Below are 57,671 nucleotides of genomic sequence, written 5' to 3'. Positions count from 1 at the left end.
TTTAATACCTGCATCGCTGATTGCTTTTAAATTAACGATATTTGCTAAGTCATCAATATAAGGAGCCATTAAATCTTCGTAGCGGATAAAGCCAGAACGCGATGCTTTAGCGAATGGGAATAACTCAACTTCAACTAAATCTTCTAATAAAAGTTGATTAGCTCTGTCTTCAATCCACTTAGTTACGTCGGTATCAGCTGGTCCGCCATTAGGTGGATTGTATTTAAAGCCACCATCTTCAGGAGGGTTATGCGAAGGCGTAACAACAATCCCGTCTGCTAATTCATTTGGGTGTAGTTTATTGTGGCTCACTATAGCGTGGCTGATAACTGGCGTTGGTGTAAAATCACCGTTTTCTTGCGTTATCACTTGCACTTCGTTAGCAACTAATACTTCAATAGCCGAGTTAAATGCCGCTTCACTCAATGCGTGTGTGTCTTTGCCTAAAAATAACGGACCAAATATGTCATTTTGTTTTCTGTAATCACAAATAGCCTGAGTAATCGCTAGAATGTGTGACTCGTTAAATTTAACATCGTAAGAACAACCACGGTGCCCTGAAGTACCAAAAGCAACACAATGATCTGGATTTTGTTCAAGATCAGGTTCGTTTAAGTAGTACGCAGATACTAATTTAGGTACATTAACCAATGCCGATTGTGGAGCAGTTTTGCCTGCGCCTGAGTGAATAGCCATTATATTTCCTTACAGGTAATCGCGAATTTTTTCAGCTTGCTCTGCACTATATCCAAGGCAAAGAGCAACTTCATGAAGCATCATTTTTTTACGTGTTGTATTAGAGTTAGTCATAACCCAATATTCACTATCGGTTATGTTCTTAGGGTTCATACTACTCCCGCTGTTTACTAAAGCTTCTTTACTAGTAGCAAAGTAAACACGGTCACGCCCTTTTATGTCTAATACCGCAGAAAAATCAGTTTTATGTGTGCGGTAAAATGCACTTAAAATAAACAAAAAGCGTCCAACAACGCCCTTTTGCATTGCCAGCTCTTCTTTATTTAATACATTAAAAACATTATCGCTTTTTTGCTTCACTGGTGCGTGAGCTAAAGGCGTTTGTTTTTTTGCAGTCTCAGCAGCAGATGGCTCTGAGCTTTTTAATGTGGCGGTAGACGTGGTCGCAGTTTGATTATTTTGAGTTAGTTCTACGTTTGCGGTTTGAATTTTTTCGCCGCTCAGATTTAATAAACGACGTAAAATAGTGGATGCACTTTCACCAATACTTTGCGTATTGCTTGCAATATATTGATATAACTCGTCGTCTATGTCGATTTGTTTCATGTTCTTCCTGTCATTACGGGTCACATTTTTTTCTCCCGTGTGATTATACCCAAACCAATCAGAAATGCGAGTTACAACAAGCACTCCCGTAAACATATTAATATTTACCTAATTGTTGTTGATTTAAAGCACAAAAGCCCAATTTAGTAAATAGTCGCTGTATTTTTTGCTTTTTAGAGCAATGCTCGGCAAACTATGGCGAAATTTTCAGGAGGCGGGTATGCAGTTAAATTACAGGCAACAAGGGCAAGGTCCTAATGTTATTTTGATACATGGGCTTTTTGGATCATTAGAAAACCTAAATGTAATCGCAAAACCATTAAGTGAACACTTTAATGTTATTAACGTTGATTTACGTAACCACGGACTTTCACCGCATAGCAAGGAAATGAACTACCCGGCAATGGCTCAAGATATTGTTGAGTTATTAGCAGATTTGAACATAGATAAAGCACATTTAGTTGGGCATTCTATGGGTGGTAAAGTGGCAATGGAATTAGCGCTTACACATCCTGAACTTGTAAATAAGCTTGTTGTACTTGATATAGCACCTGTTAGTTACCCCGCTCGCCACACAAAAATATTACAAGCATTAAAAGCGGTTTCAGCGCAGTCAATAGACGATAGAAAGCAAGCTGATGTAATTATGCAACCTTATATAGAAGAACTGGGAGTGCGACAGTTTCTACTTAAAAGTCTCGCTAAAAATGAGGAAGGTCATTTTGCATGGCGGTTTAACTTAAATGTGCTTGACGAAAAATATTCTACAATCACATCCAATGTTAATGAAAATAATTCTTGTTCATGCGATACTCTTTTCATTAAAGGTAATGATTCTGACTATATTTTGCCCGAGCATCGTACTGCAATTAAAGCTCGCTTTAAAAATACTAAAGCTAAAATAATTCATGGCGCAGGCCATTGGCTTCATGCTCAAAAGCCACTTGCTGTAAATAAAGCGATAAACGACTTTTTAACTGCGGTTTAAAGTAATTTTAATCGCGTGTTTTTGATTTTGCGCACTAAATATATGAATAATTATATGCTATAGTACGCGCCGTTTAATTTAAAGGTTATACGTTGATGGTCAGTCAGTTAATTAACGAATTTGATACCCTAGGGTTGTATTTTGGCTTAGCCGGTATTTTCATATTCATCGGCATGGCAATTAAAGACGTACTAAAAAGTGGCAATGTGCCTAAGTTCGGACAATACATTGTCTGGGGCGTGCTCTTTTTAGGTTGTTCGGGCTTTATTGCTAAAGGGCTTATTCAAGTATTTTGGCAAGGCGCAGGTGTAGGTTAAGCATGGCGAAGTCAGAAACAGATAGAACTACACTCGATTTATTTGAATACGAAAAACGCCCAGGCAGACCTAAAACCAATCCCCTTTCACGGGATATGCAGTTAAAGGTAAATAAACGTAATCAAATAAAAAGAGATAAAGCACGTGGTTTAAAGCGTGTTGAATTTAAAGTTTCATCGCAGTTATATCAAGCATTGAGTGATATGGCAGATGCACAAAATATTAGCCGCAGTGCGCTGATTGAAACAATTTTACAAGAAAGATTGGCTATTGATACATAAAAGGTTTTAAATCCATGGCAAGTGTAGGCATTTTTTTCGGAAGTGACACAGGTAACACAGAACACGTAGCAAAAATGATCCAAAAAGAATTGGGTAAAAAGCTAGTGGCTGTTCATGATATTGCAAAAAGCTCTAAAGAAGAGATTGCTGAATTTGATTTGATCTTATTCGGTATCCCTACTTGGTACTACGGCGAAGCACAATGTGACTGGGATGATTTTTTTCCAGAGCTTGAAGAAGTAGACTTTGAAGGTAAACTTGTCGCTATTTTTGGTTGTGGAGACCAAGAAGATTACGCTGAGTACTTTTTAGATGCGATGGGCATGATCAACGATATCGTTACTGAGCGTGGCGCTATTGTGGTTGGTCATTGGCCGAGCGAAAGCTATGATTTTGAAGCATCTAAAGGCATGGCTGATGATAAGCACTTTGTAGGTTTAGGTATCGACGAAGACCGCCAACCAGAGCTTACAGAACAACGTGTTAAAGCATGGTCTGCCCAAGTATATGAAGAAATGTGTTTGAGTGAGCTAGCTGACTAATTTACAACATATATCGCTAACTGTTTAAATAATTATCAAACAGTTAGCGTTTTAAGCTTTAGTGGCAATATAAATCAATTGTTCTTTGCACTTAACGCTTAGGCACGTTATCCTGTTTGTTGCTAATGTGTCGTGTACATCTTTGCAAGATGTCTAGTATAACCAAATAAAATTGAGACAGATTTAATGACTGATCATAACTTGGAACTTAAAAAAGCCGGTTTAAAAGTAACTTTACCGCGTATTAAAATATTAGAGATTTTACAATCTCCAGATAACCAACACATCAGCGCTGAAGATGTTTACAAAATTCTTTTGGATTTAGGCGAAGAAATTGGTCTTGCAACTGTATATCGCGTACTTAACCAATTTGATGATGCGGGTATTGTAAGCCGTCATCACTTTGAAGGTGGCAAATCAGTATTTGAACTTTCTGGAAGCACACACCACGATCATTTAGTATGTTTGAAATGTGGCAAAGTGGTAGAGTTTGAAGATGAAATGATTGAACGTCGTCAACTTGAAATTTCTGAAGAAAATGGTATTACACTTACAAACCACTCTTTATATTTATACGGTGAGTGTAATGATAAAGCAGCGTGTAAAGAGTTTAGCGACGCTAACAGCTAATACCGCTTTTAAAAAGCAATAAAAAACCTGCTATGTGTAGGTTTTTTTGTGTCTAAAATACGCTTGTAATAAACATACCCAGTAAAAACTGGGGATATTAAACCTGAACTCTGGTTAAGAGATTTACCAACATATTGAATCATGGTGATATTTAAATTTATTTTCTCTAGCCAGAGATTTTAAGTGAAAACAAGGCGAATTCACGCGTCAATAGCTGGCCTATTGCAAGTAAATTCAACGCAGTTAGCGCTGAAAATAGCTGTTCGAGATAGATTTATTATCCAGAGTTCAGGTTTTTTAGATATTACTTATTGAGTTTTAGACCATGAATCGCGAAGACCCACTGTTTGGTTAAATACAACGTTCTCTGATTTAGAATCACGAGAGAAATAACCTGTACGCTCAAACTGAAAGCCCTGCTCTGCTTGTGAATTGGCAAGCGATGGCTCTAATTTAGCGTTTGATAAAACAACCAGTGACTCTGGGTTTAGTGTAGTTTCAAACTCATCAGCGGCTGCTGGGTTTGGCACACTAAACAAACGATCGTATAAACGAACTTCTGCCGTAATAGACTCTGGTGCTGAAACCCAATGAATAACACCTTTTACTTTACGTCCGTCACTTGGATTTTTGCCCAGTGTTTCAGCATCGTAAGTACAGAAAATAGTTGTGATTTCGCCGTTTTCGTCTTTTTCAACACGCTGTGCTTTAATAACATAAGCGCCACGTAAGCGTACTTCTTTATCAAGCACTAAACGTTTAAACTTGTTATTCGCTTCTTCTTTAAAGTCTTCTCGTTCAATATAAATTTCGCGAGTAAATGGTACATCACGGCGACCCATTTCTTCTTTATTTGGGTGATTAGCCACAGATAAAACCTCAACCTTGTCTGCTTCGTAGTTTTCAATAACAACTTTAACAGGATCGAGTACGGCCATTGCACGCGGTGCATTTTCGTTTAAGTCTTCACGGATACACGCTTCAAGCATGCCCATTTCAACCATATTCTCTTGCTTTGTTACACCAATGCGCAAACAAAACTCACGAATTGAGCCCGGTGTATAACCACGGCGACGTAAACCTGCAATTGTAGGCATACGTGGGTCATCCCAGCCCTCAACAAAATTGTTTACCACTAAGTCGCTTAGCTTACGCTTTGACATAATAGTGTATTCAAGGTTTAAGCGTGAAAACTCAATTTGTTGTGGATGACACTCTAAACTAATGTTATCAAGTACCCAATCGTATAAACGACGGTTATCTTGGAATTCTAATGTACATAACGAATGTGTAATGCCCTCTAGCGCATCAGAAATACAGTGCGTAAAGTCATACATTGGATAAATGCACCACTTGTCTGCTGTTTGATGATGATGAGCAAAACGTACACGGTAAATAATTGGATCGCGAAGCACCATAAATGAGCTTGCCATATCAATTTTTGCACGCAAGACACATTCACCTTCTTTGAATTCGCCAGCACGCATTTTTTCAAATAACGCTAGGTTTTCTTCAACTGAAGTATCTCTGTATGGGCTGTTTTTACCTGGCTCTTTTAATGTGCCACGATATTCACGTGCTTGATCTGCTGTTAAAAAACAAACGTACGCTAAACCTTTTTCAATTAACTCAACAGCGTAGCCATATAAAGTATCAAAATAATTAGAAGAATACTTTATATCACCATCCCAATTGAAACCTAACCACTGAACATCTTCTTTTATAGAATTAACGTAGTTAATATCTTCTTTTTCTGGGTTTGTATCGTCGAAACGTAGGTTACATAAACCATTGTAATCTTTTGCGATGCCAAAATTTAAACAAATTGATTTGGCATGACCAATATGCAAAAAACCATTTGGTTCAGGTGGGAAACGTGTATGCGTAGTGGCATGTTTTCCACTTGATAAGTCTTCATCAATTCGGGTTCTAATAAAGTTACTTGGGCGATTCTCAGTTTCCGCCATAGGAGTGCAGTCCTCTAAATATTACGTAATAACAAAACTAATGCATTATTACAAAAACATACACTAACATACAGCAATAGATTAAGGTTTATTTTAGATATTACTTAACTTTAATTCAGCTTAACTCTTGTTTATGAATAAAATTTGTTTTAGCGCAATATTTAAGTCATCAAAGCCAATTATAGTAGCAAAATAACCTACTTTATAAGGATTCGAAGATGGCTACACTTAATCAACATCGTGTATATATTCCAACTAACGCACGTGCAAACCACTACCTTTTAGCAGAAGTCACCCCTAATCAGGATTTTTACAAAAGCTTTAGTAATATAAATTGTTGCTATGAACGTGTTGCGCGCCAACTGTTTGCTTCTTGCGATGAATATGAGCTTTATAATGTGCACTTATTAGCGAATGATAAATTGCCCGTTGTAAGGTTTAATGATGAGTCTTATCAGTTTGAGACAGATAAACAGATGCTCTTTTTTTATAACCCTTGCTATCATGAAGCGCATAAGATTTATTACACTGAAGGTACACAGAGTAAAAAAATACGTATTCTATTTTTAGCTACAGGCGATGATTTACGAGCCAACTCTGCAGAATTTCATAATAAAGTTCAAAAAGTCTTAAACACTCTACAAGAACAACTTTTAGTAAATCAATCCCAGTTTAAACTTCGCGATCATCAACACTTAACATATGACCTATTTGCTAAAGAAAAAGGCAATAAAGAAAGCTATGGTTACAAATTAAGAAGCCTTTTCCCTCGCTATCAGTCAAGACAATGCAGCATACCCGATGATCACGCAGAGATGACTTACGCGACTTTTACTATACCGGTTTCGCGCGCTATTAAAACGCAATTTCAAACACTAATGAACACAAATGACTATGCTAAATTTTATGACTACTTTGCCTACTCATTTATACGTGCGTGTCAAAATAACAACCTGAATCATGGCTCTATGGTTGCTAATGGCGCAACACCTATTATACGAAACAGTAAAATTGATAAAAGTGAAGGCAATGCAGAACTTCAAAAATTAAGTTTTGATATTGACTCTAATGAAAATCAGATTAAGTATTTTTATGAGGCAAATAAACTAGTAGAGACCCTACATTTTGTAGTGGTTGCTACGCAACAGGATAAACACGAAATGGGGTACGGTCGATTTATGAACCAAGTGGAAAAAACAATTCATTCTCTGTGCAATGAGCTAGCCATAAATAAGCAGCGACAAGATTTATCTGTACGTTTTTTCCAACATATTAGTTACCCGTTTTAAATTTTCATCTAATAACAAAAAGGCCCGCATATGCGGGCCTTTTTAAAGGAAACAAGCGATTACCAGCCTGTTTTCTCTTTAAGTGCTTTACCGATATCAGCAAGTGAACGTACAGTTTTTACGCCCGCAGCTTCTAATGCAGCAAATTTCTCATCAGCAGTACCTTTACCACCAGCAATGATTGCGCCAGCGTGACCCATACGCTTACCTTCTGGTGCAGTAACACCAGCAATGTAAGATACTACAGGTTTAGTTACGTTTGCTTTGATGTACTCTGCAGCTTCTTCTTCTGCAGTACCACCAATTTCACCAATCATTACGATTGCTTCAGTCTGTGGATCTTTTTCGAACATTTCTAGAACGTCGATAAAGTTAGTACCTGGAATTGGATCACCACCAATACCAACACACGTAGACTGACCAAAACCAGCATCAGTAGTTTGCTTAACTGCTTCGTACGTTAAAGTACCAGAGCGAGAAACAATACCTACTTTACCAGGTTTGTGGATATGACCAGGCATGATACCAATCTTAGTCTCACCAGGAGTGATAACACCTGGACAGTTAGGACCGATCATACGAGTACCTGTTTGATCTAGTTTGATTTTAACATCAACCATATCAAGTGTAGGGATACCTTCAGTGATACAAACAATCAGCTCGATGCCAGCATCGATAGCTTCTAAGATTGCATCTTTACAGAAAGGAGCTGGTACATAAATAACTGAAGCTGTTGCGCCAGTTTCTTGAACAGCATCACGAACTGTGTTGAATACAGGAAGACCAAGGTGCGTTTGACCGCCTTTACCCGGGCTAACACCACCAACCATTTGTGTACCGTACTCAAGCGCTTGCTCTGAGTGGAAAGTACCTTGGCCACCAGTGAAACCTTGACAGATAACTTTTGTATCTTTATTGATTAATACAGACATTATTTGCCCTCCGCAGCAGCAACAACTTTCTCAGCAGCGTCTGTTAGTGATTCAGCAGCAATGATATCTAGACCAGAGTTCTTAAGAACTTCACGACCTAATTCAGCATTAGTACCTTCTAAACGTACAACAACTGGTACGGTTACGCCAACTTCTTTAACTGCACCAATGATGCCTTCAGCAATCATGTCACAACGTACAATACCGCCAAAGATGTTTACTAAAACAGCTTTAACATTGTCGTCAGAAAGAATGATTTTGAATGCTTCAGAAACACGTTCTTTAGTCGCGCCGCCGCCAACATCTAGGAAGTTAGCCGGTTTGCCGCCATGTAGGTTTACGATGTCCATAGTACCCATCGCTAGGCCTGCACCGTTAACCATACAACCAACATTGCCATCTAGAGCAACGTAGTTAAGTTCGAAGCTTGCTGCGTGTGCTTCACGTGCATCTTCTTGAGATGGATCGTGGAACTCACGGATTTTAGGTTGACGGTAAAGTGCATTACCATCGATACCGATTTTGCCGTCAAGACAGTGAAGATTACCTTCGTCTGTGATTACTAACGGGTTGATTTCAAGTAGTGCGAAATCAAAATCAGTGAACATTTTACCAAGACCCATAAAGATCTTAACAAACTGCTTCATTTGTACTGGGTTAAGACCCAATTTGAAGCCTAGCTCACGTGCTTGGAAAGCCTGTGGACCCACTAGTGGATCGATTTCAGCTTTGTGGATAAGCTCAGGTGTTTCTTCTGCAACAGTTTCAATTTCAACGCCGCCTTCAGTAGACGCCATGAAAACTACTTTGCGAGATGCACGGTCAACTACTGCACCTAGGTACAATTCGTTAGCAATGTCAGTACAGCTTTCAACTAAAATTTTAGCTACTGGCTGGCCTTTCTCGTCTGTTTGGTAAGTAACTAGGTTTTTACCCAACCAGTTAGCTGCAAACGCTTTTACTTCGTCGATAGTTTTAACTAGCTTTACACCGCCAGCTTTACCACGTCCACCTGCGTGAACCTGAGTTTTAACAACCCACATATCACCGCCGATTTTTTCAGCAGCTGCTGCAGCTTCTTCAGGTGTATCGCAAGCGAAACCTTGAGAAACTGGTAAACCATATTCGGCAAAAAGTTGTTTTGCCTGATACTCATGCAAATTCATGATGCTTTATCCAATTTTTTATACTAAAAGAGCTGAATATTTTTTCAAATAAACAACTATCCCAAATTGCGCACCTAGTATAGATCCCAAGGCTTAACATGAAAACCCCAGTAAGACCAAAGGCGCAAAAAAAAAGCTGTGAATGTTCATTCACAGCTTACATTTCATACAACTAGATTAAACATCTAGCAATAAGCGAGTTGGATCTTCAAGTAACTCTTTAATAGTCACTAAGAAACCAACAGATTCTTTACCATCAATAATGCGGTGGTCATAAGAAAGTGCTAAATACATCATAGGAAGTATTTCAACTTTACCATTTACAGCCATAGGACGGTCTTGGATTTTATGCATACCCAAAATCGAAGATTGTGGCAAGTTAATGATAGGTGTAGATAGTAATGAGCCAAATACTCCACCGTTAGTTATAGTGAAGTTACCACCAGTCATATCAGCAAGCGTAAGCTTACCATCACGACCTTTAAGTGCTAGTTCACGAATACCTTTTTCGATTTCAGCAACAGATAGTTTGTCACAATCTTTAAGTACTGGAGTAACTAGACCTCGTGGAGTAGATACTGCAATGCTAATATCAAAATAGTTATGATAAACAATATCGTCACCATCGATTGATGCGTTAACATCTGGGAAACGCTTAAGTGCCTCAGTTACCGCTTTCACGTAGAAAGACATGAAACCTAAACGAATACCATGACGCTTTTCAAACACTTCTTGGTACTGCTTACGAAGGCTCATGATTGGTTCCATGTTCACTTCGTTGAATGTTGTTAACATTGCAGTTGAGTTTTTAGCTTCAAGAAGACGTGTTGCTATCGTTTTACGTAAACGGGTCATAGGAACACGTTTTTGAGTACGATCGCCCATCGGTGCTGCTGGAGCAGAAGCTTCTGCTTTTTTAGCCACTGGCGCTGGTGCTTTTAAGAAAGTATCAACGTCTTCTTTAGTTACACGACCATTTTTACCCGTGCCATTAATCTTAGAAGCGTCTAGGCCTTTCTCAGCGATTAAACGACGAACTGATGGTGTTAACACATCTGAACTTTCGCTTGAATCTGCTGCTGGCGCAGAGTCTGCTTTTGCAGCTGGAGCCGCTGGTGCACCGCCTGCTTTAACCGAACCAATTACTTGCTCGCCTAATACAGTATCGCCTTCGCCGTGAATGATATCACCCATGATGCCATCTTCTTGAGCTACTACTTCAAGAACAACTTTATCTGTTTCAATATCTACCAAGTTTTGGTCGCGTGTTACCGCGTCACCTGGTTGTACATGCCATGTAGCAATTGTTGCGTCTGCAACTGATTCTGGAAGTACAGGTACTTTAATGTCCACTTCTTTACCTTCTGATGCTGGTGCTGATTGCGCCGCTGGCGCGTCTTCTGATTTAGCTGGTGCTGATTCTTCTTTAGTTGAACCTTCACTTGCTGGCGCTGCATCAGCATCACCAAGTAAACCCATAACTTGATCGCCAAGTACGGTTGCACCTTCTTCTTGTGATATTTCTGTAATTACACCGTCGTGCTGTGCAACCACTTCTAAAACCACTTTATCTGTTTCAATGTCTACTAAGTTTTGATCGCGAGTTACTTTGTCGCCAACACTTACATGCCATGTAGCAACGGTAGCATCTGCAACCGACTCAGGAAGAACAGGAACTTTAATTTCTGTGCTCATTGCTTATCCTTTATTTTCTATAGTAAGCGCGTCGGCTACGAGCGCTTGTTGTTCTTTAGTATGTACTGACATGTAACCACACGCTGGCGATGCAGAGGCTTTACGACCTGCATATTTTAATTTAGCACCTTGTGGGATTGCATCAATAAAGTGATGTTGTGAACAGTACCATGCACCTTGGTTTTGTGGCTCTTCTTGACACCAAATAAAATCAGTTACATGTTGGTAACGCTCTATAATTGTTTGCATTTCATCGTGTGGGAACGGGTATAACTGTTCAACACGTACAATTGCAATATTATCTTGCTCAAGCTTACGACGTTCTTGTAATAGCTCGTAGTAAACTTTACCGCTACAAAATACAACACGCTCTACTTTCTCTGGCTTAATATCATCGATTTCGTCAATCATATTATGGAAAACACCGTGTGAAAGCTCTTCAAGTGATGAAGTAGCAAGCGGGTGACGAAGTAGTGACTTAGGCGTCATAACAATCAATGGACGACGAAGTGGTCGAACTGATTGACGACGAAGCATAGCGTAAACTTGCGCTGGCGTTGAAGGAACACATACTTGCATATTGTGATCAGCACATAGTTGCAAGAAACGCTCTAGGCGTGCTGAACTATGCTCTGGACCTTGACCTTCGTAACCATGAGGTAACAATATTGTAAGACCACATAGACGGCCCCATTTTTGCTCACCAGAACTTAAAAATTGGTCAAATACTACTTGAGCGCCATTGGCAAAATCACCAAATTGAGCTTCCCAAAGTAGTAGTGAAGTTGGCTCCGCAGTTGCATAACCATATTCAAAGGCAACAACAGCTTCTTCAGAAAGAACAGAGTCAAATATTTGAAAAGTACCTTGGTCTTCACTCAAGTGTTGAAGTGGCGTATAAGTAGCACCGTCTGATTGGCTATGAACTACCGCATGACGGTGGAAAAAAGTACCACGTCCTGAATCCTGACCCGTTAAACGAATATCAGTACCTTCAGTTGCAATTGTTGCATAAGCAAGCGTTTCAGCCATACCCCAATCAAGTGGTTTCTCTCCAGAAGCCATTAGTTTACGGTCGTCATAGATCTTTTTAACGCGTGACTGTGCTTTATATTGCTCTGGGTAAGAAGCTATCTTCTCACCAAGAGCCTTAAGCTCTTCTAAAGGTACGCTAGCATCATACTCAACGTCCCATTCATGACCAACATACTTTGCCCAATCAGAAGAATGTGAAGTCTCTGGCTGGATTTCAGAAACAACACAGTTACCTTCATCTAATGCATCACGATATTCATCAGCGAGCGCTTTAATTTCTTGTTCAGAGAAAGAACCTTCAGCAATAAGTTGATCTGCATAGATTAAACGCGGCACTGGATGTTTTTTGATTTTTTGGTACATAACAGGCTGAGTTGCATTAGGCTCATCAGCTTCATTGTGACCATGGCGACGATAACAAACTAAATCGATTACTACATCACGCTTAAACTGATTTCTAAAATCAAGTGCAATTTGAGTAACAAATGCAACTGCTTCAGGATCATCTGAATTAACATGGAAGATAGGAGACTGGACCATTTTAGCAATGTCAGTACAGTATGGCGTTGAACGAACGTCATCTTGCTTCGAGGTTGTGAAACCTACTTGGTTGTTAACAACAATACGAATACTACCACCACAACTAAACGCGTTAGTTTGTGACATATTAAACGTTTCTTGTACAACACCTTGACCAGCAATCGCAGAGTCACCATGGATCGTAATTGGTAATGCTTTAATACCAGAGCTGTCACCTAAGCGATCAAGACGAGCACGCACAGAGCCCATAACTACTGGATTAACAATTTCAAGATGTGATGGGTTAAAAGCAAGTGCCATATGTACATTGCCACCTTTGGTAGCAAAATCAGACGAATAACCCATATGATACTTAACATCACCAGAACTTAATGTTTCTTTATGAATACCAGCAAATTCATCAAATAACTCTGATGGGTTTTTACCAAGTACGTTCACAAGAACATTTAAACGACCGCGGTGAGCCATACCAATAACAGCTTCTTGTTGGCCGCTTTCACCAGCACGGTGAATAAGCTCTTTAAGCATTGGAACTAACGCATCACCACCTTCAAGTGAAAAACGTTTAGCACCTGGAAACTTTGAGCCTAAATATTTTTCAAGACCATCAGCTGCTGTAAGCCCTTTAAGGATACGAAGCTTTTCATCCTTTGAGAATTTAGGTCTAGACTGGACAGATTCTAGACGTTGTTGTAACCAACGTTTTTCCTCTGTTGATGTGATGTGCATATACTCAGCGCCAACCGAACCACAATAAGTAGTTTTCAGAGCTTGGTATAATTCACCTAAAGGCATAGTATCGCGCCCAACGGCAAACGATCCTACGTTAAACTCGCGGTCAAAATCACTTGAAGATAAGTCGTGGTACTCTAGCTCTAAATCTCGTACACGTTCTCGCTGCCAAATGCCTAATGGATCTAGGTTTGCATTTTGGTGTCCTCGAAAACGGAAAGCATTAATAAGTTGTAGAACTTTAACCTGTTTAAGGTCACCGCCACTACCCTCTGCTACCACTACTTCTCTATGCTTGTTTTTAGCAAGCTGTGCAAACTGTGCTCGAACCTCTGAATGTTTTACTTCAACATCCACACCATCAACTTTAGGTAATTGTTCAAACACTTCTCGCCATTCGTCTGGCACAGAAGTCGCATCGTCTAAATACGCTTCATAAAGCTCTTCTACATAAGCAACGTTGCCGCCGTTTAAATGTGAAGATTCTAGCCATGCCTTCATCACACCTTCGTGCATTTATAAGCCCTTTTTTTTAGCGCAGAAATTAATAGTTATTATAACAAGATGGCTAATATAATTTTAATATTAGCCATCTTACCTTTACTAAGCTATCAAACCGCTCGGTTTAGTAACATAGATTTGATTTGTCCAATTGCTTTGGTCGGATTAAGACCCTTAGGACAAACGCTAACACAGTTCATGATACTGTGACAACGGAACACACTGAACGCATCGTCTAAATCCGCTAAACGTTCTTCAGTTGCTGTATCTCGGCTATCAGCCAAGAAACGGTAAGCATGAAGAAGGCCTGCCGGACCAATGAACTTGTCTGGATTCCACCAGAACGAAGGACACGATGTTGAACAACATGCACACAAAATACACTCATATAACCCGTCTAATTTATCACGTTCTTCAATAGTTTGAAGACGTTCGCCTGCTGCAGGCTGATCATTAATTAAATAAGGTTTAACTTTTTCGTACTGAGTGTAGAACTGACTCATGTCAATAACAAGGTCACGAACCACAGGTAAACCTGGTAGTGGACGTACTACTATTTTACCTTTGCCATTTTTTTGTAGCGTAGATAAAGGAGTAATACATGCTAAACCATTTTTACCATTCATGTTAACACCATCAGATCCACACACACCTTCACGGCATGAACGACGGAAAGATAATGTAGGATCTTGTTCTTTTAGAAGAATAAGTGCATCCAACACCATCATGTCGTGACCTTCCTCTGTTTGCAAGGTGTATTCTTGCATACGAGGAGCGTTGTCAACATCTGGATTATAACGATAAACTGAAAATTGTACTTGTGCCATCGTCTATCTCCTAGTAAACACGTGCTTTAGGTGGGAAAGCTTCACGCGTTTTAGGCGCATAGTTTACATCACGCTTGCTCATTTCATCCGTTACAGGATTGAATACTGAGTGACATAACCAGTTTTCGTCATCACGATCTGGGAAGTCAAAGCGAGAATGTGCACCACGGCTTTCTGTACGGAAGTTTGCAGCTACTGCAGTTGAGTAAGCTGTTTCCATTAAGTTGTCTAGTTCAAGACATTCGATGCGCTGCGTGTTGAAGTCTGATGATTTATCATCAAGACGAGCATGTTGCAGACGTTCGCGAATTTCTTTAAGTTCTTGAAGACCAGATGCCATTGAGTCACCTTCACGGAATACCGAGAAGTTAAGCTGCATACATTGTTGTAGGTCTTTTTTGATTTGAACTGGATCTTCACCTTGGCCAGCCGTTGAATTTTCCCAACGATTGTAACGTGCAAGAGACGCTTCTAAATCTGATTCTGAAGCAGATTTAGATATTTCAACGTCATTCAGGTACTTACCTAAGAAGTTACCCGCAGCACGACCAAACACAACTAAATCTAGTAATGAGTTACCACCTAAGCGGTTTGCACCATGTACAGATACACAGGCAATCTCACCTACTGCAAATAAACCTTGAACTACTGTTTCGTTGCCTTGAGCATCGATTTGTAGCGCTTGTCCATTTACATTAGTAGGAACACCACCCATCATATAATGACAAGTTGGAATTACTGGAATCGGCTCTTTTGCAGGGTCAACGTGAGCAAATGTTTTAGCAAGGTCACATACGCCTGGAAGACGTAAGTTAAGTGTTTCTTCACCTAAGTGGTCAAGTTTTAACTTAAGATGTGGACCCCAAGGACCATCACAGCCACGACCTTCACGGATTTCAGTCATCATTGAACGTGCAACAACGTCGCGAGACGCTAAGTCTTTTGCGTTTGGAGCGTAACGTTCCATGAAGCGCTCGCCATCTTTATTTAAAAGATAACCGCCTTCACCACGACAACCTTCAGTTACTAGCGTACCAGCACCTGCAATACCCGTTGGGTGGAACTGCCACATTTCCATGTCTTGCATAGAAATACCAGCACGTGTTGCCATACCAACACCGTCACCAGTGTTAATGTGAGCATTAGTGGTTGATGCGAATATACGACCTGCACCACCAGTAGCTAATACAACAGCTTTAGATTTGAAGAAGGTAACTTCACCTGTCTCAATCTCAATTGCAGTACACCCTACTACATCACCATTATCGTTTTTAACTAAATCAAGTGCATACCATTCAGAGAATACATTTGTTTTGTTTTTAACGTTTTGTTGATAAAGAAGGTGTAATAAAGCATGGCCCGTACGGTCAGCAGCTGCTGCAGTACGTGCGGCTTGTTCACCACCAAAGTTTTTCGATTGACCACCGAAAGGACGTTGGTAAACACGGCCATTTTCAAAACGAGAAAATGGTAAACCCATGTTTTCTAATTCAGTAATAGCTTCTGGGCCAGTTTGACACATGTATTCAATAGCGTCTTGGTCACCGATGAAATCGGAACCTTTAACGGTATCGTACATATGCCATTCCCAGTTATCTTCGTGTGAATTACCAAGCGCAACCGTAATACCGCCTTGAGCAGATACAGTGTGTGAGCGCGTTGGAAATACTTTAGATATTAATGCACACGTTTTGCCAGATTCTGTAATTGCTAAAGCAGCGCGCATACCTGCACCACCTGCACCAATTACTACGGCGTCAAATTCACGAACAGAATATTTCACTTAAACACCCCATAATACGATTAGACCAATAGCTACGTAAGCAACGGCCATTAGGTTTAATACAAAACCTAAAACTGCACGAAGCTTTGCGCACTTAACATAGTCTGTAAGAACTTGCCAAAGGCCAATGCGGGTATGAACCATAATGCAAACAAGGGTAATTAACGTAAACCCTTTCATTGCTAGGTTAGAGAAGAGGCCTGTCCAGGCTTCGAAAGTGACTTCTGGCGTCGCTAAAAAATAGCCGATAATAAAAATCGCGTAAGCGCTGATTATTAATGCCGTGGTACGTAAAGATACGAAATCTTGTACACCATCACGTTTTAGAGTTGCTTGATTTAAAACCATATCCACACCCCTGCCAATACGGCAAACACAACACCAAGAGCCATTGAAACTTTAGCGCTGAGGTTACCTGATTCAAGTTCTTCCCAATGTCCCATATCCATAATCATATGACGGATACCACCAATAAGGTGATAACCTAATACAGAAACAGTGCCCCAAGCTATAAATTTGGCAATGAATCCGTTAAACAGACCCTTGACGAATTCAAAACTTTCAGCTGAAGAGAGAGACTCAGACCAAGCCCAAATGACAAACGTTAAAGCAAAAAATAATGCAACACCGGTGACGCGGTGAAAAATTGAAGCTTTAGCCGTTGCCGGCATAGATATAGTTGTTAGATCTAGATTTACAGGTCTTTGCTTTTTCACAGTTACTTGCCCATCTTGCTCACAGTGGAGCTCATCTACTTGTTTTTCTAAAAACCCACCAAATATTACTGATGGAACTATCAAAATAAACGTACCAAAACAATTAAAGTTCACAAACCTGTAAATTTTAAGCTGTTAAGAATATGTTTACCCAAATACAATACGGTTTAAAACCACCGTTAGTATATATACCCACAGGGCTTTTTACAATTCTTGTTTATTTAGAGATGTTTGCGAATTAGCCAATAGTATTATATTTAATTAATACCGAATATTTATTATACATATATGCATAATGTTTATAAAAATTGACTTTAACCCCCTCTTTCACGTTAAAATGAAAAGATGTGCTTAAAACAGATTTCAGAACTTTAAAATCTAAAAATCAGAATAGATATCTTAATAGGAGATACATAACGATGGCAGATAAAAAAGCCACAGTCCAAATTGATGGACTAGATCCAATCGAACTTCCAATTTATCAAGGCACTGCTGGCCAAGATGTAATCGACGTACGTACGTTAGGTTCACACGGTCACTTTACTTATGACCCAGGTTTCATGTCGACTGGTTCTTGTGAATCTGCAATCACCTATATTGATGGTGGTAAAGGTGTACTACTTCACCGTGGTTACCCAATTGAGCAATTAGCTGAAGACTCAAATTACATTGAACTTTGTTACTTACTTTTAAATGGTGAGTTACCTTCTAAAGAACAATATGAAGTTTTTAAGAATGAAATCACTACAAGCACTATGCTTGATGAGAAGATTGCTAACTTTTTCCAAGGTTTCCGCTTCGACGCTCACCCAATGGCAATGCTTTGTGGTGTAGTGGGTGCATTATCATCTTTCTATCATGAAGACCTTGATATTACTGATGCTGAACAACGTAAAACAAGCGCAGTTAAGCTTGTCGCTAAGTTACCAACAATCGCGGCAATGGCTTACAAAACAAATATCGGCCAACCGTTTGTATACCCACGTAACGATTTAAGCTACGCAGAAAACTTCTTACACATGATGTTCTCTGTACCTGCTGAAGAATACAAAGTTAATCCTGTAACTGCAAAAGCAATGGATAAAATCTTTATGCTTCATGCAGATCATGAACAAAATGCATCAACTTCAACAGTTCGTCTTGCTGGTTCATCTGGTGCTAACCCGTATGCATGTATTGCAGCTGGTATTGCATCTTTATGGGGACCTGCTCACGGCGGCGCTAATGAAGCATGTTTAAACATGTTAGAAGAGATTGGCTCTGTTGACCGTATTGATGAATACGTAGCTAAAGCTAAAGATAAAGCTGACCCGTTCCGCCTTATGGGCTTTGGACACCGTGTTTACAAAAACTTTGACCCACGCGCTACAGTAATGCGTCAAACGTGTCACGAAGTTTTAGCTGAGCTGAATATCCAAGATCCACTTCTTGATATTGCTATGAAGCTTGAGCAAATAGCGCTTGAAGACCCGTACTTTGTAGAGAAAAAACTATACCCTAATGTAGATTTCTACTCTGGTATTATCTTAAAAGCGATTGGTATTCCAACAAGCATGTTCACTGTAATCTTTGCAATGGCACGTACTGTTGGTTGGATCACTCACTGGGATGAGATGCTATCTCAGCCTGGTCATAAGATCAGCCGTCCTCGTCAACTTTATACTGGTTACACTCAACGTGACTACGTATCAACTGACAAGCGTTAATTACGCTGGTTAGTTTAAAAAGGCCGCATTTTGCGGCCTTTTTTATTAACAACACTTGAGAATTATCATAAACCGATTACAATTCCTGCCTTAAAACACTATGTAGATTAGCCATGCTTGATTTAAAGTTTGATATAAATAAAATTAGAAACGACTTCCCAACATTAAATCAAACAATAAACGGCTGCCCGCTTGTTTATTTAGACTCAGCAGCAACTTCACAAAAGCCTCAATCAGTTATAGATACAATTACTGAATTCTATACGTTTCAAAACGCTAATGTACACCGTGGACGCCATACACTTAGCGAGCAAGCCACTTATTCATACGAACAAGTACGGGATAAAACTGCACAGTATTTTAATGTGTATAGTAAAGAGATTGTATGGACTAAAGGCGCTACAGAAGCCATTAATTTGGTCGCTAACGGATTAAAAAAACGCTTCAATGAAAGTCATACCATCATGATATCTCCGCTTGAGCATCATGCAAACATAGTGCCTTGGCAAATAGTAAGTCAACAAACGGGTGCTAAATTAATAGCACTTCCACTTAATAAAAATGGCACGCTGAACACCAAAGAATGCTGTGAATATATAAAAAAAATTAAGCCTGCCCTATTAGCTATTACACAAGCATCTAACACACTGGGTAATATTACCGATTTAAAACCACTAATTAGAGCTGCAAAAGGCGTCAATTCTCTTGTATTAGTCGATGGAGCACAAGGTGCACTGCATTTAAAACCCGATTTACGTGAATTAGACTGTGACTTTTATGTCTGCTCAAGCCATAAAATGCTCGGCCCAACAGGATTAGGTGTGCTTTATGGTCGATATGAGCAATTAAATACCCTTGATATTTACCAATCAGGTGGGGAAATGATCGATAAAGTGTACTTAACTCACAGTACTTATCGTCCTGCGCCTGCAAAATTTGAAACTGGAACACCAAATATCTCTGGAGTTTTAGGTTTCGGTGCCGCATTAGACTATTTAAATGAGTTAGATCACGCAAAAATTCAGCAGTATGAGCAAAAATTGTTTAGCTATGCAGCTCAAGAATTGGTAAAGATCGATGGTATTACAATATATAGCAACCTATATGACAATATTGGTACACTCTGTTTCAATTTAAATGATGAACATCCTTATGATTTGGCAACTTTACTTGACGGGTACGGGGTTGCAGTGAGGAGTGGACACCATTGTACACAGCCATTAATGACACATTTAGGGCTTAATGGAACGCTAAGAGCGAGCTTTTGTTTTTATAATACCTATGAAGATGTAGATATATTCATTGATTCACTCAAAAAGTGTATCGCTTTACTGGACTAAACGTCACTTTAATAGAATTAATTAGGATAACTCATGACAAATACGTTTAACAAAGTCACTGAATCTATAAAAAATGCACCCGCTTGGCAGCAAAAATATCGTGAGATAATGCTTTTAGGAAAAACTTTACCTGTTTTAGCTGATGTTTTGAAAACCGATGATGCACTTGTACCTGGCTGTGAAAGCAAAGTATGGATGTTTGTTGAATTTGATTTAACAGAAAATACACTTGTTGTAATTGGTGACTCGGATACACGTATAGTAAAAGGATTATTAGCCATTATTTTAGCGCTTTACAATGGCCTTACACCAGAGCAAGTAGTGAATAAAAATGCGTATGAAGAATTTGAAAAACTCGGCCTTATAAGCCACTTAAGCGCATCACGTGGTAATGGTATTAAAGCTATGGTTGATAAAATACAAACCATGGCACAACAAAAGCTTAGTTAACGAAAACTAAGCTTGTGAGCGTTGTTTTTTATCTAGATATTTACGCACCGCTTTTGCCGCAACAAAAAAGCCGAAGCTTCCTGTGATCATAGTCACAGATCCAAAACCATTATTACAATCCATATTCATCGAGCCATCAGCACTTTGCTTTGCATGACATACACTGCCATCGCTTCCTGGGTAAACCAGTTGTTCTGTTGAGTAGACACAATCAATATTAAACTTACGTTTAGGATTATTACTAAAATTATACTGCTTACGCAAGATATAACGTACTTTTGCAAGTAATGGGTCTTGTGTAGTTTTAGCTACATCACCAAAGGTTATTTGACTAGGATCTGTTTGCCCGCCAGCACCACCGGTTGTAATTATAGGGAGTTTATTACGTTTGCAATGCGCTATTAATGCTGCCTTTTCTTTAACTGCATCAATACAATCAATCACATAATCAAAATCTTGAATATGCTCTTGGATATTTTCAAGTGTAATAAAATCATCTATCACATTAATTTGGCACTCTGGATTAATAAGCTCACAGCGCGCTTTCATTGCCTCTACTTTAGCTTGACCAATAGTACCCGTTAATGCATGAATCTGCCTATTTACGTTAGTGGCGCAAATATCATCCAAATCAATCAATGTTATTTTACCAACACCAGTACGTGCAAGTGCTTCAGCCGCCCAGCTTCCTACACCACCAATACCTACTACACAAAAGTGTGCTTCTTGAAGCCAATCAAATTGTTGATGACCATATAAACGCTTAATTCCGCCAAAACGTATATCTGTAACTTTTTCGCTCATTTACCAATCCAGTTGCCATGGCGACTGCCATGCTTGAAAATCTTGATGTTTAATTAACGCTAAATACTCATCACCGCAGTCAGGTAGTAAAGTAAACTGTATTTGTTCACTATGCCATACAAAACTCAAGGCATATGCATGTAAATATGTACGATTTGAAGACGTACCTGAATACATTGCATCACCTAAAATAGGTGAGCCAACACTTTTTAGTGCTACTCTTAATTGATGCGTCTTCCCTGAGTATGGTTTTAAAAGATACCCTCTAAACCCAGGCTTATAGCTTAGCGAATAAAATCGAGTGATTGCAGGGTTAAGCTTACTCGTTAGTAACTTAAACGAGCCACGGCGAGATTTAGCCATATCGCCTTTAATCCAACCTTGCTTCTTTTTTGGTTTAGCATCACTAATCGCTAAATAGAATTTATTAATCGCATGCTCAGTAAAAAGCGCAGTAAAATTAGCTGCAGCGGCTTTGTTTCTAGCTAAAATAATAAGCCCTGATGTCACTTTATCTAAACGATGAACGGCATAAAGCTTTTGCGATAATTGTTGTTCGGCTAACACAACAAAGCCGGGGCCATCTTCTGAATGAAAATTAAGACCCGCAGGTTTTTCTAAAATATAAAAATCGTTATGTGTAAAAATAATTTTTAATATTTTACTTACTTGTTCACTCACGCGCTTATACTTTTAATATGCGCTATCACCTTCGCTAAGTCATCTGCCGTATCAACTCCAGCATGGGGTGCTATTTGAGCTTGCTCTATTTTGATTTTATAACCATGATACAACACACGCAATTGTTCAAGCGATTCAAGTAACTCAAGTGGCGATACGCTCAATTCTATATATTGTTTAATAAAACCCGCTCTGTACGCATAAATACCTACATGGCGCTGAAATGGCGCTAAATTAAGAGCACTGCTGTCATTCATCATTGTGCTTCTATCAAACGGAATACTTGCACGAGAAAAATACAGCGCATTTTTATTTATATCGCTAACCACTTTAACTGCATTAGGATTAAATACTTCATCACGCTCTTCAATAGCAACACTTAACGTTGCCATTGGTGCTGTTGAATCACTTAATAGTGCAGCAACTTGGGATACATTTTCTGGCGCAAGTAATGGCTCATCGCCTTGTACATTCACCACAATTGTATTACTGTCGAGATCAAGTAAATCAACCACTTCGGCTAAACGCTCAGTACCCGATTGGTGATCTTCGCGAGTCATTACAACATCACTAGTAAATAAACTTACTGCATCAAACACTTTTTGATGATCGGTAGCTATAACCACTTTACTTGCACCTGATAAACATGCTTTTTCGTAAACATGTTGAACCATTGGCTTACCGCAAATATCAGCAAGCGGTTTACCCGGTAGTCGGGTTGATGCAAAGCGAGCTGGAATTACAACTACGAATTCCACTTTTCAACCTCTTCTAAAGATAACTCACGTGCTTCGTTTTCAAGCAATACCGGAATATCGTCTTGAACGGGGTAAGCAAGCTTAGCTGCCGTACTAATTAGTTCGTTGTTTTCTCTATCAAAGCGTAATTTACCCTTACAAACTGGGCATGCAATAATCTCGAGTAGTTTTGAATCAAAGGCCATTGAGTATTCCTTTTTCTTTTAATAATAAATTTAATGTGTTTATTACGCTATCGGAAGGCTCTGCATCTACAGGTAAATAATACCAATTAGGTTTTGCAAAGGACTTACATTTAACCGCGTCTTTTTCGGTCATTATAATGCAATCATCACCAAACTGAATAAAATCATCTGCTGTATAAGCATAATGATCTCTAAAATGATGAGTCGACAATAGCTTAATATTTTGTGCTTCTAATGAGTTTTCAAACCGTTTAGGGTTCCCAATTGCACTTATTGCATGTGCCTCGCTTACGTTACTTTTTGCATCATCACTTGAATTAACTAAGCGAAGGTTACTTACTTGCAGCACGTAGCTATTATTAGCCTCACCGCCATTTTCAATTACTATATCAACACTTTGTAAGCGTTTAGTTGTTTCGCGTAGTGGCCCTGCGGGCATAACAAAACCATTACCAAAACGACGCTCACTATCAACAATACAACACTCAATGCTACGAGGCATTTTATAATGCTGCATTCCATCATCAGAAATAATGACATCTAGCGTATAATTTTTTTCTAATAAATCGATATTGTGTTGTCTATTAGGGCCAACTGCTATTGGGCACTTTAAACGATGGTATAAAAGCACAGGCTCATCGCCAGCCTGTTGGGCGTCAACAACTGAAGTGACTAACAGCGGGTAATTATCTGATTGCCCACCATAACCTCTACTAATAATACCCACTGATAAACCTTGCTCGGTCAAATGCTTATACAACCACAAAACAAAAGGTGTTTTACCATTACCGCCAACACTTATATTGCCAACTACAATTACAGGCGTTTTACACTCAAAAGGTTTAAGTATTTTAGCGCTATATAAGTATTTTCGAAATGACGATACAACCCAAAACAAAGCACTTAATGGTAATAACAGTAAAGTAATTAGACCAAATGGTTTATACCAGCTTTGTTCTATTTTACTCACGCCTGATCACCAAACTGCATTTTGCAAAGGGCTGAATAAGTACCGTCATTTGCTAATAAGCTATTGTGATCGCCACTTTCTATTACACGACCATTATCAATAACATAGATTCGGTCACTGTTTTCGATAGTAGATAAGCGATGCGCAATAACAATTGAGGTTTTATCTTTCATTAGCGTTTCTAATGCTTGCTGAATAAGCTTTTCAGATTCGGTATCAAGTGCTGATGTAGCCTCGTCTAAAATCAAAATAGGTGCATCTTTTAATATTGCCCGTGCTATCGCTATACGCTGGCGTTGGCCACCAGAGAGCATTACGCCATTTTCACCTACCATCGTGTTTAATTGCTCTGGCAGGTCTTTAACAAACTCCCAAACATGCGCTTGTTTAGCAACTTGCTCTAATTCTTCCTCAGACACATCATGCTTTATGCCATAACAAATATTGTTAGCAATCGTATCGTTAAATAACACGACTTGTTGAGACACTAAAGCAAATTGGCGACGCAAATCTGTTAATTTGTAATCTTGCAGAGCAATACCATCAAGCAAAATTTCACTTGGGAGCTCTAAGTCATAGTAGCGTGGTAATAAATTAGAAATTGTTGATTTACCCGAGCCTGAGCGCCCTACTAAGGCAATACTTTCACCCGCTTTAATCGTTAGCGACAAATCATTTAATACAGCTTCATCTTTAGTTGGGTACTTAAAGGTTACGTTCTTAACTTCAATTAAACCTTTAACTTTATCAACCGAAACAGTGCCTGTATCTTTTTCCATTTCTTCGTCTAAAACTAAAAATATACTTTGCGCTGCAGAGATACCACGTTGCATATCACTATTCACATTGGCAAGTTGTTTCAGCGGACGCAGTAACATCATCATTGAGGCAATTAATGCCATGAAGTCACCAGATGTAATCGTATCAATCATTGATGGCAACGACACCGCCCACAAAATAACTGCCATGGCACTTGCCGCTAAAATTTGAATTATAGACACACTAAGCGCTTTAGTTGCGTCCATTTTGATACGTTGCTGACGATTATGATTATTAATTTTCGAGAAGTGATTAATCTCTTGATCTTGACCACCAAAACCATGAATAACTTTATGCCCACTCAGCATTTGCTCAGAGCTACGGGTAACTTGCCCCATGGCAGATTGAATGTTTTTAGAAATGTGGCGAAAACGTTTAGAGACGACGGCGACAATAATAGCAACAAGTGGGATGATCACTAAAAATATCAGTGATAATTTCCAGCTGGTATAGAACATTACCGCAAGTAAAAATACAACAAATGCCCCTTCACGTACGACTATTAGCAAGGCTTTAGTAATCGCTTGTTGAACTTGTTCTGTATCAAATGTGATTTTTGAAATTAAATCTCCCGTTGAGTTTTTGTCATGAAAAGAAACGGGTAAGTGCAATATGTGCTCAAATAACTCTTGGCGTAAAGAACGTACAACTTGGGAGCCTACATAACTTAAGCAGTAAGAAGACATAAAGTTAAAAACACCACGCCCTAGAACTAACGCGATAACGACAAAAGGAGCGTACTTTAAAACTTCTGTATTACGCTGGTTCAAACCTTGATCAATAAACGGCTTCATTAATTGAATAAATAAAGCATCCATTGCTGAATAGCCTATCATCCCAATAATTGCGACAAATGCGACGCTTTTGTAGGTGCCAACATATGAGACAAGACGTTTATAAATTTGTGTAGTACTTTGATCCATAACACTCTCTAAATACAGTAACAATCTGTATTGTATCCTCCGATGAGATAAAACTAAACGTCAATCTTTGATAAACCAGTAACTTTCCTGCCCTCTTGCTGTTTCTATAGCCAAATTCTTTGCATAAAATTTAATACTAATTTGCCCTTCAACGCCTGTCGTAAATTGCTGAGCATTTATTTGGTTATAACGTTCGACGACAAGAGGCTTAGGGAATTCCCATTGCCCCTTATAGGCACTTGAATGAATAACTACTTTAGGGGCAACGTTATTAATAAAATTAACACTTGAGGATGTATCGCTGCCATGATGCGGGCTTAACATTACTGTACTTTTCAATGATTTATTATCCGCTAATAGCGATGCTTCACGCGCATTTGATATATCACCGGTAAGTAACACGCTATAGGTATTATCTGATACCCTAACAACGCATGAATCATCATTTTCATTTCCAAACCCTTTTGTACTAAAGCTTTGTATTTTTAATCCAGCAAAATCAATATTTATGACTTCACATACATTATGTGTATTTTTAGGATGAAATTGTTGTAATGTTTCACCAAAGCCAGCATCTATGAAATGTTGTAATCCTCCAGCGTGATCATTATCTTCATGACTTAGAATCGCCGTTTTCACTGTTAAATTATTTGCTTTAATATAAGGCAGTAAAATACTTCGCGTACGGCTAAAGCGATTGAAATAACTGGGGCCAAAATCATAAATAAGCACTTGATTATCTTTTTCAATTAATGCCATAAGTCCATGCCCTACATCAAATACATGTAGTTGCCACTTAGACTTTTCTATTAACCAATAATTTAATAAAAGCGTTATTGCTGGAATAAAAGCGAGCCATTTATAAGGAAGAAAATAAACCATCAACATAATAATATAAGTAAAAACGACAAATATTGAGTCAATTCTGCCAGTCGTTATCCACCTTAACGATTCTGGTATTTCATTAAGCAATTTAAATAGCGCATATAAGCCTGTATCAAACAGGTTTATTAAAATACTTATATCTAAGAAAATACTCAGTAATGTAAAAACAATTAAAAAGGGTAAGATAATGATTGAAAGCAGCGGTATAGCAATTAAGTTTATTATCAAACCCGCAATACTTACCCCATTAAAAAAATAGAGTGAAAGTGGCAATAGACCAATAAATAACGCTATTTGAATAACAAACAGTGAAATAACTTTGTTTTTTATGCGAGTGTTTAATATTGGTAATTTATTAATAACTGTAAAAATGATAGCAACCGCTAAAAATGAAAAGTAGAGACCTGGATTGAGTAAATTAAATGGGTTAACAATAAGAACAATAACCAAGGCAAATAAAATGCTCCGCCAACGCAGCGGCTGCTTAGCAAGAAAATACAATAATAAATAACAACCCAGCATGATAAGCGCTCGCGTTGCCGATACTAAAAAGTCACTTAAGTACACATAAACCAAGGCTACTAAAAATCCGCATGAACTGTAATAAAGAGTCAGGTTGAATGATTGCCCAATCGAAAAATTAATTTTTGCAAAAATGAATCGAGTAACAAGATAACCGAAGCTAAAAATCAAACCAATATGTAACCCCGATATAGCAAGTAAATGACTTAGCCCAAGAGATTGCATTAATTGTTTGTCAGCGTAGCTCATCAAAGATTTTTCACCGCTAAGCAATGCATAATAGAGCCACTGTAATTTTGTATCCGTATAAGTGTTTTTAAGGAAGTGTTGATAATCTAAAATTATGCTTTGTTTGTCGCTATTTATAATATTAAGATTTTTATTAAGCACTTTACCTTTAAATAATATTCTATTTATAAAAGCATAACGTTCATTATCAAATACATTAAAATTTTTATTACTACGAAAATGTTTTAAATGAATTAAAGCAGAAAATTCATCACCTACTATTAAAGGCTGTGCAGAATTAACACTGAGCATTGCTTTGGGTGCTCTAAAACCTGAAAAATAACTCCCTTCTAATGCCACTATTTTAACTTTAATATATTGAGGTTTTTTGTCAGAAATAACCTCTTCTACAATTAATGTAGAATCAAGTGCATACTTTTCATCCGGTTTTGGTATTTCAAAACTATAAAAAACGTAAAAATGCAGACCAACGAAGCAAATTGCACAAATAAAGCCTAACAATACATTTAAAAACGGCTTAAAATAAGCGCTCACTATAACAATGAAAATTGTGAATACTGTAAATTCGAGAGTTTGATAATAAAATACGGTTGCTATACAGCCAATTACAAACCCAAGACTTATCCACACTGATGTAAATGGTTGCTTTAAATGGCTAAAAAAACGATCCAAAGATTTTTACCTGATCCAAATAAAATTAGACATCATAAATCACTAAGAATATTTGGACGCCTTTTACAAGATGCAAATCTTTGGCATTTAAATAGACGTTCTGCTCGAGGTGCATTTGCAGTCGGGTTATTTTTTGCTTTCATCCCTGTTCCTTTTCAAATGGTTTTAGCAGCAGCCGGCGCTATATTATTTAGAGTTAATTTACCTATCTCAGTAGCATTAGTATGGCTTACAAACCCTCTAACTATGCCACCTATTTTTTATGGCTCATACTTAGTGGGTACATTAATACTTAATCAGCCTGAGCAACACTTTGTATTCGAAGCTAGTTGGTCTTGGTTTCTAGAGAGCATAGAAACTATTGGTCCTGCATTTTTACTAGGTTCGTTAGTATGTGCTTCTATTGCATCAATTATCGGCTATTTTGGTATTGATATTATTTGGCGCCGCTCGGTTAAAAAGGCATGGTTATCGCGAAATAATTAGTAGCGTTAAAGCTAAATAATAACTATAAGATTCATGGTAATCCTAATCTTATAAAATATTATAGACGAAAAAAAACCAACTTTATTAAGTTGGTTTTTTTATAATCAATATTAGTAAACTTTAAAAGCGAAATATACGTCTTAAGCCAACTAATGGTAATAGCAATAATGTATACCAAGGAAAGCTAGCAGAGTTACGCTCATAGACTTCTGCTTCTACTGGAGCACAGTTTTCTACTTCACCATTTGCAATTGGCGTTAACTTAACTGCAACTGCAATACTTTCATATTCAATTTCACCATTGATATCAGTTACAACACCGCCTAAAGAATCAAGTTTTTCAACTGTCTTAGTCGCAGTACCAAATATTTCATTATTTTCATTGATAGCTGTTGCTTCAACCATAGAATAAGCATAATCAGTTTCGCCATCAGTATCATAACAAGGCAGTAAATCGTTTAGATTAGTGATTTTATCTTCACCAATTTTGTAAATAAAGGCTTCTTTAAGTCGTGAGCTATCAGATACACCCACTTCCCCTTCGCCTACAATATAACCTTGATTATTTATATCGTTGCCATAAGAACTTGAGCTTGAAAAATAATCAGTTGGAAAAACTGTATTACCTGTTTCGATGTCATGATAGAAGAATTTATTACGAAGTGTACCTTCAATACGCTTTGTCGCATAACCTGTAATTACATCATTATCATTAATAGCGATTGATTTACCAGCCTGCCAGTCATCTTCTTGATTAATAAAGTCAGTGACTGCACCGTCTTTAAAATAGACTGGCATTGTAAGAATCGTATCATCATTTTTGTAATAACGCGTATTTGATGAACCTACAATTGTACCGTTGTTGTTCACTGCTAGAGCAGTACTCGTAAATGCGTCATCTTCCGTTTCACCTTCATCAGGTGTAAGTGCCATACCAAGCTCTTCAACAGAAATAATATTTAACGATTCATCAAGTTCCCATTTAACAGCACGCTTATTAAATAAGCCTCGTGAAATATTAGAATTTAATAAATTGATACACACTGACGTTGGTTCGTCTTCATTATCACAGTTATCATCAATATTATCTTGTCTGTCATCAGGAATACTTGTAGAGATATTACCTACAACAGTATAACCACTATTTGTTTTAACAATATCGTTAGCGCGGCTTGTGCCACCGTATTCATTAAACTCAGGCTCTAACTCAACACTTATACTGCCATCAGCACTTATTACAATCCCACGTTCTATAAACTCATGTGTGAACCACGTTTCTGCATCATCTTCACCATCAGGTGTAAAAGATACTTTATCGTAAGGAGCACCGCCCCAACCAACAGTAACGCCATCTTCACTTACAGCATTAAAAAGGTTAATAGTTGAACGCGTTAAGCCATCATAATCAACAGATGCAACATCAAATAACGGTTGCTCTGTTACTTGTGTGTCATTGTACTTTATGCCAACTAATGAGCTTAATTTTTGATATTCAAAATTTGTAGAAATTGAAGATAAAAAACTAACCATGAAAGTATGTGCATCTGAATTAGTAAGTACTGCATCATTATTTTCAATGTCATCAAGTGTAAAGGTAATCTCTTTATCACTTAAATCAAATGCAGCCTCTGTATTATCGTAGCTATTTTCAATAATATTTTCAGTAAAATCTATATAGCTGATATCAATAGGTAAATTGTATAAACCATTTGCGAAACCAATAATATGCCCGCTTTCGCTTACATCTGTTACATAAGAATATTTAGCGTCTTCAAGAGTCCCTAATTCACTTAACTGGTACGTAGCACTTGTTGCTGAAGTGCTTAATGTCGCTAAAATACTGGCAGCGAGTAATTTATATTTCATTTTAGTCCTTACTACTGATTCTGTAATTCTTCAAGTTCTTCCCAGCGCTCAAGCGCAGCTTCAAGGTCAGACTCAAGTTGTGCCAAATGGTTCAATGCTTTAGTTGTTACATCACTCTCTTGTTTAAAAAAGTCTGAGTCACTAACTACAGCTTGTTGAGCTTCAATTTCAGCTTCTAGTTTTTCCATTTTATTCGGTAGTTGCTCTAATTCAAGTTTTAATTTGTAAGAGAGTTTATTTGTTTTAGCTGCAGGTTTAGCAACTGGAGCGACTACTTTTTCAACTTTTTTTACTGGTTGCTGCTGCGTTTTTTTTTCTTGTTCAGCTAAATAGTTAACGTAAGCCTCATAGTCGCTATAGCCACCTACAATATCTGTAACTTTACCGTTACCTTCAAACGCCCATACACTTGAACATGTATTATCAATAAATTCACGGTCATGGCTTACAATCAGCACTGTACCTTGGTATTGATTAATGATGTCCTCTAGTAACTCTAACGTTTCAATGTCTAAGTCATTTGTTGGCTCATCGAGAACAAGTATATTAGATGGTTTTAAAAACAGTTTAGCTAATAGTAATCTGTTTTTTTCACCACCAGAGAGTGCTTTAACAGGGGTTCGAGCGCGTGCTGGAGGGAATAAAAAGTCTTGCAGGTAACCTAAAACATGACGTGAGCGTCCGCCCATCATCACTTCTTGTTTACCTTCGGCGACGTTATCTTGAACTGTTGCTTCTTCATCAAGTTTTTCACGATATTGGTCAAAGTAAGCAAATTCTAAATTAACACCTTGCTTAGTTATACCGCTATCTGGTTCTAAATCACCAAACATTAGCTTTAATAGTGTTGTTTTACCAATACCATTTGGGCCTACTAAGCCGATTCTATCACCGCGCATTACAAGTGTAGAAAAATCATCAGCAATAACTTTGTCTTTAAATGCATGACAAAGATGTTGAGCTTCAAATACTAACTTGCCAGAGCGGTCTGCTGTTTCAATATTGAAATCAGTTTTACCAACTTGGTCAACACGTTGTTTGCGCTCGGTACGAAGCTGCTTTAACTCACGAACTCTACCTTCGTTACGCGTTCTACGTGCTTTAACACCTTGTCGAATCCACGTTTCTTCTTCGGCTAAGCGTTTATCAAACAATGCATTTTGAGCTTCTTCAACTTTCAGATCATGCGCTTTTTGTTCTAAATAAGTAGCGTAATCGCCTGGGTACGAAATAAGCTTACCACGGTCTAAATCTAAAATACGCGTAGCAACAGCACGAATAAACGCACGGTCATGCGAGATAAATACAATACCGCCTTTAAATTCTTTTAAAAACTGTTCAAGCCACATTACACTTGCCATGTCTAAATGGTTTGTTGGCTCATCTAGTAATAATAAATCAGGCTCACTTACAAGTGCACGTGCGAGTGCCACTTTACGTAACCAACCACCAGAAAGAGACTCAAGTTTAGCTTCTGGGGTTAGTTCTAATTGTGTCAAAACTAATTGAATGCGGCTATCAAAGCGCCAGCCATCAGCTGCTTCTAGTTGATTTGATAAACGTTCAAGTTTATTTAATAACTTATCGTTACACTCTGTTTGAAGCTCGTTACTAACATGATGAAAATCAATTAGTAAGTTTGCAATCTCAGGCATACCTTGTGCAACGTAATCAAATACGGTGCCGCTTGCACCTTTTGGTGGATCTTGCTCTAAGCGAGAAATTCGAATGCCACCTAGCTGATTTATTTCGCCATCATCTAAAACAACTTGTCCATCAAGTACTTTTAATAAAGTTGATTTACCCGCGCCATTTCGGCCAACCACACACACTCTTTCGCCACTTTCTATAACGGCATCTGCTTTGTTAAGCAAAGCATGTGTACCAAAAGCAAGTTGTGCTTTTAAAATTCTAATTAAATCCATAGTTCTTATTTGCTCTTATTCTGCTTGTGCTAAAAATTCGCGCACAGAGTTTAAAGTAAAAGGCCAAAATAATTGCTCGCCTTTTTCACTTTTTAATACAGGAATAGTAATTTGATATTCAGCTATAAGCTGCTCATCAGTCATAATATCGATTAGTAATAACTCGCTAGTATCACAAAGTACCTCAGTGATAAGTTGCTCAGCTTGCTCGCACAAGTGGCAACCATCAGTGTGGTATAAAACCCAATTAGCCATGTGTGATTAGCCAGCTATTATGGATTTTTTTATTACGTTTAAAGTCTGGTGATAACGTTTTATCTGAAATATTAACGGCTTTTAAACCTAAACCAATCAGACCAACTTCATCTATAACAAAGCCACGTTTGTTATTAGAGAAAATCAACGTACCCGATGGGCTTAAAATCTTTTTTACCCACGTTAATAATTTAATATGATCGCTCTGAACATCAAATGCATCTTTCATACGTTTTGAGTTTGAAAACGTTGGAGGATCTAAAAATATCAAATCGTATTGCGCTGTTGCGTGCTCTAACCATTTTAAACAATCTGCTTGTTCAAAGCGGTATCGTGTATTACTAATACCATTTAAATCAAAGTTATCTTGGCCCCATTTTAAGTAGGTCTTTGATAAATCAACTGTAGTAATGGCTTTAGCACCACCAAGAGCAGCATGTACAGAAGCTGTACCTGTGTATGCAAAAAGGTTTAAGAAACGTTTATCTTTAGCATTTTCTTGAATATAACGACGCATTAAGCGGTGGTCTAAAAACAAGCCTGTGTCTAAGTAGTCAAATAAATTAACTTTAAACTTAGCACCGAACTCTTCAACAACCATAGTACGGTTTTGTTTAGACATAGCGGTGTATTGATCTTCGCCCTTCTGCTTTTTACGTACTTTTACAGCAATGTTTTCAGGTGAAATTTCAAGCTGTTGAGCCGTTAAGCTTATTACGTCTTGCAGACGCTTTTCTGATGTTTTTTCATCAATTTCTTTAGGCGCTGCATATTCAAAAATTACAGCAGAGTCCCCATAAATATCTACAGCAACATTGTATTCAGGGATATCCGCTTCATAGACGCGATAAGCATCTATTTTATTTTGTTTAAGCCAGTTTTTTAAGCCTTGCTTATTCTTTTTCAATCGATTTGCAAATGACGTTGAGCCTTCAAAATTAAGTGCTTTTTTATCATCTGTGGTCAAACTGACTTGCTTATCATCTAATTGATATAAGTTAAGTTCTACATCAAGCGGGCCATTCTTAAATTTATAACGCTTAAGGCGCACAAGTTTTAAAAGTTTAAATAAGCTCTCGTCCATACCAAGTAAGGCAAGTTTCCAGTGATTAAAGTGCTTTTTAAAGCCAACACCTAAATTACGGTGTAAATCAACAAGCTCAGCCATAGAGCCAATACGCTCACCATATGGTAAGTTTGAAATTACAACACCCGGTAATTTTGCAACAGCTGTAAGTTTAGTTGCATCACTTTGCTTAAACTTAATCACGTCGTCAAGCTCGGCTCGTTTAGCATTATCAATTGCTTTACTTAATACTTGTTCATCGTAATCGTGGCCAATTAACCACAATTTAGGATCGGTAATATTAGCGAGTAACTCTTCTTTAAGCTCTTTAAACTTAGCGGCTCTAAAACTTGGTAAACGCTCAAAAGCAAAACCTTCACGGAATAATCCTGGCGCTTCGTTTCGCGCCATACCCGCAGCTTCTATCAAAATAGTACCCGCACCACAACATGGATCGAATAAAGGCTGTTTTACATTTTCAAGCCAGCCACTTCGCTTAATTAATGCAGCAGCTAAATGCTCTTTAATTGGCGCTTTACCTTGGCCTTGGCGGTAACCGCGTTCTGACAAACGAGGACCTGAATAGTCAATATACATCGACACGCCGTAACGATTTAATCGTGCAACCACGCGCACATTAGCATCTTGCTTATCAACGTTCGGCCGTTGCTCGTATAAATCATTAAAATAATCAACAATCGCATCTTTGATCACAAGACCCGAAAATTGCGTGTTTTTTAATGAGTCATTGGTACCGTTGAAGTCAACAGCGAATGTTTGCGTAGGTCCAAACCATTCTTGCCAAGGTTGCGAGCGCGCAAAATTATACAGGCTATTTTTGTCATCTACGCCTTCTTTTTCTTCAATAAGCATAAGCACACGCGTTGCAAAACGAGTTGATAAACAAACCTTTTGCGCCAGTAATGAGTCAGCCTCAAAACGAACAGAACCAACAGTTTGCTTAGACACGGTTGCGCCAAGTTCTGTTAGTTCATCAACCAATAAATTTTCGATTCCGATAGAAGTAAGTGCGATAAATTGCAAAGTAATAACCCTTAATAGCTAATTGCGCAGGATTATAACATAGGTTGGGCGACAAACACGCCATAAAGACACGCTTAAGACTTAAATTTGGTTAGGCGGTTTGACTTTGATATTGCTGATTTAGGATGGGGTGTACTCGATTATTAAGAATACGGATTACTTCAAATTGCGCTAAAGATAAGTTTTCGTCTAATTTAAAGGTTTCACTTAAATTCAAACAAATAGATGCATCAGGACAATGCTCTACAATTAAAAAATCACCTGACTGCGCTTTAGATGTTAATTTAACTATTGCCTCTACACTTGGCTCTGTACCTGTGTACTCTTCAAAAAACCAACTTTTTGCTAAAACGGGTTTTAAGTGGTATTTAACAGCTGTCGCATTTAATGATATTTGACAAATTTGAGCCGCAGACCACAATTCAAATCCATCTAGATAATTATAAACTTGCTCATAAAATGCAGCATCTTCTAGGCTAAAACGTGGATTTTTAAAAACAGAATCGGTGAGTTGTCTTAATTTGTAAGGCGTACATAATTGCATGTCGTCATTTAAATCAAGTAACAAACGGTTTTTATCAGGACAAGCAATCCACTGCCATTGCTTTGATGCTTGTAACATTTACTCCTCCTTGGGTATGTTGGATAATTATTGCTCACAGTATAACTGCTTTTGACCACTTTTAAAATGTTTGCTTAGAACATTTATCGAACGATCAAAAGCTTAGATAACTGATCCTTATAAGCCGTTAACGATCGACTTTACCAATTGTGGACCTTTGTAGATGAACCCAGTATAAACCTGAACTAAATTTGCGCCTGCATCTAACTTTTCTTTTGCAGATGAAGCATCATCAATACCGCCAACTCCGATGATTGGTAAGTTACCTTTTGTTAAGCGCTTTAGTTCACTTACCACCTCTGTAGAGCGCATTCTAACAGGGTAACCTGATAAACCGCCCGCCTCTTCTGCATATTGCTGCCCCATGACTGCAGCCCGTTCAAGCGTTGTATTTGTAGCAATTACACCATCAATTTTATTATTTAAAAGTGACTCACTTACTTGCTCTATTTGTATTTGATCGAGATCCGGTGCAATTTTTACAAGCATAGGTACTTGCTTACTATGCTTTGCAATTAAATCTAACTGTTCATTTTTAAGACTTTGCAATAAGTCATCAAGTGCAGCACCATATTGTAAATCACGAAGTCCTGGGGTATTTGGGGATGAAATATTTACCGTAATGTATGAAGCATGCTCAAATACTTTACGCATACAATGAATGTAGTCATCTTTACCTTGCTCATTAGGAGTATCTTTATTTTTACCAATATTGATACCGAGTATGCCACTGTACTTTGCTGCTTTTACATTTTTGACTAAATTATCAACGCCTTTGTTATTAAAACCCATACGGTTAATAATAGCGTTTGATTCTGGTAATCTAAAAATACGCGGTTTCTCATTGCCCTCTTGGGGACGAGGCGTAACTGTGCCTACTTCGATAAAACCAAACCCCATTTGGCTAAAAGCATCAATACATTCTGCATTTTTATCAAGACCAGCAGCAAGCCCTACTGGATTTTTAAATTCAAGACCTAAGAAGTTTACGGGTTTATCTGAAACACTTTGTGACCAAGCTAGATTTAGAGGCGTATTAGCAAAACGACGAAGATTATTAAGTGCAAACTCATGCGCCCACTCCGCATCACGGGTAAACATAAAACGGCGAGCTAAATCATAAAACATCAATATAATCCTCTTTTTAAATTTCAGACAAAAAAATACCTCAGACAAGGCTGAGGTATTGTATAACAAATTTAACAATCAGTTATTTATTTACTAAACAAATAATAGATTAAAGCTAAATTATTTTCCTGATGTATCACAGTTGTGACTTAATAACATAAGTTCACGAAGTGCAACTGAGAACTTTGCAAAGTCGTGGCTTTGTGATGTTTTAAACTCAGCCAGCATTTGTTTCCAACGTTGAAGTAATAAATCTTGGCTATCCATCCACTGATCTATTTGACTATCAACATCACTCTCATCACCTTCAAAGCTATTTAAAACCACTTCAGATAACGTACGTTGCTGCCAATCAAGCTCCTCACGGTAAGATGAACGAGCAAGTGCTTGCCAATGATTTGCTACTGGTTGCTTAGTTATTTGCTCTAAGAACCAATGTAGACCCATTCTTGCGCCTAGTTTAAAGTAAGTATTCGATACCATCGAAATACTCTTACCTGAATTATTAGCAACTTCAGCTAAATCCATCACAGAGAATAAGCTTGATAATGAAACAATACGCTTAGCTATATCTGCAGGAACGCCGGCATCAATTAACTTATTGGCTTCAATTACAATGCGGTCATTTTCTTTTTCAATCATGTATGTATTTAAGTTATCACTTAAATCTTTAAATGTTGGCGCAAAGAATTCAATTCCTTGTTCAATCGTTTGTGACTTATTACGATGACGTAAGAACCAACGCGTAGTACGGCGAACAGTACGACGAAGTTGGTAAAGCATTTCAGTTTGTACCGCTGCTGGTATTTTATTATCCAGTGCGCTGATAGAAGACCATGTATCACGCATTTCAAATATTTCGCTAGCAATTGAGTAACACATTGCAATTTCAGCTTCGTTTGCACCGGTTTCTTCATGCATACGTACCATGAAGTTTAAACCCATATCATTAACGATACTGTTAGCAAGTTTAGTTGCAATAATTTCTTTACGAAGTGGATGGTTGTTCATCGCATCGTTAAACTTCTCACGAAGAGGACGTGGGAATGACTTCACAAGCAATTGGCGATAGTAAGGGTTTTCAGTAATTTCATCACTTACTAAAGACTCTTTTAATACCATTTTTGCGTAAGACACTAGCACTGAAAGCTCAGGGCGAGTTAAGTCTTTACCAGCGGCTGCACGTTCTGCCAATTCTTCATCACTTGGAATGAACTCAATAGCACGGTTTAACTTGCCATCTTTTTCAAGTGCATGAATAAAGCGAATCTTTTCTTTAAGCGTTGAAGTACCTTTAGACTGCGTAATTGAAATAGTATGTGTTTGACGATAACAATCTTTTAATACTAACTCAGATACCTCGTCTGTCATTGAGTAAAGTAGCTCATCACGTTGTTTACGTGTTAAGTCACCTTCAGCAACCAAGCCATTAAGTAAAATCTTAATGTTAACTTCGTTATCTGAACAAGCAACGCCCCCTACGTTATCAATAAAGTCTGTATTAACACGACCACCCTTAGCTGCAAATTCAACACGACCTAATTGAGTTGCCCCTAAGTTACCGCCCTCACCAATTATTTTAGCGCCTAAATCTCTACCATTGATACGTAGTGCATCGTTTGCACGATCCCCTACATCTGCATCAGTTTCTTTAGAGTTTTTAATGTATGTACCAATACCGCCATTCCACAGTAAATCGAACTCCATCATCAATGAAGCTTTCATTAACTCATTTGGGGTCATACTTGCTTTTTTAGTACCCAACATTTTTTTCATTTCTGGGCTAAGCGTAATTGATTTAGCAGCACGAGAGAAAACACCACCACCGGCAGAAATTAACTCTTTGTTGTAGTCTTCCCACGATGAACGCGGCATGTTAAATAAACGTTCGCGCTCTGGATAAGAAGTAGCAGCGTCTGGGTTAGGATCAACAAAAATGTGCATATGGTTAAAGGCAACTTGTAAACGAATATGCTTAGATAACAACATGCCATTACCAAATACGTCACCCGCCATGTCGCCAATAGCTACCACTGTAAAGTCAGTCGTTTGACAGTCAATGTCCATTTCACGGAAATGTCGTTTAACTGACTCCCATGCGCCTTTAGCTGTAATACCCATTTTCTTGTGATCGTAACCAACCGAGCCACCTGATGCAAATGCATCGCCAAGCCAGAAATTGTATTCATTAGCTATGCCATTTGCGATATCAGAGAAAGTAGCAGTTCCTTTATCGGCTGCAACCACTAAGTAAGCATCATCTTCATCGTGGCGAACAACATCGCGAGCTGGCACTATTTCACCGCGTTCAATGTTATCTGTAATATCCAAAAGACCACGGATAAAGATTTTATAACACTCTTGGCCTTCTTTAATAAACGCTTCACGCTCACTTGGTAATTGTTTACATACAAAGCCACCTTTAGAACCAACAGGTACAATTACTGTATTTTTAACTTGTTGCGCTTTAACTAAGCCAAGAACTTCAGTACGGAAGTCTTCACGACGGTCAGACCAACGCAAGCCACCACGCGCTACTTTACCGTAACGTAAATGCACACCTTCTACGCGCGGAGAATAAACAAAAATCTCAAACGCTGGAAGAGGAAGCGGTACATCAGGAATTAAGCTTGGTTGTATTTTAAATGATACATACGACTTAAACTGACCTGCATCATCTTTTTGGAAATAGTTAGTACGAAGCGTTGCAACAATCATATCGACGTATAAACGAATAATACGGTCGTCATCTAGGTTTGCTACATTTTCAAGCTCTAAATAGATTTGTGTGCTTAGCTTCTCAAGTGTTTTGGCACTTGCTGGGCTCTTAATTGAGAACTTTTTAGCAAATAAATTAACAATTTGCGCAGCAATATTTGGATAGTTAGCAAATGTGCTTTCAATGTAAGTCTGAGAGAATGTAACACCGATTTGACGCATATACTTAGCGTAAGCACGTAAAATAGAGGCTTCTCGGCCAGTTAGGCCACCCATTAACACTAAACGGTTAAAACCATCATTTTCCAGGCGGTTGCCCCAAACATTTGTTAATGCAGCGCGAAAACGTGCTGAAATCTTATCAAAATCAGCCATCCCTTTGCTATCAATAAGCATCGAGAAGTCCATGATCCAATTAATACGACCATCGCTTGTTTTAACTGAATAAGGCGTTTCGCCAACGACGCGCAGACCAAAGTTTTCAAGCATTGGCATAACATCAGATAAGTGAATTGGTTCGTCTTTATGAAATAAGCTTAATCGTACAATATTGCTATTAGCTTCTTCTTGAGGACGGTAGAAAAGCATTTCTAGTTTGTTTTCATCACTAAGTAATTCTAACTTTTCGATATCAACAACCGCAGCACTTGGAAGCACTTCATCTTTGTATGAGCGTGCAAACGCATTACAGTATTTACGATTTAAATCGTTACCACGTGCTTCGCCCGCAGATTCTAAAAGTGCAGATTGAAGTTTATCTTCCCACGTACGTGCAGCTTCTACTAAATTGTTTTCGATGTCTTTCACGTTATATTCGATCTTGTTGTCGGTCACACGAACGGTGTAATGAGTACGCGCAAGTGTTGACTCAGAGAAATAAGTAGTAAATTCGACTTTATCGTCAGAATTAAATGCATTGGCTAATATATCTTGCGTTTCACGACGAAGTGCCGTGTTATAGCGCTCGCGAGGTACATAAACCATGCAAGATAAGAAGCGACCATACGCATCTTTACGTACAAATAAGCGACACATATCGCGCTCTTGTACTTGTAACACACCCATAGCAACTTCAAGTAGCTCACTTTCGCGCGCTTGAACAAGCTCATCACGTGGGTAGGTTTCTAAAATATTTAAAACAGCTTTGTAAGCATGCGTGCCTTTAGCAAAATCACACATTTCCATGATGCGATTAATTTTACTTTTTAATACTGGCACATCAGTAGCACTGTTATTGTAAAAGCTTGATGAGAACAAACCAATAAAGCGGTCTTCACCAATTACATTGCCTTCGTCGTCAAAACGCTTAATACCTACATAATCAATGTAGGCTGGACGGTGAACGCGAGAAACAGAGTTAGTTTTTGTTAGGATCAGTAGGTTGCTACTACGTGCTTCTTGGCGAGCAACCTCAGGTAATTCTGATAGTAATCGTGTGTGTTCTTCAGTAGAGTTTTTCATCAAGCCAAGGCTCGATTCCATTTTACCTTTTAATTGGTAATCACCTTGAACTGGGCTTAGCTCATATTCACGGTAACCCATTAGGGTAAAGTTATCTTTAGCTAACCAATCTAAAAACTCAGTTGTTTCTGAAACTTCTTCTTTCGTTTTATTATGATGACGCTTGGGTAATTCTTTAGTTACTGCCATCAATTTTTTACGGATTGGCTGCCAATCATCAACAGCAACCGACACATCAACAAGAACTGATTCTAACTCTTTTTTGAAAGACTCAATCACAGAAGAATCTGTTTGACGGTCGATTTCAATAAAGAATACTGTTTTAGTAGATGAAGATTCTTGTTCTGCTTTTAAATTTGATAAACCAGAAATTTTAGCGTTTTCATCGCGCTTAATTTTTAATGGGCAGTGAAGTAATAAGTGAGAGGCGATATTTTCACGTGTCATGGCCATACGAACAGAATCAACTAAAAACGGCATGTCTTTAGTAATAATTTCTACAATTGTATGCGATGACTGCCAGCCATCTTTTGCCACTTCAGGGTTGAAAACGCGAATAACAGCGTCGTCGGTAGTATTTTTTTCTAGCGAGTTCCAAAGGCTTAATGCTGCGCCATATAGGTCACTATCGTTGCGGTTTGCCAAATCCTCTTTAGACATATTGCTGTACAAGGCTTTGGCGAATTTCTCAACGAGTAACACATTATCAGCGCGAACTTTTTTCTGGATCAGCTTACAGACATTATCTAGGATAACCGAGGCTTGGCCTTCATTTCGTGTCATTGTATGTTCCTTAATCTATTACTGCTCAGGAGCAGGAATTTGTACAGCTATTCATTAGCGTGGAGTCAATTAAATTCTAACCCTTTTACAGCTAATAAACAGCCTTTTCGATGAAAACATTTTAAGCATTTCAGCTATTTGGTCATCTATTCACAAATTGTAGATATAAATGGCCTTTACAGGCCATTTAGGAGCAAAATTATTCACATTATTTTTTCTGGTCAGTCCAGAGAAGACTACCAATAGCAGGTAATAACAACACTGCACCTAACATATTCACTAAAAACATGAAGGTTAACAGTATACCCATATCAACTTGGAATTTAAGATCTGAGAATATCCAGGTACTCACACCAATAGCTAATGTTATACCGGTAAATAGAACCGCACTTCCACGTTCAACAAGCGCATTTCGATAAGCAACACTCAATGGTACATTTTGCTTAAGCTGCCCCATCATCGACGACAGTATATAAATACCATAATCAACCCCAATACCCACACCTAAAGCAATAACTGGTAAAGTAGAAACGGTTAAGCCTATTTCTAATTGCACCATAAGTGCTTGTGCAAGCGTTGATACGATATAAAGCGGTAATACTACGGCAATCGTTGCTTTTACGCTTTTAAAGCTCATTAAGCATAAAATAATAACAGCACCATAAACGTAAAGCATCATTGGTATTTGCGCTTCTGAGACAGACTCATTAGTAGCAGCCATTACGCCAACAGGTCCTGACGCTAATTTAAATGCTAATTTATCAGTGCCCTCTTCTTGTGCAAATTGCTTAACACTCTTAATTACAGTATCGATAGTTTGTGCTTTATGATCATCTAAAAATATAATCACTGGCATAACTGAACAATCACCGTTAAGTAAACCTGTACTCGTTTCAACTCTAGATGTTGACTGTACTAAGCTTGCTGAATTTCGTGGCAAGCTTTGCCACTTCAGATTACCTTCGTTGTAGCCTGCGTTAACCGATTGAGCTACAGAGCTCAAACTTACAGCAGACTGTACACCGGCCACATTCTCTACTTTGTATTGGAAACGGCTTATACGCTCCATCACACTATGCTCAGTACATGCTGCAGGATATGCTTCTACAATTACCTTTAAGATATCAGACGAGATAGTATATTTATCAGATATTAAGAATGTATCTTGATTATAGCGCGCATCTTGATGCAGAGATGGCGCCCCTGCGTGTAAATCACCTATACGCATTTTATCTGCTTGCCAGTAGCCTAAAGCAAATAAAACAAGTGTAAAACCAATAATCATTTTAGCTACTTTAGGATCTGTTGCTTTTACAAGAAGGTCTCGAATTTTATCAAGCATGTTAGGCTTAGTAGCATCACCAGATTGAATATGTACACTGTTCTCAAAGTTCATGTACGAAGCCCAAACTGGTAGTAAAATTAAATTAGTAAATATAATTACTGCCACACCTAAACTCGCTGTAATGGCAAGTTCGCGAATAATACCAATATCGATGGTAAGTAATGTTAAAAAACCGACAGTGTCTGAAAGTAGTGCTATACCACCTGGGACCAATAAAGCCCTAAAACTTGACTGACAGCAAATACGTGTTGTTTTACCTTCACCGACTTTTTTACCAATCGCATTTATCATCTGCACACCATGGCTTACACCAATAGCGAATACTAAAAACGGTACCAAAATAGACATAGGGTCTAGGCCAAAACCTAAACTTGAAAGTAGACCTAATTGCCAAACAACAGCAATGATAGAACACGCGATAGGCAAAATGGTCAGCTTTAAACTGCCACAAAATAGCCATACCATAATAAAGGTAAAGGCGATAGCAATAGCAAAAAATACGACCACCCCTTTAGCGCCTTCTGCTATATCACCGGCCATTTTTGCAAAGCCAATAATATGGATGCTTACTTTTTCTGTGCTTAGAGGCTCTCTTAAATCACTTTCTAGCTTTTGCGCAAAAGCTAATGTGTCTAACTTTTGTTGTGTTTGTGGATCTGTTTCTAAAAGTTGAGCTGTTACCATTGCACACGAGTAATCGCTGGCAATCATACGTCCTACAACTTTTGCTTTTTCGATATTTTCTTTTACAACACCTAAGCCACGTTTGTCAGCTTTAAAGTTGGCAGGAATAATTGGACCGCCTGCAAAGCCATCCTCGACTACTTCAACAAAACGAGCACTGGGTGAAAATATAGAGTTAACTAATGGACGATTTACGCCTGGAATAAAATAAAGCTGATCGTGGACCGCTTTTAACTGAGTAAAGAATTCTGGATTAAATATATCACCGCTGTCATCACACACTGAAATCAAAATACTGTTTGCACCACCAAACTGTTTTTCATGCTTAGTGTATACTTTCATATAGTCGTGATTTAACGGGATGTTTTTATTAAACGAGGCATCTAATTGAATTTGAGTTGCTTTGAATACAAGTAAACACGTTATAAGCGCAAAACTTATAAGCATAATTAAGCGATGTCTAAAAATCGCCTTTTCAATAAAATCGAGTAACTTATGCATTAAGGGGTTAACTCCTTCACTTTAATGCCATCTTCTGTAGCCATGATTAGTTTGTTATTTAAAATCACGCCATCTAAAACTGCTTTACCATCGGCTAACTGCTCATGGGTGAGTAACCCATCTTGAAGATGAAAAATAACGCCACTATTGGCGAGCATGAGCCATTGTTTATTATTGTAATTAATGATGTTGTTGATCGTCGCAGTTTTTACATTTTCGAAATGCTGCCACTGCTGTTCACCATTTTGCTTCGCAAAAACATTGCCACGAAGCCCTGCCACAATTTCTTGTGTGCTATCTGATGCAACCGCGAAAAATGAACCAGGATAAATTTCCTCTATCCTTTGCCAAGTTTCACCATCATCAATGCTTCTGGCCATTAATCCCATTTCACCAACCAACATTAATCCGTTATCTGTTATTTCGATTCGATTAAAGTGCGGTAAAATTGAAGCTGTTTCTGCTTCATACCCTTCGGGGTCGTTTTCTTTTAAATCGTTTAAATAATCTCTGTCGTCACTAAATAGTAACGAATCTAAAAAGCGCTTTTGCCAATGTTTACCACCATCGCTAGTTTGGTAAAACATACCATAAGCGCCCACTGCAAAACCTTTCAAGTCATCTTCAAATAGAATATCTAAACATGGTTTGTCTAATTCTGGTTGTGCTTGTTGTAATTGCCAATTAATACCACCGTCAGTAGTATTTATTATTGTTGCATCGTGGCCACATGCCCAGCCATTATTTTCATCGCTAAAGTCAACAGCTGTTAATAGCACTTGAGTCGGTACAAGTTCAGCTTGTTGCCATTTATTACCTGTTTCACTTTTAATAACAGTACCATGTTTGCCTACTGCAATTAGCCCGTTACCTGTGTTTGTTATATCAGTAAGTAGGGTTTTATCTGCATTAATTGCACTGATTGCGTTTTCAGGAACATCCTGGGCAACACCCGCACCGCTTATGATCAGGCTGGCATATACTAAATACTTCATAATTTTAATCGCCTTGAACGAGAGAATTGTTTGTCTTTATATACTGAGGAAAGCGTTGCGCGATTTGGTATAAGACAAACGCGATGTGAAAGGAAAAGGCACTTAACATAAGTTAAGTGCCTTACTTCTAACTATCTACCTGCGCGACGTAATGCGCTTGACGTAAATTCGTTATCATTAAACGATTGTGAAAAATCGTACATTTTTTCTTGGTTATCTAAACCAATTGCTAAATAACGACGTGAATTTAAATCATGATAAACTTCAAGCGTACTCCACTGAGTAGGTACTTCGTAATAGTTAAGGCCATAAGCCATTGCTACACGGTAAAGTTGGTCGCGGTTATCATAAATATCCGTAACCTGTACTTGCCAGCTATCTTCATCAATGTAAAACACACGTTTTTTATAGATATGGCGTGTATCGTCTTTTAAGTTAGCTTCAACAACCCAAACACGGTGTTTTTCGTAACGTGTATGTTCTGGATTGATATGACCAGGCATTAAAATATCATCGTACTCTAGCTTATCACTATGAAGTTTATAGCTGTTGTAAGGTATATATAACTCTTGCTTACCTTTTAGCGTCCAATTGTAACGATTTGGCGAGCCATTAAACATATCAAAGTCATCGGTAGTGCGCAGGCTATCGGCTGCTGTGCCTGGTGCATCATATGCAACATTAGGTGCACGACGAACGCGACGTTGTCCCGAGTTATAGGTCCATGCTTGGCGCGGCGTTAATATTTGGTCCATCGTTTCATGAACTAATAACGCAGTACCCGCTAAACGCGCAGGCTCTGTAACGCTTTGTTTAAACTTAAACAAAATATTTGAGTCTTGAAGCTCCGCAGGTGTTGCACTAGGGTCTGAGTATTTAACTAATAACTGCTCATCAAAACCAACATAGTTATAAGAACCAGATGCAGTCGGTGCGGCTTGACCACCAAAACGCTCAATAGATTGGCCACGGTAACGTAATAAGTGATTCCAAATTGCCTCTAAACCAGTTTTAGGAATAGGGAAAGGAATACCAATCGCTGTATTTTTAATACCATTACCGCCTTCAATTAATTCAGCAGTCGGTGCAAACTTTTTAGTCGCGTCATAAACAAACTGAGGGTATGAAGCTGAGCGGCGTGTTTCATACACTGGCATTTTAAATGTGTCCGGGTATGCTTCAAATAAAGCAATTTGACCTGGGCTTAGATTGGCTTTGTACTTTTCAATATTACTTTTATCGATAGTAAAAAGTACTTTATCAGCTGTAAATGGGTCAAGGTGATGCATACCAGCTTCATAACCTGCAGGAGCTGCTGTAATGCCGTTATTCCAAGCCGGAATAGAACCATCAGCATTAGCTGCTTTTTCTGCACCCATTGGCGTTAAATTTTGACCTAATTGAGCAACTTCATCAGCGCTTAATTTAGCTAAAGCTGCGCTACTTGCAAACAAGCTACAAAATGCTGTAGCGATGAGGGTAGGTTTTTTAATCATAGTAATGTTACCCCTAAATAGAATATTTTAAGTTAAAAGAAACGTAATCGCGGTCTGAGAAAGTATTAATATCGCCGCCGCCCCAAAACGAGTTATAGCTCACATCAAGTGACCACGCATTTTGGTAGTTAAAGTTCATAGTTGCACCTAAAGATTTACGATCTTCGATAAATAAGAACATAGGATCTGGTGTATTACCATTTACGTCATGAGAAAATACAAAACGTGGCGAGAAGTTAATACCGTTATATAGGTTAAAGTAATCACCTTTAGCAATTAAGCGATACCCCCAAGAAGACGCAGTAGCAAATGATTTTTCTTCAGCGCCATTTGATAAACCAAGTTGCAATGTTGAGTAATCAGTTGTACCAGGGCCTGTAATTGTTCCACTGCGGCCAGTACCCGAAACATTTAAACGCATCTCATCGTATTCTGGCATATTATGAATTTTTACTGCACCTACTTCACCAACAACAGCCCAACTATCTGCACCTAAAGAAGGACCAAATAAGTGGGTAGCAGTAAATTGAATTTGTGACGTATCACGTTCAATATAGCCTTGAGCAACTTCACCCGCAGCAACAGAACTAATATCATCGCCAAAACTCATTTGCGAAATACCTGCAAAGTCTGGACGAAGACCTGCAAGCGCTAACTGCTCAGGCATAGCTGTGTACAGTAGCTCTACGTCATCAATTTGCAGTGGCTCATCTTGACGAAACGCAAATTCACCTGCAAAGGCTGTTTCACCGATAGTCGTATTAAAACTTAAACCATATAGTTTAATATCTTCAGGGTAGTCATTTTCAGCTTTTGAAAAAGCGGTCAAATCAGCAACATTATCTGACGTAATTTCTGTTGTCATGATCATTGCTAAATCTTGTGCAATTGCTGCTTGCGAAAAGTTTGATACACGACCAGATATAAGCGGACGACGACTGTGATAATTCACATGGTATAATGCAATCTCAGTATCATTAAACTCAGGTAAAAATATACCTAAACGTAAACCGTATTGGCCACCATCTTCAGGCTCATTTTTACCATTATCCCCTTTGCCTTTAAGCGCAACCTTAGTTGGATAAGCAAGATACATCTGGGCTAATAAAGCACTCCCTTCAGCACTTGAAGGATCAATACCTTGAGCAGCGGCTGCTAATGCAAAATCGGATGTTAGGTTATTCAAACTATCAGTTAAAAAAGCAACATCAATATCAGGATTAGACGTAAAGCCTAATTGAACATTCTGCTGATAACCATTTTCTGCTGCAAAGTCATTAGTAGAAAAGTATGTACCTGCTGCTGGTAAACGCGTTTCCTGCCATTGGTATTGGTAGAAACCTTCAAGCGTAATGTTCTCAGTAATACCAAGCGATGCCCAAAGCATACCTATTGGTATAAATGCTTCTTTTAATTCAGCGCCAGGAGCTTTTAACCTATCTATATCAACTGGGTTTACGTTAATACCATGAGATATAAGCGTACTTTCACCCCAGTTAACTACTTGCTGACCTAAACGGACAGACAAAGGGTTATTACCATCATTTAAATCAAAATCGGCCCATACAAACGCATCTAATAAACGTATGTCGGCACAGCTTTGTGCTTTAGTATCTTTATCATCACATGGATCAACACCTTGCCCTGATGTAGGATTTGAATAAGCGTGGTAGCCATCCATTAAAGCAAAGTCGTAAAAATACATGAAGCGAGTGAACAAACCGTAGTTATCTTTATTTATTGAAAGGTCGTGTGTTCCCTTCAATAGTTTTGAGAATGAGTCACCACTATCAAAATTTAAATTACCAGCATCACCGTTATTTGAATAAGACCCAGGTTGAGCCCATACATCTTGAGATGAATAGATAGTGTTACTTAGCGCAGGATTGTATCCTGTCCAATCAAATGCTGGATTATTACTTTTACCAATTAGGTTAAAGTCTCTATCCTCTACGCGAACACTTTGCCCATATGAAAAAGTTGAATCGAAGGTAATATCAAAACCTCCAGCTTCAAATGTTACAGCTTGAGTACTTGCTGCAGATAAACCTAAACTAGCGGCTGCTAAACCTATAGCGATTCTATTTTTAACAAAAAGCGATCTTCTTATCATTTTGGTTCCCCCCTGTCGCGGGTCATTTTGTGTGATCAAGTTATTGTTTTTAGTGTAATCATAACGATAGAAGCGAATCAGTGAAATTACAAATACTCGCTCAAATCAGTCATATACTTTTTATTCTGGTTAACGCTTACGTATTGGTAAGACGTCGTACCAGATAATTTATACACGTTATTTAACAATAGGACAAATTGAAATTAACAAAAATACAATATTTTTATGGTTTTATAACATAAAAACAGGGAGCTAAGCCACTTGTTCAATACGAATGAATTTATTTTCGGGGGTTAATAACATTCTAAAACGCCCTCTTATACCTAGGCTGGTAATAAAAGGTCTTAAATGATTAGCAGAAAAACGTACTGTTTTCCCGCCATCTTCTACAACTTGTAATGAGCTAAAACGGCCATGGTAGTAATCCATGCACTCGTTATAGCTCAATCTTAGGCTAAAATAATACTCAATCATTTATGCGAGCGCTTTTTCAACCTTTTCATACAAGTCAGCACTTAGGCCATCGAGGTTGGCTAAACGCTGTAATTGCAATTTCATTGCGTGTGAGCGTACATCATCGTAACGCTTCCACGACATAAATGGTGTAAGCATACGAGACGCATTTTGTGGATTAATTGCATTAAGTTTTATTAATAAATCACCTAATAACGCATAGCCTTGAGCATCTGATCGATGAAATTGCGCTGTATTAAAGTGGCTAAAACTTCCTACAAGTGCACGTACACGGTTAGGATTTGAAAAGTCAAAACACGGGTGTTCATAAAGTGCTTTAATATTTTCTATCGCATTACTGCCTGATTGCATAGCTTGCAGTGCAAACCACTTATCCATGACTAAAACATCATGACGCCACTGACTATCAAAATGACTCAAAAGCGCTTGTCGAACAGGGTGTGAAGCTTTTACCACTGCGCTTAGTGCGCCAAGTACATTAGTCATATTAGTCGAACTTGCAGCCTCCTTAATAAAGGTTACAGCCTCAGGTTTTTGTGTTCTAGCAAGGTAGTGCAAGCATATTTGTTTTAAAGCACGATTCGCAACGGAGGTTGCACTTACACTGCCATCATCTTCAAGAGATTCGTAACAACTAAGTAATTCATCAGCAAGTTCATCAGCAATTTGTTGCTCAAACTTTTCTGTTATTTCGATAATCTCATCAACAGGTATTACATCAAATTCAGCAGCTAACGTGTCAAAACTTGGCAATTTAAACAGCTCTGCAATTAAAGCTAAATCGCCCTCTTTGGTGTTTATAAGCACACGTAGCGCATTTATAATTTCGCTACTTAATACGCTATTCGTTGTATCGGTGATTTGAGATTTAATCGCCTTAATGAATAGCTGCTGTTGTGCATCCCAACGTGAAAAATCACTGCGCGCAAAACGCATAATATGCAATAGTTCTGGCTCTGTTGTTTGCTGATTTAAAATACAAGGAGCAGAAAAGTCTTCGAGTAAAACTGCAACAGGCTTTTCTAAAATATTGTCAAAGCTAAATGTTTGGGTCGTATTTGTTACATCAAGTACATGATCTAGCTTTTTACCTTTATATTGCAGAGCAATACTCTGCCCGTTGGCATCAAGTAGTTCAATAGCAAAAGGTATATGAAGCGGTTTATTCTCTGGCTGATTAGCCGGCGCTGTTTGCTCGATTGTCAAAGTGTATGTATTTGAGCTGCTATCAAATTTTTGAATTGCATTTAAACGCGGTGTACCTGATTGGCTGTACCATTGTTTAAATTGCTCTAAATTAACGCCTGATGCATCGCTCATCGCACTAACAAAGTCATCACATGTAACTGCTTGCCCATCGTGGCGCTCAAAGTAAAGTGTCATACCTTTTTGGAAGTTCGTTTCACCCAACAATGTGTGCATCATACGGATAACTTCAGCACCTTTATCGTATACAGTAACTGTATAAAAGTTATTCATTTCAATAACTTTCTCTGGGCGAATTGGATGAGCCATAGGGCCTGCATCTTCACTAAACTGATGCGTACGCATTACTTTAACCGCATCAATTCGGTTAAGTGCACGAGAGCCTAAATCACTGCTAAATTCTTGATCCCTAAAAACCGTTAAACCTTCTTTTAACGATAACTGAAACCAATCTCTACAAGTAACTCGGTTACCAGTCCAGTTATGAAAATACTCATGCCCTACAATAGATTCAATCGTATGGTAGTCTTTATCTGTGGCTGTTTCTTGATTAGCTAATACGCATTTGCTATTGAAAACGTTCAGCCCTTTATTTTCCATCGCGCCCATGTTGAAAAAATCGACGGCTACAATCATATAAATATCAAGGTCATACTCTAAATTAAAGCGCTCTTCATCCCACTGCATTGCTTTTTTAAGTGAAGCAATAGCATGGGGTGTTTTAGATAAATTACCTTTATCAACAAACAATGCTAACTCTACATCCCTGCCGCTTTTAGTTGTGTACGTGTCTTTTAAAACATCAAAATCGCCCGCTACAAGTGCAAATAAATAGCTCGGCTTTTTAAATGGGTCTTGCCATTTTACAAAATGACGACCATCTTGTGTTTCACCACTGTCTACTTGATTACCATTAGAAAGAAGTTGCAGATATTTTTTATCGGCAATGATAGTTACATCAAACGTGGCAAGTACATCAGGGCGATCCATGTAATAGGTGATTTTTCTAAAACCCTGCGCTTCACACTGTGTACAATACGCACCGCCAGATAAATACAAACCCTCTAGAGAAGTATTTGTCTCAGGTGATATCTCGGTCACAATACTTAATTGGCAACTATCCGGTAAATTATTAATTATTAGCTGCTCACCAATAATTTCATAATCAGTTATATCGACCGTATCAACAGATAAAGAGAGTAAGCGTAAATCAATACCATCAAGTACTAAAGGTGCTTTTTTATCACCAACCCGCGTTAGTGTTAGCAAAGAGCTTACTTTGGTTGATAATGGCTGTAAGTCAAAGGTTAGCTCTGTGTGGTCAATTAAAAAATCAGGAGCTTTATAGTCTTTAAGATATTGTGCTTGAGGTTTACTTGATTCAGTCATAGATACTCCAAAACAGCTCCTTTTCAGTTAAAAGGAGCTGTTTAAAATTAGGCGGATTGTTTTGGCTTAATACGTAAAATTTTAATGCCTAAGTAGGCATAAACAACCGCTAAAACAGGGTTAATTAAGTTAAAGAAAGCGTAAAGTGCATAATCAAAAGGGTTTATTAGTAAAACGCTTTGCATATATGCGCCACACGTGTTCCATGGAATTAGAGGGCTGGTAATTGTACCGCCATCTTCCAATGTACGAGATAAGTTAACAGGCTTCAAACCACGTTTTTCATATTCATCTTTAAACATACGACCAGGTACTACAATTGCAATATATTGATCGGCCGCTATCACGTTAGTACCAATACACGTTGCTATTGTTGCCGCAATTAACGATCCCGTACTTTTAGCTATTTTAAGTATGCTTTTAACAAAAATATCCAAAAGGCCTGTTTTTTCCATAATTGCACCAAACATCAGTGCAGTCATAATAAGCCATGTGGTTGTAAGCATTCCGGACATACCGCCACCACTTAGTAGAGAGTCCATTTTGTCATCGCCTGTACTTATGCTAAAACCATCAAAAAACGTCGTCCAAACAAGCTTAAAGTAGCCAACTAGCTGTCCTTGAGAAACATCAATTTGGCTAGCAATTAAATCAGATTGAAACAACATGGCCCAAACAGCGCCTACAACAGCACCGATAGAGATAGCAGGAAAGGCCGGCATTTTTTTAATCGCTAAAACTAAAAGTACAATTAGCGGGATTAGCATTTCAAAACCAATATTAAAGTTTTGCTGTAAAATAGCCGTTATTTCATCAATACGCCCCGCTTCGCTTGAAGCAGTTGCGTTAAAGCCCATGAATATAAATATAATCAGTGCAATTACAAAACTAGGCACTGTCGTCCACAGCATATGTTGAATATGCTCAAACAAATCTGCGCCTACAACTGCTGGCGCTAAGTTAGTTGTTTCTGACAGCGGGCTTAGCTTATCACCAAAGTACGCGCCAGATATAACAGCGCCTGCTGTAACTGTTTGCTCAAGTCCAAGACCCGTTGCAACTCCTAATAAAGCAACACCTATTGTAGCGGCAGTAGTCCAAGAGCTACCAATGCTCATAGCTACAATGCCACAAATTAAACAACTCGCTGCGTAAAACCAACTTGGGTTTATAACTTGCAAGCCATAATAAATTAAAGTTGGTACCGTTCCAGAAAGTAGCCAAGTGCCAATTAACGCACCTACCATAAGTAAAATTAGGATAGCTCCAAGCGAAAGCGTTATACCTTCAATCATGGCTTGTTCTAACTTTTTCCATGTATAACCGTTTTTAAGCCCAATTAAAGCCGCTGCAAAAGTAGCAAATAAAAGCGCAATTTGGTTGGGCCCTGATGAAGAGTTATCACCAAATAAGTAAACTGCAGCACCTAGTAAACAAATTAATACAGAGATAGGAATTAACGCATCAAAAAACGAGGCGGGCTTGATTGGTTTGTCATCCAATAGCTTCAAAGTAGAGACTCCTAGACACACTTACTGTGTGTTTAATTATTATTTTTAGCACGTTAAGCGCATTAACTGAGCGTCATTAATCTAGCTCAAATTTATGTAATCAAAGATTATAACAATTTAGTAAATTTTAGGTAGTAAAAAAGGCGCTAAAGCGCCTTTTTTATAGAGGTAAAACCAGTTATTACTTCTTAGCTATACGACCATAATTAATATAGTCTTGAGTAATTAATGCAGCTTCTTCTAAAAATGGGTCAAGCTCTTCAATTACCTCTGGTAAATCGTCTAAGTTTTCTACCGGGTCTTTACCTAAACGCTTAAGACGTTCGTTAGTACGTACAAGTGCACGTGCTTCACCTTCATCTTTTTCTTTAATACGCGTAGCTTCAACTAAAGAGATAGTTTTACGGTCTTTCTCTTCGTTGTATAAGGTAATGTCATTAAATACATAACCAAATTCTGGTTCTGATTTAATTCGTACTTCGTGTTGCTTCTCAAGGTAGGTAATAATAGGTGTTAAATTACCTAACTTTTTGTATTTCGCTTTAACAATGCTATCCCAAGGAAGTGCATTATCTTGCTTACTTTCGCCCCACTCTGCAGGATCGATTGCTGATGGAAACGAAATATCAGGGATCACACCTTTATGCTGTGTACTCCCCCCGTTAATGCGATAAAACTTAGCAATAGTATACTGTACACTACCTAGCGCATTATCGTATAGGTCATAAGCGCGGCCTAAGCCTTTGTGCTGCTGTACAGTACCTTTACCAAATGTTTGCTCGCCAATAATAACCGCACGACCGTAATCTTGCATTGCTGCTGCAAATATTTCAGAAGCAGAGGCACTGTAGCGGTCAACTAAAACAGTTAAAGGGCCATCGTAATAAGTTATACCATCGCGATCTTTTTGCTCTTCTATACGATTATTTAAGGTATGAATTTGAACAACTGGACCTTGGTCAAAAAACAAACCTGACAATTGAGTCGCTTCATATAAAGAACCACCACCATTTTGGCGTAGGTCGATAATAATGCCATCAACTTTTTCTTCTTTAAGCTTAGCCAGTTCAACTTTTACATCTTTAGAAAGGTTATTGTAAAAGCCAGGAATTTCAATCACTCCAACTTTACTTGTTAAGTCAGAGTATTTGGCTTCAAATACTTCTGATTTAGCCGCTCTATCTTCAAGTCGAATTTTATCACGAGTGATTTCAACAACTTTAGGTGCACCGTGAGCGTCAACACCTTTTAAGTACTGTAGACGTACTTTAGTCCCTTTAGGGCCTTTAATTAAATCAACTACGTCATCTAAACGCCAGCCAATTACATCTACAAATTCTTCGCCATCTTGGGCAACGCCGATAATGCGATCATCAGCTTTAATTTGATCTGTTTTATCTGCAGGGCCTCCTGGCACTAAGCTGCGAATAACAGTGTAGTCTTCATCAGGGCTTAGCACGGCACCAATGCCTTCAAGCTCTAAGTCCATATCCATTTTGAATTGCTCTGCACGACGTGGCGATAAGTAAGACGTATGCGCCTCAATACTGCGTGCTAGCGAATTCATAACAATTTGAAAAGCATCTTCTGAATTAGATTGTACTAAACGTTTTTCTGCATTTTTATAACGTTTGGTCAGAACTTCTTTAATGCCTTCCCAATCTTTACCCGTCATTTTTAAACGCAGTGCATCGTACTTTACACGCTCACGCCAAATTTCATCAAGCTCAGCTTGTGACACAGGCCATGCCGAATCTTCACGGTCATAAAAGTATTCATCTTCTTTATCAAACGTCATTTCTTTTTCAAGTAAAGTAAGTGAATACTCGTAACGTTCAAAACGGCGTTTAAGACTTAAGTTAAAAATATCAAACGTAAATTCTAATTTACCGGTAGTAATCGCGTTGTCAAAGTCATCACGATATTGCTCAAAAGAGGCAATATCGCTGGCTAAGAAAACGCTTTTATTAAAATCAAGGGATTCGATATAACGATCGTACACTTTACTAGAAAGCTCATCGTTAAATCGAACCGGTGTATAGTGTGAACGAGCAAATAAGCTAGCCACTCGTTTGCTAGCAGTACCATGTTGACTCTCTTGCTTAAGCTGGGGTAAATCGTCAATTGTAACGGCTTCAACAGCAGCAAATAATGAACCTGAAAACAGGGCAGCAACTAACGGAATGAGCGTAAACTTTTTACTCATACACAACTCCTTAATTTATTTACAACTTAAACAATATATAAGCTGTCAGCTTTGGTTTTAACTTGCATGCCTGTAACTAATTCAACATGAACATCATCTTTGTTCACTTCAGTGATTACTGCGTTTACAAGTGCTTGGCCAAGTTTAACCTTAACCTTATTATTAACCTTGACCTCAGTTGCTGGTAAAGGTTCAATTTTTCCTGAACGTTTAGCCGGCGCTGCTTTAGCAGGTTTGTTAGCTGCAGGTGCGTTTTTATCGCCTGCTTTACTAGCATGAGCTGGTTTTTTCTTGAAAGATTTAGAATCAGAATCTTGGCGTGGACGCTGTTGTTTTTTGCGTTTTGCCATTTTAGCACGGCTTTCTTCCAATGCTTTTTGTGCATGGTCGATATGCTCTTGCTCAACTTTTTCACCTTGATTACCATCAAGGTCAATACGAAACTCTGACTTAGTCACAGCTTCTAAATAACGCCAATTAGACGTGTATTTTCTAAGCGCTTGACGAACTTGAGTCTTACTTACTTTTTCAGACCCTTCAATACGCTCAGCAATATCTTTAAAAATACCTACTTTAAGCGGCTTGATGCCATCTTTTTGTTTAAAACATTGTGGGAATTCTTGATATAAAAATTCCAACACTTCATTAATATCTTTTAGCTTGTTTGTGGTTTCCATTTTAGAACCTATTTTTCACATCTTTTCATCAAGGGACGAATCGACGTAGTGTGTTACCCAGTCGACCAACTCTTCGAAATCGGCTTCTATTACAGCCATATCACCCCGAAGGTGTTCCCAAATACCATTAATTGTTTCATCAATAAATTCACATTCTGAATCATCTGGAAGACGATCCCATGCAATATGAATTAAATCATTGAGCGTTTCCGCTACATGCTCTTCTTCGCCTTCCCAATCGCCAACATCTTGCACAGCAAATAGGTAGTCTTGAACATTTAGCAAATCTTTCATTACAGGCTCGCCTCTAAGCATTTCACTAATGCTTCAAGGCCAACTTTATCATCAGCATCAAATCGGCCAATACTTGGACTATCAATGTCTAGTACTGCGAATACTTTACCATGTTTCATGATAGGTACAACTACTTCAGAATTAGACGCTGCATCGCAGGCTATATGCCCGTCAAAAGCGTGAACATCTTCAATTAATTGTGTTTCTGCGGTTGCCGCAGCTGTTCCACATACTCCTTTCCCAACGGGAATACGGATGCATGCGGGGTTACCTTGAAACGGGCCAAGTACTAATTCAGTAGGAGAATCCATAAAGTAAAAGCCCGCCCAATTTACATCTTCTAAAGAGGTAAATAACAGCGCGCTTATGTTTGCCAAATTGGCAATTACATTAGATTCACCAGCTATCAGCGATTCAGTTTGCTTAACTAATGACTGGTAAAAATCGTGCTTTTGCATACCAAACTACTTCTTATTAAACATACAGTAGCTAAAGGTACTCTTTGTCGTGAAAAATTGGAACCTTTTGGAGGTAAAAAAAAGGAAATTGCACCGTTTATCAGCGTGCTTGGTTAATAATGCTGCGATTATTTTTTTACCGATTTACGAAGACCAAATAAAAACAGTCCAGCTGCAAATGCTGACATAACACTATTAATCAAAAATATCTCACCAGTTGATGCACTTAATAAGTAACTGAATATAGCGCCACCTAACAAACCAAGGGTTAATACACCTGAATAATTAACTTTAGAATACTTAAACATAAGTAAATATCCTGGCACGACAAAAGCCGCCATTGTTAAACCTACAATATGCGCATTTGAGATAGCAGTCATCAAAAGTTGAAAAAATACGGATAGGAAATCACCCTGTAGCGTTAGTGCGTAATACAATCCTAACAAGCTGCCAATAATTACCGGGGACAATAATGAAAGCGCGACGCTTTTTGCGAGTTGATGTTTCATCTAATAATCCTTAATACAGAGTATAAATTTTAATGTATTAAGCATGCACCAAGATCTAAAGCTTAGAAATAGAGACTATGGTCGTAATTTATGATGATAAAACGCGCTATTTCTACCTGTAGTTATTTATTTTACAGGCACAAAAAAGCCCGCTAAATTAGCGGGCTATTTTGTTATATGGTGGAGAGATAGGGATTTGAACCCTAGATGGGCTATAAACCCATGCCGGTTTTCAAGACCGGTGCATTCGAC

Annotated in this window: 47 protein-coding genes (1 of these 47 running past the window's edge); 10 read left to right on the top strand and 37 right to left on the bottom strand. The window is 38.3% G+C overall.

Translation table 11 applies throughout. The features are described from left to right. Together pgm and seqA are read right to left on the bottom strand one after the other, a co-directional pair. Nucleotides 1–696, bottom strand: the 5' end (the start) of a protein-coding gene (gene pgm, locus WNY79_RS13725) for a phosphoglucomutase (alpha-D-glucose-1,6-bisphosphate-dependent) (protein ID WP_342876113.1). Its footprint begins 942 nt before the window's first position; the window shows 696 of its 1,638 coding nt (coding positions 1–696); its start codon is at nucleotides 694–696; its stop codon lies beyond the left edge, outside the window. A gap of 9 nt (nucleotides 697–705) precedes the next feature. Then, nucleotides 706–1,302: a replication initiation negative regulator SeqA gene (gene seqA, locus WNY79_RS13720; protein WP_076924595.1), complete on the bottom strand. Its 597-nt coding sequence runs from the start codon at nucleotides 1,300–1,302 to the stop codon at nucleotides 706–708. A 220-nt stretch (nucleotides 1,303–1,522) separates the two neighbouring features. Between seqA and WNY79_RS13715 the strand changes: the two genes are divergently transcribed. The 5 genes from WNY79_RS13715 (at nucleotide 1,523) to fur (ending at nucleotide 4,060) form a co-directional block, all read left to right on the top strand. Further along, entirely contained in the window at nucleotides 1,523–2,290 is a 768-nt protein-coding gene (locus WNY79_RS13715) for an alpha/beta fold hydrolase (RefSeq protein ID WP_024599569.1), read from the top strand. 95 nt (nucleotides 2,291–2,385) lie between these two features. Then, nucleotides 2,386–2,607 carry a DUF2788 domain-containing protein gene (locus tag WNY79_RS13710; protein ID WP_002962930.1) on the top strand — a complete coding sequence of 74 codons (222 nt, stop codon included), beginning with the start codon at nucleotides 2,386–2,388 and terminating at the stop codon, nucleotides 2,605–2,607. A 2-nt stretch (nucleotides 2,608–2,609) separates the two neighbouring features. Continuing rightward, nucleotides 2,610–2,888 (top strand): LexA regulated protein, encoded by a 279-nt coding sequence (gene ybfE, locus WNY79_RS13705; protein ID WP_002962928.1) that lies wholly within the window; start codon nucleotides 2,610–2,612, stop codon nucleotides 2,886–2,888. Between the two features lie 14 nt (nucleotides 2,889–2,902). Then, nucleotides 2,903–3,430 (top strand): flavodoxin FldA, encoded by a 528-nt coding sequence (gene fldA / locus WNY79_RS13700; RefSeq protein ID WP_007586856.1) that lies wholly within the window; start codon nucleotides 2,903–2,905, stop codon nucleotides 3,428–3,430. Between the two features lie 186 nt (nucleotides 3,431–3,616). Further along, the gene (fur, locus tag WNY79_RS13695) at nucleotides 3,617–4,060 is read left to right on the top strand and encodes a ferric iron uptake transcriptional regulator (RefSeq protein ID WP_007586857.1); all 444 of its coding nucleotides are present in this window, start codon (nucleotides 3,617–3,619) and stop codon (nucleotides 4,058–4,060) included. A gap of 308 nt (nucleotides 4,061–4,368) precedes the next feature. Here the strand turns inward: fur and glnS are convergent, their stop codons facing one another. After that, nucleotides 4,369–6,027 (bottom strand): glutamine--tRNA ligase, encoded by a 1,659-nt coding sequence (glnS, locus tag WNY79_RS13690; RefSeq protein WP_342876112.1) that lies wholly within the window; start codon nucleotides 6,025–6,027, stop codon nucleotides 4,369–4,371. 218 nt (nucleotides 6,028–6,245) lie between these two features. On the opposite strand from glnS, the gene WNY79_RS13685 reads away from it, so the two are divergent. After that, the gene (locus WNY79_RS13685) at nucleotides 6,246–7,316 is read left to right on the top strand and encodes a DUF3083 family protein (protein ID WP_342876111.1); all 1,071 of its coding nucleotides are present in this window, start codon (nucleotides 6,246–6,248) and stop codon (nucleotides 7,314–7,316) included. A 59-nt stretch (nucleotides 7,317–7,375) separates the two neighbouring features. Here WNY79_RS13685 and sucD read toward each other — a convergent pair whose 3' ends face one another. The 8 genes from sucD to sdhC all read right to left on the bottom strand — a co-directional run bounded on the left by sucD (nucleotide 7,376) and on the right by sdhC (nucleotide 17,243). After that, the gene (sucD, locus tag WNY79_RS13680; RefSeq protein ID WP_024599573.1) at nucleotides 7,376–8,248 is read right to left on the bottom strand and encodes a succinate--CoA ligase subunit alpha; all 873 of its coding nucleotides are present in this window, start codon (nucleotides 8,246–8,248) and stop codon (nucleotides 7,376–7,378) included. Next, nucleotides 8,248–9,414 (bottom strand): ADP-forming succinate--CoA ligase subunit beta, encoded by a 1,167-nt coding sequence (sucC, locus tag WNY79_RS13675; protein WP_024599574.1) that lies wholly within the window; start codon nucleotides 9,412–9,414, stop codon nucleotides 8,248–8,250. The genes sucD and sucC overlap by 1 nt, the downstream gene beginning before the upstream one ends. Before the next feature lie 177 nt (nucleotides 9,415–9,591). Further along, complete coding sequence (gene odhB, locus WNY79_RS13670) at nucleotides 9,592–11,109, bottom strand: 2-oxoglutarate dehydrogenase complex dihydrolipoyllysine-residue succinyltransferase (RefSeq protein WP_342876110.1); 1,518 nt, start codon at nucleotides 11,107–11,109, stop codon at nucleotides 9,592–9,594. A 3-nt stretch (nucleotides 11,110–11,112) separates the two neighbouring features. Beyond that, entirely contained in the window at nucleotides 11,113–13,932 is a 2,820-nt protein-coding gene (gene sucA / locus WNY79_RS13665; protein ID WP_342876109.1) for a 2-oxoglutarate dehydrogenase E1 component, read from the bottom strand. Between the two features lie 95 nt (nucleotides 13,933–14,027). After that, nucleotides 14,028–14,744, bottom strand: coding sequence for a succinate dehydrogenase iron-sulfur subunit (locus WNY79_RS13660; RefSeq protein WP_007375751.1), 717 nt, complete (start codon nucleotides 14,742–14,744; stop codon nucleotides 14,028–14,030). A 10-nt stretch (nucleotides 14,745–14,754) separates the two neighbouring features. After that, the gene (sdhA, locus tag WNY79_RS13655; protein WP_342876108.1) at nucleotides 14,755–16,527 is read right to left on the bottom strand and encodes a succinate dehydrogenase flavoprotein subunit; all 1,773 of its coding nucleotides are present in this window, start codon (nucleotides 16,525–16,527) and stop codon (nucleotides 14,755–14,757) included. Further along, nucleotides 16,528–16,875 (bottom strand): succinate dehydrogenase, hydrophobic membrane anchor protein, encoded by a 348-nt coding sequence (sdhD, locus tag WNY79_RS13650; protein ID WP_007586873.1) that lies wholly within the window; start codon nucleotides 16,873–16,875, stop codon nucleotides 16,528–16,530. Next, nucleotides 16,866–17,243 (bottom strand): succinate dehydrogenase, cytochrome b556 subunit, encoded by a 378-nt coding sequence (gene sdhC / locus WNY79_RS13645; protein ID WP_076914908.1) that lies wholly within the window; start codon nucleotides 17,241–17,243, stop codon nucleotides 16,866–16,868. Before sdhC ends, sdhD begins: the two co-directional genes overlap by 10 nt. A 419-nt stretch (nucleotides 17,244–17,662) precedes the next feature. Between sdhC and WNY79_RS13640 the strand changes: the two genes are divergently transcribed. The 3 genes from WNY79_RS13640 (at nucleotide 17,663) to WNY79_RS13630 (ending at nucleotide 20,739) form a co-directional block, all read left to right on the top strand. After that, nucleotides 17,663–18,949, top strand: coding sequence for a citrate synthase (locus WNY79_RS13640; RefSeq protein ID WP_007586875.1), 1,287 nt, complete (start codon nucleotides 17,663–17,665; stop codon nucleotides 18,947–18,949). A gap of 113 nt (nucleotides 18,950–19,062) precedes the next feature. Beyond that, nucleotides 19,063–20,289: a SufS family cysteine desulfurase gene (locus WNY79_RS13635; RefSeq protein ID WP_342876107.1), complete on the top strand. Its 1,227-nt coding sequence runs from the start codon at nucleotides 19,063–19,065 to the stop codon at nucleotides 20,287–20,289. A gap of 33 nt (nucleotides 20,290–20,322) precedes the next feature. Then, nucleotides 20,323–20,739 (top strand): SufE family protein, encoded by a 417-nt coding sequence (locus WNY79_RS13630; protein WP_007586879.1) that lies wholly within the window; start codon nucleotides 20,323–20,325, stop codon nucleotides 20,737–20,739. Between the two features lie 6 nt (nucleotides 20,740–20,745). Here WNY79_RS13630 and tcdA read toward each other — a convergent pair whose 3' ends face one another. The 7 genes from tcdA to WNY79_RS13595 are packed head-to-tail and all read right to left on the bottom strand — an operon-like array spanning nucleotide 20,746 to nucleotide 28,207. Then, entirely contained in the window at nucleotides 20,746–21,543 is a 798-nt protein-coding gene (gene tcdA / locus WNY79_RS13625) for a tRNA cyclic N6-threonylcarbamoyladenosine(37) synthase TcdA (RefSeq protein ID WP_024599579.1), read from the bottom strand. Next, nucleotides 21,544–22,224, bottom strand: coding sequence for a TIGR01621 family pseudouridine synthase (locus tag WNY79_RS13620; RefSeq protein ID WP_342876106.1), 681 nt, complete (start codon nucleotides 22,222–22,224; stop codon nucleotides 21,544–21,546). It abuts the gene before it with no gap. Further along, the gene (gene kdsB, locus WNY79_RS13615) at nucleotides 22,221–22,982 is read right to left on the bottom strand and encodes a 3-deoxy-manno-octulosonate cytidylyltransferase (protein ID WP_197236958.1); all 762 of its coding nucleotides are present in this window, start codon (nucleotides 22,980–22,982) and stop codon (nucleotides 22,221–22,223) included. The genes WNY79_RS13620 and kdsB overlap by 4 nt, the downstream gene beginning before the upstream one ends. Next, complete coding sequence (locus WNY79_RS13610; protein WP_024599582.1) at nucleotides 22,970–23,167, bottom strand: Trm112 family protein; 198 nt, start codon at nucleotides 23,165–23,167, stop codon at nucleotides 22,970–22,972. Before WNY79_RS13610 ends, kdsB begins: the two co-directional genes overlap by 13 nt. Then, nucleotides 23,157–24,137: a tetraacyldisaccharide 4'-kinase gene (gene lpxK, locus WNY79_RS13605; protein ID WP_342876105.1), complete on the bottom strand. Its 981-nt coding sequence runs from the start codon at nucleotides 24,135–24,137 to the stop codon at nucleotides 23,157–23,159. The genes WNY79_RS13610 and lpxK overlap by 11 nt, the downstream gene beginning before the upstream one ends. Continuing rightward, nucleotides 24,134–25,879 carry a lipid A export permease/ATP-binding protein MsbA gene (msbA, locus tag WNY79_RS13600; RefSeq protein ID WP_342876104.1) on the bottom strand — a complete coding sequence of 582 codons (1,746 nt, stop codon included), beginning with the start codon at nucleotides 25,877–25,879 and terminating at the stop codon, nucleotides 24,134–24,136. The genes lpxK and msbA overlap by 4 nt, the downstream gene beginning before the upstream one ends. Nucleotides 25,880–25,939: 60 nt before the next feature. Continuing rightward, nucleotides 25,940–28,207, bottom strand: coding sequence for a DNA internalization-related competence protein ComEC/Rec2 (locus tag WNY79_RS13595; protein ID WP_342876103.1), 2,268 nt, complete (start codon nucleotides 28,205–28,207; stop codon nucleotides 25,940–25,942). On the opposite strand from WNY79_RS13595, the gene WNY79_RS13590 reads away from it, so the two are divergent. Further along, complete coding sequence (locus WNY79_RS13590) at nucleotides 28,187–28,693, top strand: DUF2062 domain-containing protein (protein WP_007586895.1); 507 nt, start codon at nucleotides 28,187–28,189, stop codon at nucleotides 28,691–28,693. The genes WNY79_RS13595 and WNY79_RS13590 overlap by 21 nt on opposite strands. A 120-nt stretch (nucleotides 28,694–28,813) precedes the next feature. Here the strand turns inward: WNY79_RS13590 and WNY79_RS13585 are convergent, their stop codons facing one another. From WNY79_RS13585 to WNY79_RS13495, 19 genes are all read right to left on the bottom strand, one after another. After that, the gene (locus WNY79_RS13585) at nucleotides 28,814–30,559 is read right to left on the bottom strand and encodes a DUF3466 family protein (protein ID WP_024589193.1); all 1,746 of its coding nucleotides are present in this window, start codon (nucleotides 30,557–30,559) and stop codon (nucleotides 28,814–28,816) included. 11 nt (nucleotides 30,560–30,570) lie between these two features. Next, nucleotides 30,571–32,484 (bottom strand): ABC transporter ATP-binding protein, encoded by a 1,914-nt coding sequence (locus tag WNY79_RS13580; RefSeq protein WP_024599586.1) that lies wholly within the window; start codon nucleotides 32,482–32,484, stop codon nucleotides 30,571–30,573. 15 nt (nucleotides 32,485–32,499) lie between these two features. Then, nucleotides 32,500–32,739 carry a glutaredoxin family protein gene (locus tag WNY79_RS13575; protein ID WP_024599587.1) on the bottom strand — a complete coding sequence of 80 codons (240 nt, stop codon included), beginning with the start codon at nucleotides 32,737–32,739 and terminating at the stop codon, nucleotides 32,500–32,502. Beyond that, the gene (gene rlmKL, locus WNY79_RS13570; protein ID WP_170070828.1) at nucleotides 32,732–34,849 is read right to left on the bottom strand and encodes a bifunctional 23S rRNA (guanine(2069)-N(7))-methyltransferase RlmK/23S rRNA (guanine(2445)-N(2))-methyltransferase RlmL; all 2,118 of its coding nucleotides are present in this window, start codon (nucleotides 34,847–34,849) and stop codon (nucleotides 32,732–32,734) included. The genes WNY79_RS13575 and rlmKL overlap by 8 nt, the downstream gene beginning before the upstream one ends. Before the next feature lie 91 nt (nucleotides 34,850–34,940). After that, complete coding sequence (locus WNY79_RS13565; protein WP_024599589.1) at nucleotides 34,941–35,471, bottom strand: cell division protein ZapC; 531 nt, start codon at nucleotides 35,469–35,471, stop codon at nucleotides 34,941–34,943. Nucleotides 35,472–35,588: 117 nt separating this feature from the next. After that, nucleotides 35,589–36,599 (bottom strand): quinone-dependent dihydroorotate dehydrogenase, encoded by a 1,011-nt coding sequence (gene pyrD, locus WNY79_RS13560; RefSeq protein WP_076924581.1) that lies wholly within the window; start codon nucleotides 36,597–36,599, stop codon nucleotides 35,589–35,591. Between the two features lie 120 nt (nucleotides 36,600–36,719). After that, complete coding sequence (locus WNY79_RS13555; protein ID WP_076924580.1) at nucleotides 36,720–41,561, bottom strand: NAD-glutamate dehydrogenase; 4,842 nt, start codon at nucleotides 41,559–41,561, stop codon at nucleotides 36,720–36,722. Nucleotides 41,562–41,769: 208 nt separating this feature from the next. Continuing rightward, on the bottom strand, nucleotides 41,770–44,091 hold the full coding sequence (locus WNY79_RS13550; RefSeq protein ID WP_076924579.1) for an MMPL family transporter: 2,322 nt from the start codon (nucleotides 44,089–44,091) through the stop codon (nucleotides 41,770–41,772). After that, complete coding sequence (locus WNY79_RS13545) at nucleotides 44,091–45,086, bottom strand: YCF48-related protein (RefSeq protein ID WP_342876102.1); 996 nt, start codon at nucleotides 45,084–45,086, stop codon at nucleotides 44,091–44,093. Before WNY79_RS13545 ends, WNY79_RS13550 begins: the two co-directional genes overlap by 1 nt. Nucleotides 45,087–45,217: 131 nt before the next feature. Next, a complete protein-coding gene (locus tag WNY79_RS13540) occupies nucleotides 45,218–46,582 on the bottom strand; it encodes a DUF1329 domain-containing protein (RefSeq protein ID WP_170070824.1) in 1,365 nt (454 codons plus the stop codon). A gap of 13 nt (nucleotides 46,583–46,595) precedes the next feature. Further along, entirely contained in the window at nucleotides 46,596–48,695 is a 2,100-nt protein-coding gene (locus tag WNY79_RS13535; RefSeq protein ID WP_076924576.1) for a DUF1302 domain-containing protein, read from the bottom strand. Nucleotides 48,696–48,947: 252 nt separating this feature from the next. Next, entirely contained in the window at nucleotides 48,948–49,169 is a 222-nt protein-coding gene (locus tag WNY79_RS13530) for a DUF2835 domain-containing protein (RefSeq protein WP_033036512.1), read from the bottom strand. Next, entirely contained in the window at nucleotides 49,170–51,764 is a 2,595-nt protein-coding gene (gene pepN, locus WNY79_RS13525) for an aminopeptidase N (RefSeq protein WP_342876101.1), read from the bottom strand. A gap of 47 nt (nucleotides 51,765–51,811) precedes the next feature. Beyond that, entirely contained in the window at nucleotides 51,812–53,275 is a 1,464-nt protein-coding gene (nhaC, locus tag WNY79_RS13520) for a Na+/H+ antiporter NhaC (RefSeq protein ID WP_007586912.1), read from the bottom strand. A 181-nt stretch (nucleotides 53,276–53,456) separates the two neighbouring features. Continuing rightward, nucleotides 53,457–55,481, bottom strand: a complete 2,025-nt coding sequence (gene prc / locus WNY79_RS13515; protein WP_076924574.1) for a carboxy terminal-processing peptidase — start codon at nucleotides 55,479–55,481, stop codon at nucleotides 53,457–53,459. Between the two features lie 26 nt (nucleotides 55,482–55,507). Next, nucleotides 55,508–56,158 carry an RNA chaperone ProQ gene (gene proQ / locus WNY79_RS13510; protein ID WP_024600504.1) on the bottom strand — a complete coding sequence of 217 codons (651 nt, stop codon included), beginning with the start codon at nucleotides 56,156–56,158 and terminating at the stop codon, nucleotides 55,508–55,510. Between the two features lie 15 nt (nucleotides 56,159–56,173). Further along, nucleotides 56,174–56,452, bottom strand: a complete 279-nt coding sequence (locus WNY79_RS13505; RefSeq protein ID WP_002961910.1) for a hypothetical protein — start codon at nucleotides 56,450–56,452, stop codon at nucleotides 56,174–56,176. Continuing rightward, nucleotides 56,452–56,910 carry a GAF domain-containing protein gene (locus tag WNY79_RS13500; RefSeq protein WP_076924573.1) on the bottom strand — a complete coding sequence of 153 codons (459 nt, stop codon included), beginning with the start codon at nucleotides 56,908–56,910 and terminating at the stop codon, nucleotides 56,452–56,454. The genes WNY79_RS13505 and WNY79_RS13500 overlap by 1 nt, the downstream gene beginning before the upstream one ends. A 128-nt stretch (nucleotides 56,911–57,038) precedes the next feature. Next, a complete protein-coding gene (locus WNY79_RS13495) occupies nucleotides 57,039–57,419 on the bottom strand; it encodes a hypothetical protein (protein ID WP_007586920.1) in 381 nt (126 codons plus the stop codon). Nucleotides 57,420–57,671: the final 252 nt, after the last annotated feature.

Origin of the sequence: Pseudoalteromonas sp. AS84 (genome assembly GCF_038900255.1) — a bacterium.
Lineage (GTDB): Bacteria > Pseudomonadota > Gammaproteobacteria > Enterobacterales > Alteromonadaceae > Pseudoalteromonas.
Note: the sequence above shows the minus strand (reverse complement) of the source record. Positions and strands in the feature narration are given on the sequence as shown.

Bases quoted from the DNA above. Each gene is read 5' to 3' on its own strand.
- seqA (WP_076924595.1), bottom strand. From the start codon at position 1,302: ATGAAACAAATCGACATAGACGACGAGTTATATCAATATATTGCAAGC.
- WNY79_RS13715 (WP_024599569.1), top strand. From the start codon at position 1,523: ATGCAGTTAAATTACAGGCAACAAGGGCAAGGTCCTAATGTTATTTTG.
- WNY79_RS13710 (WP_002962930.1), top strand. From the start codon at position 2,386: ATGGTCAGTCAGTTAATTAACGAATTTGATACCCTAGGGTTGTATTTT.
- ybfE (WP_002962928.1), top strand. From the start codon at position 2,610: ATGGCGAAGTCAGAAACAGATAGAACTACACTCGATTTATTTGAATAC.
- fldA (WP_007586856.1), top strand. From the start codon at position 2,903: ATGGCAAGTGTAGGCATTTTTTTCGGAAGTGACACAGGTAACACAGAA.
- fur (WP_007586857.1), top strand. From the start codon at position 3,617: ATGACTGATCATAACTTGGAACTTAAAAAAGCCGGTTTAAAAGTAACT.
- glnS (WP_342876112.1), bottom strand. From the start codon at position 6,027: ATGGCGGAAACTGAGAATCGCCCAAGTAACTTTATTAGAACCCGAATT.
- WNY79_RS13685 (WP_342876111.1), top strand. From the start codon at position 6,246: ATGGCTACACTTAATCAACATCGTGTATATATTCCAACTAACGCACGT.
- sucD (WP_024599573.1), bottom strand. From the start codon at position 8,248: ATGTCTGTATTAATCAATAAAGATACAAAAGTTATCTGTCAAGGTTTC.
- sucC (WP_024599574.1), bottom strand. From the start codon at position 9,414: ATGAATTTGCATGAGTATCAGGCAAAACAACTTTTTGCCGAATATGGT.
- odhB (WP_342876110.1), bottom strand. From the start codon at position 11,109: ATGAGCACAGAAATTAAAGTTCCTGTTCTTCCTGAGTCGGTTGCAGAT.
- sucA (WP_342876109.1), bottom strand. From the start codon at position 13,932: ATGCACGAAGGTGTGATGAAGGCATGGCTAGAATCTTCACATTTAAAC.
- WNY79_RS13660 (WP_007375751.1), bottom strand. From the start codon at position 14,744: ATGGCACAAGTACAATTTTCAGTTTATCGTTATAATCCAGATGTTGAC.
- sdhD (WP_007586873.1), bottom strand. From the start codon at position 16,875: ATGGTTTTAAATCAAGCAACTCTAAAACGTGATGGTGTACAAGATTTC.
- WNY79_RS13640 (WP_007586875.1), top strand. From the start codon at position 17,663: ATGGCAGATAAAAAAGCCACAGTCCAAATTGATGGACTAGATCCAATC.
- WNY79_RS13635 (WP_342876107.1), top strand. From the start codon at position 19,063: ATGCTTGATTTAAAGTTTGATATAAATAAAATTAGAAACGACTTCCCA.
- WNY79_RS13630 (WP_007586879.1), top strand. From the start codon at position 20,323: ATGACAAATACGTTTAACAAAGTCACTGAATCTATAAAAAATGCACCC.
- tcdA (WP_024599579.1), bottom strand. From the start codon at position 21,543: ATGAGCGAAAAAGTTACAGATATACGTTTTGGCGGAATTAAGCGTTTA.
- WNY79_RS13610 (WP_024599582.1), bottom strand. From the start codon at position 23,167: ATGGCCTTTGATTCAAAACTACTCGAGATTATTGCATGCCCAGTTTGT.
- msbA (WP_342876104.1), bottom strand. From the start codon at position 25,879: ATGGATCAAAGTACTACACAAATTTATAAACGTCTTGTCTCATATGTT.
- WNY79_RS13590 (WP_007586895.1), top strand. From the start codon at position 28,187: ATGGCTAAAAAAACGATCCAAAGATTTTTACCTGATCCAAATAAAATT.
- WNY79_RS13585 (WP_024589193.1), bottom strand. From the start codon at position 30,559: ATGAAATATAAATTACTCGCTGCCAGTATTTTAGCGACATTAAGCACT.
- WNY79_RS13580 (WP_024599586.1), bottom strand. From the start codon at position 32,484: ATGGATTTAATTAGAATTTTAAAAGCACAACTTGCTTTTGGTACACAT.
- WNY79_RS13575 (WP_024599587.1), bottom strand. From the start codon at position 32,739: ATGGCTAATTGGGTTTTATACCACACTGATGGTTGCCACTTGTGCGAG.
- WNY79_RS13565 (WP_024599589.1), bottom strand. From the start codon at position 35,471: ATGTTACAAGCATCAAAGCAATGGCAGTGGATTGCTTGTCCTGATAAA.
- pyrD (WP_076924581.1), bottom strand. From the start codon at position 36,599: ATGTTTTATGATTTAGCTCGCCGTTTTATGTTTACCCGTGATGCGGAG.
- WNY79_RS13555 (WP_076924580.1), bottom strand. From the start codon at position 41,561: ATGACACGAAATGAAGGCCAAGCCTCGGTTATCCTAGATAATGTCTGT.
- WNY79_RS13550 (WP_076924579.1), bottom strand. From the start codon at position 44,091: ATGCATAAGTTACTCGATTTTATTGAAAAGGCGATTTTTAGACATCGC.
- WNY79_RS13545 (WP_342876102.1), bottom strand. From the start codon at position 45,086: ATGAAGTATTTAGTATATGCCAGCCTGATCATAAGCGGTGCGGGTGTT.
- WNY79_RS13540 (WP_170070824.1), bottom strand. From the start codon at position 46,582: ATGATTAAAAAACCTACCCTCATCGCTACAGCATTTTGTAGCTTGTTT.
- WNY79_RS13535 (WP_076924576.1), bottom strand. From the start codon at position 48,695: ATGATAAGAAGATCGCTTTTTGTTAAAAATAGAATCGCTATAGGTTTA.
- WNY79_RS13530 (WP_033036512.1), bottom strand. From the start codon at position 49,169: ATGATTGAGTATTATTTTAGCCTAAGATTGAGCTATAACGAGTGCATG.
- pepN (WP_342876101.1), bottom strand. From the start codon at position 51,764: ATGACTGAATCAAGTAAACCTCAAGCACAATATCTTAAAGACTATAAA.
- prc (WP_076924574.1), bottom strand. From the start codon at position 55,481: ATGAGTAAAAAGTTTACGCTCATTCCGTTAGTTGCTGCCCTGTTTTCA.
- proQ (WP_024600504.1), bottom strand. From the start codon at position 56,158: ATGGAAACCACAAACAAGCTAAAAGATATTAATGAAGTGTTGGAATTT.
- WNY79_RS13505 (WP_002961910.1), bottom strand. From the start codon at position 56,452: ATGAAAGATTTGCTAAATGTTCAAGACTACCTATTTGCTGTGCAAGAT.
- WNY79_RS13500 (WP_076924573.1), bottom strand. From the start codon at position 56,910: ATGCAAAAGCACGATTTTTACCAGTCATTAGTTAAGCAAACTGAATCG.
- WNY79_RS13495 (WP_007586920.1), bottom strand. From the start codon at position 57,419: ATGAAACATCAACTCGCAAAAAGCGTCGCGCTTTCATTATTGTCCCCG.